General features: G+C 61.0%; 45 protein-coding genes (2 of these 45 running past the window's edge). 23 read left to right on the forward strand and 22 right to left on the reverse strand.

All coding sequences use genetic code 11. The features are described 5' to 3' along the window. Positions 1 to 644, forward strand: partial view of an ATP-binding protein gene (locus FXO12_RS12155; protein ID WP_057976086.1) — the 3' end only. Its footprint begins 736 nt before the window's first position; the window shows 644 of its 1,380 coding nt (coding positions 737-1,380); its start codon lies beyond the left edge, outside the window; the stop codon is at positions 642 to 644. 19 nt (positions 645 to 663) lie between these two features. On the opposite strand, the gene FXO12_RS12160 is transcribed toward FXO12_RS12155, so the two are convergent. Together FXO12_RS12160 and FXO12_RS12165 are read right to left on the reverse strand one after the other, a co-directional pair. After that, positions 664 to 936, reverse strand: a complete 273-nt coding sequence (locus FXO12_RS12160) for a type B 50S ribosomal protein L31 (RefSeq protein WP_034126440.1) — start codon at positions 934 to 936, stop codon at positions 664 to 666. Positions 937 to 1,097: 161 nt separating this feature from the next. Continuing rightward, positions 1,098 to 1,976, reverse strand: coding sequence for a hypothetical protein (locus FXO12_RS12165; RefSeq protein ID WP_057976087.1), 879 nt, complete (start codon positions 1,974 to 1,976; stop codon positions 1,098 to 1,100). Positions 1,977 to 2,232: 256 nt separating this feature from the next. Here FXO12_RS12165 and FXO12_RS12170 point away from each other — a divergent pair, with 256 nt between their 5' ends. The 4 genes from FXO12_RS12170 to FXO12_RS12185 all read left to right on the forward strand — a co-directional run bounded on the left by FXO12_RS12170 (position 2,233) and on the right by FXO12_RS12185 (position 5,763). Then, complete coding sequence (locus FXO12_RS12170) at positions 2,233 to 3,852, forward strand: FMN-binding glutamate synthase family protein (protein ID WP_034126439.1); 1,620 nt, start codon at positions 2,233 to 2,235, stop codon at positions 3,850 to 3,852. A gap of 12 nt (positions 3,853 to 3,864) precedes the next feature. Continuing rightward, positions 3,865 to 4,149 (forward strand): putative quinol monooxygenase, encoded by a 285-nt coding sequence (locus tag FXO12_RS12175; protein WP_054917577.1) that lies wholly within the window; start codon positions 3,865 to 3,867, stop codon positions 4,147 to 4,149. A gap of 61 nt (positions 4,150 to 4,210) precedes the next feature. Further along, positions 4,211 to 4,507, forward strand: coding sequence for a cupin domain-containing protein (locus FXO12_RS12180; RefSeq protein WP_057976091.1), 297 nt, complete (start codon positions 4,211 to 4,213; stop codon positions 4,505 to 4,507). A 125-nt stretch (positions 4,508 to 4,632) separates the two neighbouring features. Next, the gene (locus FXO12_RS12185) at positions 4,633 to 5,763 is read left to right on the forward strand and encodes an OpgC family protein (RefSeq protein WP_034126436.1); all 1,131 of its coding nucleotides are present in this window, start codon (positions 4,633 to 4,635) and stop codon (positions 5,761 to 5,763) included. A gap of 333 nt (positions 5,764 to 6,096) precedes the next feature. Here the strand turns inward: FXO12_RS12185 and FXO12_RS12190 are convergent, their stop codons facing one another. Together FXO12_RS12190 and FXO12_RS12195 are read right to left on the reverse strand one after the other, a co-directional pair. Beyond that, the gene (locus FXO12_RS12190; RefSeq protein ID WP_054897689.1) at positions 6,097 to 7,515 is read right to left on the reverse strand and encodes an amino acid permease; all 1,419 of its coding nucleotides are present in this window, start codon (positions 7,513 to 7,515) and stop codon (positions 6,097 to 6,099) included. 376 nt (positions 7,516 to 7,891) lie between these two features. Further along, positions 7,892 to 12,472: a hypothetical protein gene (locus tag FXO12_RS12195; RefSeq protein ID WP_057976093.1), complete on the reverse strand. Its 4,581-nt coding sequence runs from the start codon at positions 12,470 to 12,472 to the stop codon at positions 7,892 to 7,894. 183 nt (positions 12,473 to 12,655) lie between these two features. Between FXO12_RS12195 and FXO12_RS12200 the strand changes: the two genes are divergently transcribed. Then, positions 12,656 to 15,754, forward strand: a complete 3,099-nt coding sequence (locus tag FXO12_RS12200; protein ID WP_160049680.1) for a transglycosylase domain-containing protein — start codon at positions 12,656 to 12,658, stop codon at positions 15,752 to 15,754. Between the two features lie 806 nt (positions 15,755 to 16,560). On the opposite strand, the gene FXO12_RS12205 is transcribed toward FXO12_RS12200, so the two are convergent. The 5 genes from FXO12_RS12205 to FXO12_RS12225 all read right to left on the reverse strand — a co-directional run bounded on the left by FXO12_RS12205 (position 16,561) and on the right by FXO12_RS12225 (position 22,278). Further along, a complete protein-coding gene (locus FXO12_RS12205; RefSeq protein WP_054922516.1) occupies positions 16,561 to 17,043 on the reverse strand; it encodes a CS1 type fimbrial major subunit in 483 nt (160 codons plus the stop codon). A 5-nt stretch (positions 17,044 to 17,048) separates the two neighbouring features. Next, positions 17,049 to 17,807, reverse strand: coding sequence for a hypothetical protein (locus FXO12_RS12210; protein ID WP_054922506.1), 759 nt, complete (start codon positions 17,805 to 17,807; stop codon positions 17,049 to 17,051). 66 nt (positions 17,808 to 17,873) lie between these two features. After that, positions 17,874 to 19,121 (reverse strand): hypothetical protein, encoded by a 1,248-nt coding sequence (locus tag FXO12_RS12215; protein ID WP_054922508.1) that lies wholly within the window; start codon positions 19,119 to 19,121, stop codon positions 17,874 to 17,876. Between the two features lie 21 nt (positions 19,122 to 19,142). After that, the gene (locus tag FXO12_RS12220) at positions 19,143 to 21,665 is read right to left on the reverse strand and encodes a CS1-pili formation C-terminal domain-containing protein (RefSeq protein WP_057976179.1); all 2,523 of its coding nucleotides are present in this window, start codon (positions 21,663 to 21,665) and stop codon (positions 19,143 to 19,145) included. Positions 21,666 to 21,777: 112 nt separating this feature from the next. Further along, positions 21,778 to 22,278 carry a CS1 type fimbrial major subunit gene (locus FXO12_RS12225; RefSeq protein ID WP_054897684.1) on the reverse strand — a complete coding sequence of 167 codons (501 nt, stop codon included), beginning with the start codon at positions 22,276 to 22,278 and terminating at the stop codon, positions 21,778 to 21,780. A 462-nt stretch (positions 22,279 to 22,740) separates the two neighbouring features. Here FXO12_RS12225 and FXO12_RS12230 point away from each other — a divergent pair, with 462 nt between their 5' ends. Continuing rightward, positions 22,741 to 23,250, forward strand: a complete 510-nt coding sequence (locus FXO12_RS12230) for a PadR family transcriptional regulator (RefSeq protein ID WP_034127994.1) — start codon at positions 22,741 to 22,743, stop codon at positions 23,248 to 23,250. Beyond that, a complete protein-coding gene (locus tag FXO12_RS12235) occupies positions 23,247 to 24,014 on the forward strand; it encodes a siderophore-interacting protein (protein ID WP_057976097.1) in 768 nt (255 codons plus the stop codon). Before FXO12_RS12230 ends, FXO12_RS12235 begins: the two co-directional genes overlap by 4 nt. Before the next feature lie 47 nt (positions 24,015 to 24,061). Here the strand turns inward: FXO12_RS12235 and FXO12_RS12240 are convergent, their stop codons facing one another. Beyond that, positions 24,062 to 24,688 carry a Pr6Pr family membrane protein gene (locus tag FXO12_RS12240; protein WP_034127996.1) on the reverse strand — a complete coding sequence of 209 codons (627 nt, stop codon included), beginning with the start codon at positions 24,686 to 24,688 and terminating at the stop codon, positions 24,062 to 24,064. Between the two features lie 4 nt (positions 24,689 to 24,692). After that, the gene (locus FXO12_RS12245; RefSeq protein ID WP_003188882.1) at positions 24,693 to 24,926 is read right to left on the reverse strand and encodes a VF530 family DNA-binding protein; all 234 of its coding nucleotides are present in this window, start codon (positions 24,924 to 24,926) and stop codon (positions 24,693 to 24,695) included. Positions 24,927 to 25,095: 169 nt separating this feature from the next. Between FXO12_RS12245 and FXO12_RS12250 the strand changes: the two genes are divergently transcribed. From FXO12_RS12250 to FXO12_RS12270, 5 genes are all read left to right on the forward strand, one after another. Beyond that, complete coding sequence (locus tag FXO12_RS12250; protein WP_057976099.1) at positions 25,096 to 27,114, forward strand: TonB-dependent receptor; 2,019 nt, start codon at positions 25,096 to 25,098, stop codon at positions 27,112 to 27,114. Positions 27,115 to 27,145: 31 nt separating this feature from the next. After that, a complete protein-coding gene (locus tag FXO12_RS12255) occupies positions 27,146 to 27,361 on the forward strand; it encodes a hypothetical protein (RefSeq protein ID WP_034127998.1) in 216 nt (71 codons plus the stop codon). Between the two features lie 224 nt (positions 27,362 to 27,585). Next, positions 27,586 to 30,003, forward strand: coding sequence for a glucose/quinate/shikimate family membrane-bound PQQ-dependent dehydrogenase (locus FXO12_RS12260; protein WP_034127999.1), 2,418 nt, complete (start codon positions 27,586 to 27,588; stop codon positions 30,001 to 30,003). 166 nt (positions 30,004 to 30,169) lie between these two features. Then, a complete protein-coding gene (locus FXO12_RS12265) occupies positions 30,170 to 31,015 on the forward strand; it encodes a 2OG-Fe(II) oxygenase (protein WP_057976101.1) in 846 nt (281 codons plus the stop codon). Positions 31,016 to 31,049: 34 nt separating this feature from the next. Beyond that, positions 31,050 to 32,459 carry a pyridoxal-dependent decarboxylase gene (locus FXO12_RS12270; protein WP_057976103.1) on the forward strand — a complete coding sequence of 470 codons (1,410 nt, stop codon included), beginning with the start codon at positions 31,050 to 31,052 and terminating at the stop codon, positions 32,457 to 32,459. A gap of 125 nt (positions 32,460 to 32,584) precedes the next feature. Here FXO12_RS12270 and FXO12_RS12275 read toward each other — a convergent pair whose 3' ends face one another. Next, complete coding sequence (locus FXO12_RS12275) at positions 32,585 to 34,921, reverse strand: bifunctional diguanylate cyclase/phosphodiesterase (RefSeq protein WP_054897756.1); 2,337 nt, start codon at positions 34,919 to 34,921, stop codon at positions 32,585 to 32,587. A gap of 332 nt (positions 34,922 to 35,253) precedes the next feature. Here FXO12_RS12275 and lon point away from each other — a divergent pair, with 332 nt between their 5' ends. The 5 genes from lon to cmoB all read left to right on the forward strand — a co-directional run bounded on the left by lon (position 35,254) and on the right by cmoB (position 40,658). After that, positions 35,254 to 37,674, forward strand: coding sequence for an endopeptidase La (gene lon, locus FXO12_RS12280; RefSeq protein WP_057976105.1), 2,421 nt, complete (start codon positions 35,254 to 35,256; stop codon positions 37,672 to 37,674). Between the two features lie 203 nt (positions 37,675 to 37,877). After that, positions 37,878 to 38,267: a protease inhibitor I42 family protein gene (locus FXO12_RS12285; protein WP_057976107.1), complete on the forward strand. Its 390-nt coding sequence runs from the start codon at positions 37,878 to 37,880 to the stop codon at positions 38,265 to 38,267. A gap of 1 nt (position 38,268) precedes the next feature. After that, the gene (locus FXO12_RS12290; RefSeq protein ID WP_034128651.1) at positions 38,269 to 38,925 is read left to right on the forward strand and encodes a lysoplasmalogenase; all 657 of its coding nucleotides are present in this window, start codon (positions 38,269 to 38,271) and stop codon (positions 38,923 to 38,925) included. A 36-nt stretch (positions 38,926 to 38,961) separates the two neighbouring features. Beyond that, on the forward strand, positions 38,962 to 39,705 hold the full coding sequence (cmoA, locus tag FXO12_RS12295) for a carboxy-S-adenosyl-L-methionine synthase CmoA (RefSeq protein ID WP_057976109.1): 744 nt from the start codon (positions 38,962 to 38,964) through the stop codon (positions 39,703 to 39,705). Next, the gene (gene cmoB, locus FXO12_RS12300; RefSeq protein ID WP_057976111.1) at positions 39,702 to 40,658 is read left to right on the forward strand and encodes a tRNA 5-methoxyuridine(34)/uridine 5-oxyacetic acid(34) synthase CmoB; all 957 of its coding nucleotides are present in this window, start codon (positions 39,702 to 39,704) and stop codon (positions 40,656 to 40,658) included. The genes cmoA and cmoB overlap by 4 nt, the downstream gene beginning before the upstream one ends. Positions 40,659 to 40,775: 117 nt before the next feature. On the opposite strand, the gene tadA is transcribed toward cmoB, so the two are convergent. The 10 genes from tadA to lptF form a co-directional block, all read right to left on the reverse strand. Further along, positions 40,776 to 41,267: a tRNA adenosine(34) deaminase TadA gene (tadA, locus tag FXO12_RS12305; protein ID WP_054897751.1), complete on the reverse strand. Its 492-nt coding sequence runs from the start codon at positions 41,265 to 41,267 to the stop codon at positions 40,776 to 40,778. Next, positions 41,267 to 42,649, reverse strand: coding sequence for a multicopper oxidase family protein (locus tag FXO12_RS12310; RefSeq protein ID WP_034128713.1), 1,383 nt, complete (start codon positions 42,647 to 42,649; stop codon positions 41,267 to 41,269). Before FXO12_RS12310 ends, tadA begins: the two co-directional genes overlap by 1 nt. Before the next feature lie 229 nt (positions 42,650 to 42,878). After that, entirely contained in the window at positions 42,879 to 43,622 is a 744-nt protein-coding gene (pdxJ, locus tag FXO12_RS12315; RefSeq protein ID WP_032893404.1) for a pyridoxine 5'-phosphate synthase, read from the reverse strand. Between the two features lie 51 nt (positions 43,623 to 43,673). Next, positions 43,674 to 44,363 carry a DNA repair protein RecO gene (recO, locus tag FXO12_RS12320; RefSeq protein ID WP_034128656.1) on the reverse strand — a complete coding sequence of 230 codons (690 nt, stop codon included), beginning with the start codon at positions 44,361 to 44,363 and terminating at the stop codon, positions 43,674 to 43,676. A 195-nt stretch (positions 44,364 to 44,558) separates the two neighbouring features. Further along, positions 44,559 to 45,461 (reverse strand): GTPase Era, encoded by a 903-nt coding sequence (gene era, locus FXO12_RS12325; protein WP_005785147.1) that lies wholly within the window; start codon positions 45,459 to 45,461, stop codon positions 44,559 to 44,561. Continuing rightward, a complete protein-coding gene (rnc, locus tag FXO12_RS12330; RefSeq protein ID WP_003188856.1) occupies positions 45,454 to 46,143 on the reverse strand; it encodes a ribonuclease III in 690 nt (229 codons plus the stop codon). The genes era and rnc overlap by 8 nt, the downstream gene beginning before the upstream one ends. A gap of 144 nt (positions 46,144 to 46,287) precedes the next feature. Then, positions 46,288 to 47,142 carry a signal peptidase I gene (lepB, locus tag FXO12_RS12335; protein ID WP_003188855.1) on the reverse strand — a complete coding sequence of 285 codons (855 nt, stop codon included), beginning with the start codon at positions 47,140 to 47,142 and terminating at the stop codon, positions 46,288 to 46,290. 5 nt (positions 47,143 to 47,147) lie between these two features. Beyond that, the gene (lepA, locus tag FXO12_RS12340) at positions 47,148 to 48,947 is read right to left on the reverse strand and encodes a translation elongation factor 4 (protein ID WP_032877619.1); all 1,800 of its coding nucleotides are present in this window, start codon (positions 48,945 to 48,947) and stop codon (positions 47,148 to 47,150) included. Positions 48,948 to 49,169: 222 nt separating this feature from the next. Further along, the gene (gene lptG, locus FXO12_RS12345) at positions 49,170 to 50,249 is read right to left on the reverse strand and encodes an LPS export ABC transporter permease LptG (protein WP_003188851.1); all 1,080 of its coding nucleotides are present in this window, start codon (positions 50,247 to 50,249) and stop codon (positions 49,170 to 49,172) included. After that, entirely contained in the window at positions 50,242 to 51,360 is a 1,119-nt protein-coding gene (lptF, locus tag FXO12_RS12350; protein ID WP_034128657.1) for an LPS export ABC transporter permease LptF, read from the reverse strand. Before lptF ends, lptG begins: the two co-directional genes overlap by 8 nt. Before the next feature lie 284 nt (positions 51,361 to 51,644). On the opposite strand from lptF, the gene FXO12_RS12355 reads away from it, so the two are divergent. The 5 genes from FXO12_RS12355 to rlmF all read left to right on the forward strand — a co-directional run. After that, positions 51,645 to 53,135 (forward strand): leucyl aminopeptidase, encoded by a 1,491-nt coding sequence (locus FXO12_RS12355; RefSeq protein WP_034128658.1) that lies wholly within the window; start codon positions 51,645 to 51,647, stop codon positions 53,133 to 53,135. Between the two features lie 176 nt (positions 53,136 to 53,311). Further along, positions 53,312 to 53,740, forward strand: coding sequence for a DNA polymerase III subunit chi (locus FXO12_RS12360; RefSeq protein ID WP_034128659.1), 429 nt, complete (start codon positions 53,312 to 53,314; stop codon positions 53,738 to 53,740). 7 nt (positions 53,741 to 53,747) lie between these two features. Next, positions 53,748 to 54,122, forward strand: a complete 375-nt coding sequence (locus FXO12_RS12365) for a hypothetical protein (RefSeq protein ID WP_057976113.1) — start codon at positions 53,748 to 53,750, stop codon at positions 54,120 to 54,122. Between the two features lie 210 nt (positions 54,123 to 54,332). After that, positions 54,333 to 57,179 carry a valine--tRNA ligase gene (locus FXO12_RS12370; RefSeq protein WP_054897749.1) on the forward strand — a complete coding sequence of 949 codons (2,847 nt, stop codon included), beginning with the start codon at positions 54,333 to 54,335 and terminating at the stop codon, positions 57,177 to 57,179. A gap of 239 nt (positions 57,180 to 57,418) precedes the next feature. Continuing rightward, positions 57,419 to 57,671, forward strand: partial view of a 23S rRNA (adenine(1618)-N(6))-methyltransferase RlmF gene (rlmF, locus tag FXO12_RS12375; protein WP_057976115.1) — the 5' end (the start) only. Its footprint extends 764 nt past the window's final position; only the first 253 of its 1,017 coding nucleotides appear in the window; it begins with the start codon at positions 57,419 to 57,421; its stop codon lies off the right edge, out of view.

Consider the following 57,671-nt stretch of genomic DNA (forward strand, 5'->3'; position numbering starts at 1 on the left):
GCAGCGAAGCGCACATCGGGGCGCCAGAACATCGCGAACCGCTCACGGCATTGCGCAACGAGCTGGACCTGGATTTTCTCAAGGACGACATTCCGATCCTGATCCGCGAATCCAAGGACGGCATCGGCCGTGTGGTGCAGATCGTCAAGGACCTGAAGAACTTTTCACGGGTGGATAACGACCAGACCTGGCAATTCGCGAACCTGCAGCAAGGCATCGATTCGACGCTGAACATCGTCGCCAGCGAACTCAAGTACAAGGCCGATGTGGTCAAGCACTACACGCCGCTGCCAGAAATCGAGTGCCTGGCTTCGCAACTCAACCAGGTGGTGATGAATCTGGTGATCAACGCCGCACAAGCCATGGGCCCTGAGCGCGGCACCATCACCATCAGCAACGGGGTGGACGGCGAGAACGTGTGGCTGGAAGTCGCAGACAACGGCTGTGGGATTGCCCCCGACACCGTGCAGAAGATTTTCGACCCGTTCTTCACCACCAAGCCTGTGGGCGAAGGTACCGGGCTGGGTTTGTCGTTGTCTTACGGGATCGTCAAGAAACACCGTGGCGATATCAGCGTCAGCAGTGAGGTGGGCAAGGGTACGAAGTTTCGGGTAGTACTGCCGATTCGGCAGACGGCGGCGTAGGCACGCCGCCGAATCATGCTCATGCGTCAGCTTTTTTCGGGCTCGACCCAAACGATGCAAAACGCTTGTTGAACCCGGCAATCCGGCCTTCGGCCTGGGTCTTGCGCTGCTGGCCGGTGTAGACCGGGTGCGAGGCGCTGGAGACGTCCAGGGGGATGTAGGGATAGGTGTTGCCGTCGCTGTGTTTCTGGGTGCGATCACTGTCGGCGGTGGAACCGATGAGGAAGAACACATCGGCGGCGGTGTCGTGGAACAGCACGGTGCGGTAGTCGGGGTGGATACCAGCTTTCATGAGGCCTCCGGGGCGTCTGGGTGCGGTTGATTTGTTATACAGTAACACAACACCGAGCGTCCAAACGAGAACCTCTTGCAATAAAGGTAGAGCGCGAGGAGCTATGGGGCCTTCTGGAAATCCGTTTCCTGGGACGTCCAACCATTAAAAACCAAACTGGCTTAACTGCTGATCTTATCCAGTGCTGACTGGGCCTCATTCGGCTTGGCTTCGTTGTTCTTCACGGCATTGATATACCCTTTAACGACGCCGACAAGATTTCCTCTCGTAGCGCTGGCGAGCGCTTCATCGAAACCATCAGCCCGAGTTTTGTCAAAACCCGCCTTCGCCCCTTTGATAGCTCCGATCACTCCCGGTTCCGAATCGCCAATACCTAGAAGAATGTTGCTGAGTCCAGGGATAAACCGGGTTCTCTTTCCAGCCTCGCCGGCAGCCCATTGCACGTTATCTTTGTTGGTGCCGTCCTTCCTGACATGGGTGTCGCTGGTACTATCCAGACGGTGATGCTCACGCAAGGCTAAATAACCCTGCTCCGTAAAGTCTTTCCACATGCCTGCAGGTGTACCGTGCCGAGCGTCGCCGCTACGGGTAATGCCTTCAAGGTCGCCATTTCCGTGCGCCTTGCCTCGGTGTTCGCCGTCAGCCGATAAGGACGTATCGATATAGTTGAGCACCCGCGCGGCGTTGAAGGCTGCATCAGCCCGTGCGTCCGGGTCTTTGTTGTTGCTCGTCCAATCTCCAAGAAGTTTGTAAGCCAATGAGCGATTGATATCTTTTTGATGACCCAGTTTTTTGAGGATCGGATTATCGTTGATGATTTGTTCGGCGGTGCGGTTATCACCCGGTGGGCGGCCTGTGGCGATCTCCGGCTTTCGGCTCACATCCTGCTCGGGTTTTTCGATGCCTTCAATGCGTTTGTGTTCTTGGGCGACTTGCTCCCGTAGCGGGCCGGTTAACTGGCTTTTATTCCAATCGTGGCTGGAGGGGGCAGAATTCCAGACATTGGAAAAAACATTCGCTACCGCTATCGATGTCGTCATAGGTAAGTCACTCGTTTTGGTCGTTATAAACTCCCTCTTGATAAAGTGTCCTTACTTCACCGCGCCCGGTCACAACCAGACACTCAATGAATGGTGACGGGGCAGCAATACGTTCCTGATCAAGCTGATAGTTTTTTTGTCGGTACAAATACGCAGAGGCTCAAATAGCTGACTGGACGATCAATCCTTGTCCGTGCTTTGTCGACAGGTGCAGAATGGTTAATCGACCTGAAGAGTCCGAACCCAAGGAAACCGTATGAGCCTGTCCTTGTTAAGCCGCTACGCCTTCTTTGCTGTGTGCGTCATTTTCACCCTCGCCAGCCTCCCCTTTATCGAACATGAATGGCTGTGGCCGATCACGCTGGTCACCGGCGTACTCAGCCTGATCGGCATTGTCGACCTGCTGCAAAGCCCCCATGCGGTGCGTCGCAACTATCCGATCCTGGGCAATATCCGTTACCTGGTAGAAACCATCCGCCCGGAAATCCGCCAGTACCTACTGGAGTCTGACAGCGACGCCCTGCCCTTCTCCCGCGCCCAGCGCTCGCTGGTGTATTCGCGCGCCAAGAACGAAACGGCAGACAAACCCTTCGGCACCCTGATCGACGTGTACCAGTCAGGCTTCGAATTTATCGGCCACTCCATGCGCCCTGCGCCACTGAGCGACCCCAGCAGTTTTCGCGTGATGGTCGGCGGCCCGCAGTGCACACAGCCGTACTCGGCGTCGGTGTTCAATATCTCGGCCATGAGCTTCGGCTCATTGAGCGCCAACGCGATCCGGGCACTCAACCACGGCGCCAAGCTCGGCAACTTTGCCCACGATACCGGCGAAGGCAGCATCAGCCCCTATCACCGAGAAAACGGCGGCGACCTTACCTGGGAACTGGGCAGCGGTTACTTCGGCTGCCGCACCAGCGACGGCCGTTTCGACCCCGAACGCTTCGCCGTGCAGGCCCAGAACCCGCAAGTGCGCATGATCGAAATCAAGATGAGCCAAGGGGCCAAGCCCGGCCATGGCGGGATTTTGCCCAAGCACAAGGTCACCCAGGAAATCGCCGACACCCGCGGCATCATGATGGGTGAAGACTGCATTTCGCCGTCGCGTCACAGCGCGTTTTCCACGCCGATCGAGCTGATGCAGTTCATCGCTCAGTTGCGCGAACTGTCCGGCGGCAAACCCGTGGGCTTCAAGTTCTGCCTGGGCCATCCGTGGGAATTCATGGGCATCGCCAAGGCCATGCTCGAAACCGGCATCCTTCCGGACTTTATCGTGGTGGACGGCAAGGAAGGCGGTACCGGTGCCGCGCCGGTGGAATTCACCGACCATATCGGCGTGCCGCTGCGCGAAGGCCTGCTGTTCGTGCATAACACCCTGGTGGGCCTGAACCTGCGCGACAAGATCAAGCTCGGCGCCAGCGGCAAGATTGTCAGCGCGTTCGACATCGCCAGCGTCCTGGCCATCGGCGCCGACTGGGCCAACTCGGCGCGTGGTTTCATGTTCGCCATTGGCTGCATTCAGTCGCAGTCATGCCACACCAACAAATGCCCGACTGGCGTCGCCACCCAAGACCCGCTGCGCCAACGCGCGCTGGTGGTGCCGGACAAGGCCCAGCGCGTGTTCAACTTCCACCGCAACACGCTGCACGCCCTGGCAGAAATGCTCGCCGCCGCCGGGCTGGAGCATCCGTCGCAGTTGTCGGCCAAGCATTTGGTACGTCGGATGTCGGCGACGGAGATCAAGCTGTTCTCCCAGTTGCATGTGTTCCTCAAGCCTGGGGAGTTGCTCACCGGTGAAGTGAATGGCGAGTTCTATTCGCGCATGTGGCAGATGGCGCGGGCGGACAGTTTCGAGCCTCATGAAACCGCAGCAGCCTGAAGGACGCCTGCCATGCTGAAAGTCATCGCTGAGGACTTCATCAAGCCCGAACACCTGGAAACCGTGCGCCCCTGGTACGCTGAACTGGTGGAAAAAACCCGCCAGGAACCGCTGTGCATCGCCTACGATTTGTTCATCGATCAAAAAGACCCTGGGCACTTCATTTTTATCGAGCAATGGCCAGATCAAGCGGCGCTGGATGCGCACTGCCAGACCGAGCACTTCACCCGGTTGGTGCCCCAGATCAATGAGCATCAAGCCAAGCCGTGCCGGGTCTTGTTGATGGACACTTTCTGACAAGACCCACCGCCTGCTGAACCGGACCACCGACGGCATCGTTGAAAACAAGGAGATTCACATGCCGTTACTGGACTTCGCCGCAATCGCCGCGCAACTGCCCGACAGTTGGACATCCACACGCCTGGGCCAGGTTGGCCCGGCGCGGATCAAAGTACTGCGCATGGATGAACAGACGTACGAGGAAGAAACCCACGACTACAACGAAGGGTTGTTGGTGATCAGTGGGTACTTGCACCTGCGCATCGGTGATCAAGCCATCAGGGTGGACGCCGGCCAGATGTACCTAGTGGAAGCCGGCACTGCCCACGGTGTGCTCGCCGGCAGCCAGGGCACCCTGGTGATCATTGATCTCTAGAGACATTCAGTAATACCCAGCCTTTGCAATTGCTTACAAATACCGCCAACCTCCGCCCGCCCGACGTGCGGCGACGCCCGCGCTCACCTATCGTCATTAAACAACTTGTTCAAGAGCCCGCTGCCATGCTGAACGGACGCGACCCGCGCATCGACTTTTTTCGGGGCCTGGCGTTGATCTTCATTTTCTGGGATCACGTGCCTCACAACCCCCTCGCCAACATCACCGTGCAGAACTTCGGGTTCAGTGACGCCGCGGAAATCTTCGTGTTCCTGGCCGGCTACGCAGCCGTGCTGGCCTACGGCAAGATTCTGCAGCGCGAGGGCTATCTCTTCGCCTGCCTGAAAATCCTGCGTCGGGTGTGGACACTCTACGTGGCGCATATTTTCCTGTTGGCGCTGTTGATGGGCATCGTGATTTTCGCCAACAGCCATATCGAGACTCGCGACCTGGTGCAGGAAATGGGCCTGGGGTATTTTCTCAGCGATACCCAACAGGCCTTGATGGATGAGTTGCTGCTGCGCTTCAAGCCCAACCTCACCGACCCGTTGCCGTTGTACATCGTGCTGATTCTGAGCCTGCCGCTCACCCTGCCACTGCTGGTGTATGTGCCCAACGTGATGGTGGCGATCTCGGTGGCGGTGTACCTGCTGGCGCCCTGGCAGGGCTGGAATTTGCCCGCGAGCAACGGCGGAGTGTGGTACTTCAACCCCATCACCTGGCAATGCTTGTTCATCCTCGGCGGCGCAGCCGCGTTGCGCTCACCCAGCCGCGCCGAAGCGCGGCCGTTGCTGCGCCAACCCTTGTTCGTGGCCGCTGCGCTCTACGTGTTGGTGACCTGTGTGATCACCTTGTCTTGGCGCTGGCCCGAGGTGCATGACGCCTGGATGCCACGCGTGATTGGCGAATGGCTGTACCCCATCAGCAAGACCGACCTGTCGCCGGTGCGCCTGCTGCACTTCCTGGCCCTGGCCTACGTCACCGCCAAATTGCTCCCCGACGTCGGCTGGACGCAGCAGTGGCTGGCCCTGCAATTGGCGAGGATGGGGCGTTACTCCCTGGAAGTGTTTTGCCTGGGCGTGGTGCTGGCGCCACTGGCCGACATGCTCAATGCCATGGCCGGCGACAGCCTGGCGATCAAGTTATCCACGGCCTTGGCGGGCGCTGTGTTGATGGGCTTATTGGCGGCATGGCTGGACCTGAACAAGCGCCTGGACCAACGCTACGCCAGCCGCGCCGTCGTCACGACTACATAGTTAGCGACGCCGCCGGACACCAGGATGGCAACTGAACCACCGCTTTCGCAGGCAAGCCAGCTCCCACATTGGTCGTGTATTGCCCACAGGATCAACGCCCGGCACAGATCCCCTGTGGGAGCGGGCTTGCCCGCGAAAGCGGAGTGTCAGTCACTGACTTTTTAACTGCACCACCGCTATCGCAGGCAAGCCAGCTCCCACATTCGTCGTGTATTGCCCACAGGATCAACGCCCGGCACAGATCCCCTGTGGGAGCGGGCTTGCTCGCGAAGGCTGCGGGCCAGTCAATTAATCTGCAACTGAACCACCGCTATCGCAGGCAAGCCCGCACATTTAAACGGAGCGGGTCGCGCTGCTATTGGCGACGGCGGGCTGCAACTTGAATACGTAGTACAACACGGTCAACAGCACCAGGAACGCAGGCCCGACATACAGCGCCACACGGGTCTCCGGGAAGTACGCCATCAGGCCCACCACCAGCACCAGGAACGCCAGCGCCAGGTAGGAGCTGACCGGGTACAGCCACATGCGGTACTTGAGGCCCGCCTGCTCCGCCGGGCTCAGGCCTTTGCGGAATTTGAGCTGGGCCAGCAGGATCATCAGCCAGGTCCAGATCGCGCCGAAGGTGGCGATGGAGGTCACCCACACGAACACCTGGTCCGGCACCAGGTAGTTGAGCAACACACCCAGCAGCAAGGCAAAGATCGACAACAGCAAAGCCTTGCGTGGCACGCCGTTACTGGAGGTGGTGCCGAACGTCGCCGGCGCCTGGCCGTTCTGCGCCAGGCTGTAGAGCATACGCCCGGTGCTGAAGATGCCGCCGTTGCAGGACGACAGCGCGGCGGTGATCACCACGAAGTTGATGATACCCGCGGCAGTCTTGATGCCCAGACGCTCGAAGGTCATCACGAACGGGCTGCCCTGGGTGCCGATTTCATTCCACGGGTAGATCGACAGGATCACGAACAGCGCGCCCACGTAGAACAGCAGGATGCGCCAGAACACCGAGCCGATGGCGCTGGGAATGGTCTTCTGCGGGTTACGCGCTTCACCGGCGGTAAGGCCGATCATCTCGACGCCCAGGTAGGCGAACATCACCATTTGCAGGGACATCAACACGCCCTGCACACCATTGGGCATGAAGCCACCATGGGTCCACAGGTTGGAAATGCCCAACGCCACGCCGTCATTGCCGAAACCGAAGGCGATGATACCGACGCCACCGATCACCATTGCAATGATGGTGACGATCTTGATCAGCGCGAACCAGAACTCGAACTCACCGAACGCCTTGACCGCGATCAGGTTGATGGTGCCCATGCTGATCAGCGCCGCCAGTGCCCAGATCCAGCGTGGCGTATCGGGGAACCAGACCCCCATGTACACCGCCACCGCGGTAATTTCTGCGACGCAGGTCACCAGCCACAGGAACCAGTAGTTCCACCCGGTGAGAAAGCCTGCCAATGGACCGAGGTAATCCTGCGCATAGCGGCTGAACGAACCGGCCACCGGGTTGTGCACGGCCATCTCTCCGAGGGCGCGCATGATTACCAGGATCGCCAGGCCGCCAATGATGTAGGAGAGCATGATCGCCGGGCCGGCCATTTCGATGGCCTTGGCCGATCCCAGGAACAGCCCCACACCGATACACGCGCCGAGCGCCATCAGGCGGATATGCCGTTCGCCGAGTTCGCGTTTGAGCGGGCCGCCTTGAGCGGTCTCGCCAGGGGGCAGTGGTTTGCCGACAGGCATAGGAATACAACCTCATTTTGTTATTGGATTTAGCCACCGAGCCTGGGCGTATCCGCGGATGGGCTGATACACCGGCTGGACCGGACTCGCCTCATGGGCAAATCCGCCTGGTGCGACTCACGCGCACAGGTCAGCGGGCGTGCAGTATAAAAAGCTAACGTCAGGTCTTTTCACTCAATAAACAGGGAAATTTGGCGATAAGCCCCGAGAAAAACCGCTTGGACGGTGCAAGCACCAAGCGTCTAGATCGGCCTTCCCGGCGCAAAACGGCGCAGAGTATTGCATAACCGGTCAGGATCGGGACACCTGGGGGCAAGCACATGATGGCGCGGTTCTGCACCCCGAGGCCGTTCAAATGTGGGAGCCGGCGTGCCGTTCAGTCCACACTGAAAAACAAACGTCTGGCCAGCAGCCGGGAAATGCTCGCACGGTCGATGTCCAGGGTTTGCTGCACGCGCCCGGTCTGGCCGCTGCGCATTCGGGCGAACGCCTGGGCTTCAGCTTCGGCCTGGGCCTGGCGCCCCAGTCGCTGCTGCTCGGGGCTTTTGATGTGGGCGGCGGTGTAGTGATCGTCCGGGCCCAGGCGGGTTCCATAGTGAAAGTGCGCGTAACACAGCGGCTGCGCCGTTTGCGCATCCTGCACAACATAGACTTGCAGAAAATCCACGGTTTTACCCTTGAGGCGTACGCGGGCACCTTGTCGCTGGATGCGCACCTCATTGAGCGCGTGCAGGAAATCGACATCTTCGGCCCGCGTCAGCTTGAGTTTGCTGGCCCGAACACGCGCCTCGACACCCGCCGCCTCCAGGCGCGTCGCCGCGGCCCGCAAGTCGCTGGCCCGCACCCTGGCGTTGGCCTGCTGGGTGGCGGCCAGCCGTGAGACGTCCAGGCTGCGTAATTTTCTGTCGATATCCGCCGCCACCATACGCCGACTGTTGGCTTGCGCCACCAACAGGGCTTGCAGGGATTCGGGCTCACACCTGTCCGACATGCCTTGCACCTTCGCAATCGCGTTGTCGACGCCTGCCAACAGCCGCAGGCCCTTGTTCACCAGCGCACCCAGTTGCGGGTTGGCCGTACGGGGTTTGGCCGGCGGTTCCACCGCTTCCCATACGCCGTCGTCGGCCTCGGTGAAGGTGGCGATCACACTGCCCTTGTCGTCCACCAGCTCTGCGGTGCCGGTCGGGCCTTTGACCCGGGCCACATACACATCGCGGTTGCGCGTGCGGATGATCTTTTTTTGCCGCGAGCCTGCTGCCTCTGCCTTGACCGACACCACGCCGGGGGCGGTGTCCAGCAGGTCAGCCAGTTGCTCCTCAACCTGACGGTGCAGGCCAGACAGCAACGTCTGGAGTTTTTGCAGATTGGCCAAGTCAAAGGTGTCCGGCGCCATGGCGCGCCAGAACTGAATGTGGCCGTCGGTGAGCGCATAGATGCGCCCCAGGCTTTTGAGCACTTCTACACGTTCTTCCCGCGCGATGGAAAGATGCTCCAGGTCGGCCAGGGAGCGGCTGGCCCAGCGGGCACGATTGATCACCTGGTTCAAGCTGTCAAAAAACTCCGCCTCCAGCGGTGGGCCTTCGATATCAATGGTGATGCCCCACAGTGTGGTCACTTGCAACGCTTGCAAATCCAGGACCGAAGGCCTTGCAGCCAAGTCATTTTGCAGCTCGCGGGCCTTGTTGCGCCCAAGCCGCGGCACTGCCCTGAGTTGGTCAATATAGGTTTTTTCCAGCGTGCGCCAGCGAATCGCCGCCTCCTCGGCTGCCACTTGCTCACGCATGTTGCGGTCCAGGTCAGCATGGGCCTGGCGATTAAGATCGGAGCCGGCTTCGTCCTCACTCTCATCTTGCAGGACATCGAGCAGAGGGCGGATGCGCGCATTGATCTGCAGCATCTGCTCACGCGTGTCGGCATCCAGTAATTGCAGGCCCAGAATCAGTGATTCCAGCACTTCACAAAGTTCTTCTTCATACCGAGGCCGTGGCTTGATCGCACGCAAACGCATCAGCAATTGCAGTTCTTGTTGCGAGGACGTCACCTTATTCTGCATTTCCTTGCGGTAGCGTTCCTCAAGTTGCGCCAACTGTGCCTCGGTAACCTTGCCCTTTGATTCGCGCGCCAGCTTACGCGCCACGATCATGGCTGCACCGGCCCTGTCACGTGCGCGCCCAGCATCACGATATTGCTGTTCAAGGCTCGGCTCGGACACTTCAAGTGCCTGCAGTTCGGCTTCGAGCGCGGAATCGGCATTGCCCCCTGGCAAGTGCAATCGCGCATCAAAATCCCAATACCCGTCACCCAAGGATTTCAACCAGGGACCTTTCTCGCGGCCATCGGCGCTGACGACCCGCACCGCATTGGCCTCGTCCACCACCCGATACACGTGCCCGCGTACCAAGGCATGCCATTGCGGTGGTGAAAAGGAAGTGTCATAGACCAAACCCTGGCGCGGGCCGCTTTGCTCGGCGTTGCTCCATTCTCCGGAGAAAACCCTGAGGCTCAGGCGGCGTGCCCGAGCATTCTGCGCGGTGGTCAGGTCTTTACGCGCATTACTCCAACGGATCGGGGTGTGGAACATTGCAGGCACGGGGACACGAACAGGCGCCGACGCGGCGGGCTCGGCGTGCGCCAACGGCGCAAAGACGGGGTGCTCCAGTTGCAGCGCCTGATGGGGGGCGTGGGGCGTGGCCTGGTGCGCAAGAATTGCCATCAGGTTGCTCAGTACATCCGTAACGGCTTTGTTCCTGGCCTGTTCATCGTCGCTGGCCAGGGCCTGAATATCCTGCTGCAGGCTGTCGACCAATTGCACCAGCCATCCGCCCAATTGCAACGGCCCGCTGGTCAACGGCAGGACACTGGCAAACAACAGCCAACCTACCTCTTTCATATGGGCCCAGCGTTGTTCGGCGTTCGATACCGATTGCCGGTCAGCCAGGGCAACCAGAGCCTTTGCCGTGCCGTTGAACACCAGGGTGCAGGGGCCTTGCGTGCCCAACTGCTTGTGCAGTTGCGCCGCCGGTGGTTTGTCATACACGCCGAACTCATCGCCAGGCAAAAAGCGACGGATATGCGGTTCATTGAAGCCGCCGTTGGCGTAGACCGCCTGGCGTGCCGGAGCGATCCAGGTCAACACGCTGTCCTGTAATGGGCCTGGCGCCTTGATGGCCTCGAACAACGCGTGGATCGACGCGTACTCCTGCAACATCGGTTCGAGCAATGGCCGGTACAGCAGATGCACGCCCGCCTGCCCGGCCCTTGGGCCAATGATGAAGTGCGCGGTCACCTCATCGGCGTCAGCAGCCGCCGAAGCCTTGAACGCCAGCGGCCACAGCGCCATTGCCTGGTCCTGTACCGTACGATCGGCCAGGCGCGATTGCAGCGCAGCCTGCACGCGCCTGAAGCCATCCAGCGTCAGGCCGTGCTCGTCCTTGATCTTCAGTTCCAACGCCAGCATCGGCAACTGCACGCGTAATTGGCGCTTGAACAACTGCAAGCGCCGAGCGTTTTCGGTTGGATCATCCAACAGCTTTCTTTTCAACAAAGCCGGGTAAGCCTGGCCGACGTCAGCCGTTTGCACACACCCGCTGAGCAGGTCGTAAGTCAACCAACCGGGCGCCGGGGCGTCGTTCAACGTGATGCTGGTGACGGTGTGAGGGAACCCGGCCAGGTTTTCCAGCGCCAGTTCGGTCAGGCTTACGGTGATCAGGTCGACTTCGCCCGCTATGAAACCTCCCGGCACCGGCACTGCGGCGGCAATCACCCGTTTAAAGGTCAGCTGAACATCGGCAGGCAGCACTTTGCGCGCCGCAGGTTGAGCGTGCAGGCAAGTTTTGAGCGCGTCATCGGCAAACTGACGGATCGAGTCGATACCGTCGAGATACTGTTTTCCGCCATTTTGCTCGCGGGCCACCACCAGCGCCTGGAGCAGGCGCGCATAGGCGATGCTGTCTTGCTCGTCGGCGTGAGCCAGCCACAGCGGCATGGCGCTGCGCAGCGCTTGCTGACGTGCGCCCAGGCTGGCGACGAACCAGCGTCGCGGATCGGTGATGTAGTCGAGCAACGCCTGATGCTGCCCCGGTGCAAGTGCCAGGTTGCGGTCGATCCGGTCGATGTCGCGCAGTTGACGTGCCAGGTAGCTCGCGGCCAGGGCGTCGAACGGATCGCTGTCAACGTCCTCGGCAAACCATTGCTCTACGCGCGCGCCCTCAGCAAAAGCCGGCAACCATGCAGCGATTTCGTCCTCGTCGCGCAGCGGGTGCAGGCCACTGGCCGGGCTGAACAGCAAGCGCTGTTGTCCGTGAATAAGGACCAGCACCGGCAGCATCTCGACGGGCGGCCCCGCCAGGTAAACCGCCTGCACCCGCAATGCATCGCCGTGGGCGCTCCACTCGTTATCCGGGCGAATCGGATGCAGCAGGGTTTTGGGGAACAGTGTGGCGAATTGCTCCTCGCTGTATCCCGGCGGCTTGGGTGAGTCATATAGCAGTGTCAGCAGGTCATCCGACAGGTAGCCCCAGCGCGTCATGTTCACCGGCAGCTCTTCAGACCACCAGGCTTGCAGGCGTTTCACATAGGTCCTCCACAGCAGCGCGCCGCAACGGTTGATCAGCCGTTCCAGTTCAACCAGGCTCGGGCCACCTTCCACAAACACCTCGCGCACCCGTTGGGCGACCACGTGATAGTCCGCCACCAGCAACACCGGGCCGGCGAGGGCCAGGCGTTGCAGCAGCCACTCGGACAAGGCCTGGTAAACGAGGCTACCGTCAGTGTCGGCGGGCGCAGCGATATAAATCAGACCGGCCTGCCATTTGTGTTCAGCAAAATGCTGGTCAAGGTAGGCCTGGGCGCTTTCTTGCGCTACCGCCAGCAATGACGGCGGCTCGCGAAACAACGTTTCGATTTGCTCGCTCGTGATGAGGTGCTGTGAGTCGGCTGGAGGGGTGGAAGCGGTCATGTTGATACTCTGAGGGCAGTTAAAATCAAACGCTAACCGCCGCCGAGCGACCCGCTGGCCTAGACAATTAACGCCTGCCATGACGCGCTGTGTGCTGCCCCGTCGACAAACTTCATGGGCAAGGCAATTCGCGTCTACGCTTCAGACAAGTCCGATCAATCTGTAGGAATGGATCAGTCGACTATGGGCGCACTGTGGCAAACCGACTCGCACAAGGCTGAAGCCGACAGCCCGTCACCCGCCCCATTGCCGAAAAAATTCAGACCGCCCCGGCCATGGCGCCGGCTGTTCTGGCTGATCCTGCTGCTGGTGCTGCTCGCCCTGGGTTTTGCCGTGTTGCGCGAGATGCACAGCGCTCGCTGGCAGGCTCGCACCCTCAGCCAATGGGCCGCGCAGTTGACCTACCGCGTCGAACCCGGAGCCAGCGATGCGATCCTGTACCCCGGCGCCGGGCCCTTCGATCAGCGCCTGGGCTACAGCGCCCTGGGCGACTTCCTGCCGCGCCTGCTCAAGCGTAATTACGTGATCGAGTCCCAGGCACGCTTCTCCGCGGCGCTGATGAACTACAGCCGTCACGGCCTGTTTATTCCTTACGCAGAAAAAATCCAGGCCGGGCTGAGCATCACCGATTGCCGCGCCGCGCCGCTGTATCAATTCAATTACCCGACGCAGTTGTATGCGCAGTTCAGCGACGTGCCACCGTTGATGGTGCGCAGCCTGCTGTTTATCGAAAACCGCGAGTTGCTTGACCCGCAGCCAGCCCAGGCCAACCCGGCGGTGGACTGGCCGCGCTTTGCCAAGGCCGCGTGGTCACAGGTTGCGCGCCAGCTGCACCTGCCGGGGCAAACGGCGGGCGGCAGCACCCTGGCCACGCAGTTGGAAAAGTACCGCCATTCGCCGGACGGCCTGACCCTGTCGGGCAGCGAAAAACTGCGCCAGATGCTCTCGGCCAGTTTGCGCGCCTATCAGCACGGCCCCGACACCCTCCTCGCTCGGCAGAACGTGGTGCGCGACTACCTCAACAGCGTGCCGCTTTCGGCAGTGCCCGGCCACGGCGAAGTGCACGGCATGGCCGAAGGCCTGCGGGTGTGGTATGGCGCCGACTTCAACCAGGTCAACCGGGCCCTGGCCGACACCACGAACACCGCGCCCAGCCTGGCGGCCCGCGGCCTGGCGTTGCGCCAAGTGCTGTCGCTGATGATCGCCCAGCGCCGCCCGTCCCATTACCTGACCAAGGGCCGCGATGAGCTGGCGCAGTTGACCGACAGTCACCTGCGACTGCTGGCGCAACTGGGCGTGATCGAGCCGGGATTACTGAAGGCAGCGCTGGCCAGCCAGGTCACCTACCGCGACTGGCAGCAACAACCGACCACCCAGAAGATCGAGGCCAACAAAGGCATTAGCGTGGCCCGCAGCCGCCTGGCCGCGCTGCTTGATCGCCCGCTGTACGACCTCGACCGCCTAGACCTGTCCGCCACCAGCACCTTGCAAGGCCGACTGCAGGAGCAGATCACCGCGTACCTCAAGCAACTGGCCGACCCGGTCTATGCCAAAGAGATCGGGCTGCTGGGCGAGCGCTTGCTCACCCCCGCCAGCACGCCGCAGGTGCGCTACAGCTTTACCTTGTTCGAGCGCACCGCCGACAGCGCGCGCGTGCGGGTGCAGACCGACAACACCGACCAGCCGTTCGACATCAACGAGGGCAGCAAGCTTGAATTGGGTTCTACCGCCAAGTTGCGCGTGCTGACCACCTACCTGCAAATCATCGCCGAGCTACATGAGCGCTACGGCGCATTGGCGCCAGCAGCGTTGAAAAAAGTCGAGGTCGCCGAGCAGGACCGCCTCAGCCGTTGGGCCGTGGACTACCTGCTGCAAAATCCCGGCAAATCCTTGGCAGACATGCTCGAAGCGGCCTTGGACCGCACCTATTCGGCCAGCCCCGGCGAAAGCTTTTTCACCGGTGGCGGCCTGCACCGCTTCCATAACTTTCGCAACCAGGACAACGGCCGCAACCCGAGCCTGCGCGATGCCCTGCGCGAGTCGATCAACCTGCCGTTCATCCGCCTGATGCGCGACCTGGTGCGCTACGTCACCTACACCAGCGCCAACAACAGCGCGCAGTTGCTCAAGGACGACAGCGAGCCACGCCGCCAGGAATACCTGGCGCAATTCGCCGACCGCGAAGGCACCGCTTTTTTGCTCAAGTTCTGGAAGAAGTACCAGAAAAAAGACACCCAGGCGCGCCTGGAAACCTTCCTCGACAGTCTGCATCCCACGCCGATCCGCCTGGCGGCCGTGCACCGATACCTGCTGCCCGACGCCAGCCGCGAGAGTTTCAACAGCTTCCTGCGTGCGCGCCTGGCGGGAACCAAAGGCCAGCAGACGCTGAACGACAAACGCCTCGACACGCTGTACGACAGCTACGGCCCAGGCGCCTATGACTTGCCTGACCAGGGCTATATCGCCAAGGTGCACCCGCTGGACCTGTGGCTGATGGGCTACCTGCTCAACCATCCGGACGCGACGTTCAGCGAGATCGTCAAAGCCAGTCAGTTCGAACGCCAGGAGGTTTACAGCTGGTTATTCAAAAGCCGCCATCAGAGCGCCCGCGACGGGCGTATCCGCACCATGCTGGAGATCGAAGCGTTTCTGGATATTCATCAGCGCTGGAAAGCGGTGGGTTATCCGTTTGACCATCTGGTGCCATCGTTGGCGACCGCCATCGGCAGCTCCGGCGACCGCCCGGCAGCGCTGGCCGAGTTGATGGGCATCATCCTCAATGACGGCGTACGCATTCCGGTGCTGCGCATTGACAGCCTGCACTTTGCTGCCGGCACGCACTATGACACCCGCCTGATCAATGCCCCCGACCGCGCCCGCCGAGTGATGCCTTCCGAGGTGGCGACGGCCCTGCGCGGCGCGCTCTCCCAGGTGGTCGATGCCGGCACCGCCAAACGCGTCGCCGGCAGTTTCAAACACGCCGACGGCACACCGTTGGCCATGGGCGGCAAGACCGGCACTGGCGATAATCGTATCGAAGCCATCGGTGCCGGCGGGCGCATTCTCAGCTCCAAAGCGATCAACCGCACCGCCACCTTTGTGTTTTATATCGGCGAGCGCCACTTCGGCACGCTCACCGCCTTCGTGCCCGGCAGTTCGGCGCAGGGTTTCACCTTCACCTCGGCGCTGCCGGTGCAGGTGCTCAAAGGCATGGCGCCCCTATTGATGCCATACCTGCAAGGCGACGAGCAGAACGCCTGCGTGAGCAGCACCGGTAAATAAGCGTGCAGCGCAAACTGCGATGCAATGGTTATGTATTGGCCTTTCATGGGCATGGGTATCTACACAACTTTTGTAGCCACTGCCGACGCTAACCACGATGCGAAGCGAGCCGCTCTTGCTCTTGCTCTTGCTCTTGCTCTTGCTCTTGCTCTTGCTCTTGCTCTGCTTTTGATCTTGATCTTAGGCGCCCCGTCAAACCACGCTGGCCGGAATTCGACAGGGATTTGGGGGGTAAACCGGCAGGGATGCCGGTTTAGCCGCCCCGCGCCATGGATGGCGCGTGGCGGCGGCCCCCCAAATCCATGGCGGATTACGGGCACACCGAGCCTAAGCGAGGTGCCGAGTGGTGGGGCAAGAGCGTTTTGCTTACTTTTGCGCTTTTCAAAAGTGAGCCGCTGTAAAAGCGGAACCCTAAGTGGCCGTTACCGCAGAAATGGATATGTACACGGATAACAGCTTCAGCTGTCAGGCCGCCTTCGCGAGCAAGCCCCCTCCCACAGGCCCGGCGTCGCACCAAAAAGTTGTGTAGATACCCATGCTTTCATGGACGTGATTAGGATAGGTCATCAGACTTACAGACTACCCAACCCTGTTATTCGAGCCCCCCTACCCGCACGCAGCTGGACCAGCACCGGCTCACATCGGACGACGAGGCCGGTATTCATCTGGCCTATCGCAGTACGCTGGTAGCCCGGTTGAGAAGGTTGGAAGCGTTACCTTGAGCAGCAGAACCCCACCGCCAAATGAAACAACGGCAACACCTTCGACCTGAAGTACCAGCAGCTCGATGAAATGGGCCCGAGCGGTCAAGGCGCCAGAAAATCAAACATCAGGTGCACCGTGCCGTAGTAGGACCCGCCCTGGTATCCACCCTGCGGCTCGATCGGAGCAATCTCCAGCTCGACGCGCCGGCCCATGCCCGCCTCGTCAGCGCTGAGTATCTGGGTCGAGTCCAGGGTCAGGGGCACCCGGTTGAACAGCACGCGCAAATCAATACGGTCGCGGCCGCTCAACAGATAGGGCACGTCCCCCAGCCGCGCAGCTACGCCGCCATTGAGGTTTTTCACGTCGAAGTTCTTGCGCAGGCGCCCGAGCCTGGAGGTCGCCAGGTCCCAGGCCAGCAGTTGGTCCTGCGCCATCCAGTCAGGTTCGGAGGGCAGCACATAGGCTTCGTGGATCGGAATGGTGACCGACACATCAAAACTCTGGCGCTCCTGAAACGCCTGTACCGGCCCGCCGATGAACAACGTTGCGACCAGCCCCGCCCATACCGTCAGTTGCTTGAACATTGTCATCACCCGTTGCTGTTGACCGTCATCGGTGTTTTGTCGCGGCCTTCGATCATCTGGAAGCGGTATTCACGTCCGGGCTTCTTCTCGAGCTGCCATTGGCGTCCCGGCAGGATGTGGTGTTTGGTGGTGGCTTCGCAGTCGGTTTTTTTCGCCGCTGAACAGTCCCGGAACTCATCGAGTACCACCACGCTGTTGCCGGCGTTGCGCAGTGTGTACTGGTCGGCGGTCTCGACGACCTTCGTATCGAAGCGGGTGTCCTTGGGCCGCACGAAAAACACCGTGCCGTAACCGGCCATGACGTTGACGCCGGCGGCGAGATCTTTTTTGTACTCGTCGCGCTCGGCGTCGGTCACGGCGAAGTCGTCTTCCTTCTCCGGCACCACCGGGATGAAGCGCACCCGGAAGTAACGCTCCTTGTCGCGCTCGCCCATGTACAGCAAGCGCGTCCCCTGGCGCCCGCCCGCCGGAACGATCAACCGCGCCGGGCTGGCCATCAGGCCGTCGCGGCTGGTGGCGGCGCCCTTGTCATCCGTCAGGGAGGCCACCGGGATTTCCCTGGACGTGCCGTCGGCGTTATAGACAATTTCCAGCACATTGACCTTGATAAAGGCGGTGCTGGTGCCGCCGTTGAACACCCGCTTGAGATAAGAACTGCGGTCGCCCTCCAGGTAGTCATACACCACGCCGACATTGATCGCCGGCCCGGCCTGCGCCGCCAATGACATCAGCAACAGCCCAGCCCCTAACACTGCATGTTTCATGTTTGATTACGCCTTATTGATTGAACGCGGCCCACCACAGGGAGCCGATATGCGAGCCGGGCTCGCCTAGACTTCCGAATCCCAGATCACCGTGGCCACGCCGGAATAGGTGCTGCCGGGTTTCTTGAGCATGTCGGCCACGTCATCCTTGCCCACCTCGAAATGCAACTTGCCCTCGCGGTTGTTCACGTACTGCAACGGCTGGAACAGTTCGGTGCCGACGCCGTCGAGGCGCAGGGGCAGTTTGTTCACGCCCTGGTCGTGCTGATCACGCAAGCCATAGGGCAGGCTCACGGCGACTTGAAGCGGCACTTCGTCACCGTCGTTGTTGCGCAGGCCACAGGTGTTGCCGATCACCAGCCCGCACTCCAGGGTCATCTTGAAACGTGAGCTGGCGGAGATTGCGAAGGTCTGGTCACGCCATAGCCGCGAGGGGCGCCGCCCCTGGTTGAGCCAGGCTTGCCAGCCGCCTTCGGGTAACAGCTCGATGCGATTGCCGCCCGCCGGCAGGTCAATCTTGAGCACGTGCTCCACCGACAAGATGAAGTTGAACGTCAGGGTGTTTTCGTCGGGGATCATGGTGGTGCCGAAATCCATATCGCCGCCCGGGCCCATGGTGTAAGTGATGGACCCCTCATAAGTACCAGCGTCCATACCCAGAGGGTTTGGTGTCTTGAGTTCGTAGCCGTACTCAAGCGTGCTGTAGCTCATCCGCCCGATTTCCATACCATTTGTAACGCTGCAGGCTCCGGCGTTCTCTGGAACGATCCAGAAAAAAAGCGCATACGCTTGTCCCGCCGCCATGTAATTGATCGGCAAGCACGGTGCCGGCGCCCCTCGCCAATAAGCGTTCCAGCCCACGCCTGGCGTGGCCCAGCCGGACACACCCGGTGGATAAGAGACATTCCACCGTCCCCCAATACCGGCAATGCGCATCTGTACCGTCTCCGCACGACCGGTGACGGTGTGAGTCACTTGCAGATCGCGAAATGCCGAGGGCACCTTGAAATAGGCGCTCTGGCGCGGATCCTCCGGAAACGCCGGTATCGGCCCATTGGAATAGGCCCGGAACGAACTGTTACGAATACTGAAGGTATTGACCGCCTCGCACCTGGCTGGAACGTGCCAGGGACACAAGCCACTTTGCGGCGTGGTATTGACGAATTTATTGCTCGTTGGGTTGGCCGGATCGGGGCGAAACACCGCCGTGATCTGCTCGACGATAGCCAGTGCCGGCAAGCTGTAGGTAGCGCCCAAAACCAGCGCGAATGCACAGAGCCCCAAGCGTTTTTTCATTGCGGTAATCAAGGTCATGAACTCCCGTTTCAACCGCCGTCAACCGGCGGTTTCGCCCTTGTGGTTAGCTTCGGCCAGCGTGTCCGGCGTGCAGCGCAGATCACCAATCATCAGCACGTCGTTTTCATCCGGCGCAGTGCTCGGGTCCAGGCGGAACTGGCAGAGCAACTGGTTCTGGTAGCGCACCTGCAGGGTCGGCGCGCTGGCGCTCATCTCCATGGAGAAGAACCCGTCCACTTCGCTGACCCCACGGCTGGCGTGATTGATTACGTGATGGCCTTTAAGCGGCGCGCCGCGTTCATCCAGCAGGCGGCCGAGTACGGTGACGGTTTTCATCACGGTGATCTTGCGGTAGTCCACGCCGCCCTTGTTCAGGTGGTAACTGGAGCGCGCGGGCTGGATGTTCGCCGCCGGCGGGTGGTTGCCTTCGAAGTCGAAGCTCACGCTGCTGCTCTTGTAGGCCGAGACCGGCACGTAGTTGCGCCCCGGACGCAGTACCGCGCTGCCGCCGCCCAGGTCGTCGGCGCGCAGGGCGATCTCGTCGAGGTCGGTTTCCACATCGATGATCATCCCCGCGCCGTTGCCCTGGTACTGGCTGCTGAGCAGCATTTTCCCGGCGCCCGCGACGAAGGTGCTGTTGAGGTTCAAGCCACCACTGAAATCGCCATTGAAGGAGCTGCGCTGCACAAAGCCGTCGCCGCTGACCACGTCGGTACTGAAGTTGGCCATGCCTGACAGGCCGACGCCGTAGGTATCAGTGATCGCCGTGGCCGAGACACTTTGCAGCACATGGTCGGTGAGGTTCTGCCGATACGTGATCGACGCATTGTTATCGCGGCCGCCATCACGGGCGGTGCGGGTGCCGATGCTGCCGGAAATCTGCCGGCCATCGCTGCCCAGGTTCACGCTCAGGCTCACATCCACGCCACGGTTGCGCTGGTCATTGGTGCCGGCGCTGCCGGGGCGGTCGAACACCGAGAAACGCCAGTTGGCATCACTGCCGAAAAAGCTGTCGTGACGGCTCCAGCCCAGGTCCAGCCCCGCACCTTCGACGTTGCCTTGGCTATGGGACACTCGCATGTTCAAGGTGTTTTTCGCATCAAGGCGATGGTTGACCGACAACGCCGAATTGCTGGCCTGGCCGACAAAGGTGTTGCGCCGCAGGCGCGTGCCGTCGGGCAGGGTTTCGTAGGTGTCGCGGGTGTCGAGCCAGCTGCGGTTGTGACTGAACACCAGGTTGGTCGCGCCGAAGCTGTAGAGCCCTTGCAGGTCAAGGCCCGTGCCATGTTCACGGGTTTGATAAACATTGGCATAGAGGCTGGTGTTGTCGGCAACGGTCCAGTCCACCGAGCTGCCATATTGCAGTTGCTCGCGCACCTGGCGGGCCGACAGGCCAAGAATCACCCGTGGGTGCAGCAGGTAATTGAGCGACGCGCCGGCCGTCACCACACCCGAGGCTTGCTCGTCCCAGTTGCTGAACAGCTTGGTTTCGCGCCCGGCGAACAGGTTGTAGCGCCAGCGGTCTTCGGCGTTGCGCCAGTTACCGGGTTTGTACACCAGCTCCTGGGTAGTGCTGGTGGTGAGGCCGTCTTCCACCAGGCGTACTTCCACTTCATAGATACCGCCGGGTAGTGGCCGGGTGTCCAGGGTTTGCAGGCCGGCGGCCACGGCCTGGGTGTTGATCAACAAGCCGTTGCGATAAATCTCTACCGCTGCCTGACGGTTGGCGGTGACGTAGATCGGGTACACGCTGGGCTTGGGGTTGTTGATCGCCAGGCTGTCGGAACTGCCGTACATGATGCCCAAGGCGGTGTCGGGGCTGGCGCCGAAGCTGCGCAGTTGACGGGTCAGGCCATCGGAATTGGGGGTGAAGTGGCCGAGGCGAAAAAATTGCCCTTCCAGTTCACGCTGGGTATACAGCTCATGAATCGCGTGGCGCATGGGTTGGTCATTACCGCTCTGGCGCGCCAGTTGCAGGTTGAACACCTGGCTCCAGTTGCCCACGCTGGAACTGGCTTGCAAACCATAACGGCCGCCGAGGCTGTCTTGCTGACCGCCATTGAGGTTGAGCTGGTTGTTGATGATCAACCCCAGGCTGCCGCCGTCGGGCTGGTCGTAAAAGCGCGGGGCTTCGCTACTCAGTTCAACGTCCTGCGTGAGGATCGACAACTGCGAGCTTTCCAGATTGTAGTAAGCAGAGATCATCTTTTGCGGGCAAGACTGGGTGCAGGCGCCCAACGCCACGCCTTTTTCCAGCAGGCCTTGCCAGGTGTCGCGGGTGGCAGCCGGCACCTTGCTGTCGCCGGTGTCGGTGAATTCGAGCAGGGTGACGCGGTCGTCCCGGGACAGCACGATCAGCGCTTCGCCAAGCAGTTGGTGGTCCAGGTCTACGCGCACCGCGAGGGGTACATCGAAAAAGTGATCGGCAAAGCCTGCGGGCAAGCCTTGGGCCTGAGTGATCAGGCTGCCGGGCGTGGCTGCACCGGAAGCAGCAGGTGCCGCCAGCGCACTCGTACATATCAGCAGCGCAAGCGCAGCCGCGATAGGCGTCATCGGGAACATGAACGGATACTCTGAATGCCAGGAGACCAGAATCAAAAACCAGGCCGGCGAACGGAGGAGGCATTCGCCGACCTGAAAAGTCATGCCCGCGCCAAGCGGGCATTAAGTGGCATCAAGGCGCTACTGGCAGTACCGCGTCGAAGACCACTGGCATCACGGAGGTGTACGAACCGCGCTGAGTCGCCGAAGGCTTGGCTGCGACGATGCGCATCTCCGCACCTACGCCTGGGGTGGAGTCGGCTTCGTTGACCACTTCCTGTGGGGTGCCGGTCAGGGTCACACCATTGAGGGTGGTGGTGAGCGGGATGTTCTGGCTTGGGTCACCGTTGAACAGCACGGCCGGGCCGCCTTCGATGTAGGCGTGAACCGAACCATTGGTGTTCTTGATGTCGTAGATGGCGCTCAACGGCGCCAGCTCACCGCTGACCAGGTTGTAGGTCATGGTTTCATCGCGACCCCAGTTCGGGTCACGCGGCTGAGCGTGGAACACGGTAGTCGGGATGGTGGCCTTCATGTTGACGGTGTGGCTGGCTTCACCGGCAGCAAAAGCTGTTACCGAGGAGGACAGCGCCATAACAGCCAGGGGAACAGCAATCGCGAACTTCTTGAACATGGTCAATACCTGTAGTTATCAACATTGAGTGATTCGTCGCCAAGTAACCGCCTTAACAACGAACGCGCCGCCGTTAGTTGCAACGCCAAACAATGATCAACTCAAAACAACAGTAGGTATGCAGGCAACCTCTCACGCCTGCGTAGCCCTATTAATCAGGGATTGAGAGAAAAACATGGCACTTTGCCAAAACTTTTAAATTAGCTGTAAGAACAAGACTACAACACAAAAAACAGGGCCAACCAAAAGAACTTTCGCTCAGAAAAATACCACAAACAAGCTGCCGGACATAAACTTAACTGAGTTTAAACTCTAATTAAAGTTATGACTCTAAAATTAATCGTATTCCACGTATTCCAAGGTCCTCTGCCGGAAAAGGCGCCGACGACCGTTGGTCGCCAAGCCCTACCGCCACGCTAAGATATATCTTAAGTTATATCTAAACCTGTCTGGAGAGCCTGCATGAGAAACGAACCTCGCGGTGAATTCGAAAAACGTGGCGGTCGCGGTCCTCGCGTCTTCGCACCGGGTGATCTGAAATTACTGCTGCTGGCGCTGATCGCCGAACAGCCATGCCACGGCTACGACCTGATCCGCCGCATCGAAAGCCTGTTCGACGGCGCCTACAGCCCCAGCCCCGGCGTGATCTACCCGACCTTGACCTTCCTCGAAGAGAGCGAGCTGATCAGCGGCAATGCCGAAGGCGGGAAAAAACACTACACAATCACCGACGCCGGTCGTCTCTTTCTAAGTGAGCAGGCCGTTGCCCTGGACGGCGTGCGCATGCGCATCGATGTGAGCAAACGCTCGCTGCGCGGCCACGATCGCCCACCCGAGATTCATGAGGCGGTGCACAACCTGCGCCACGCCTTGCATTCGCACAACGGGCACTGGAGCCCGCAGGAAATCGTTCGTGTTGCGGCGCTGCTCAATCGCACCGCCCAAGCCATTGCCGACGGGACAGACCAATGAACACACAAGCCATTCATCGCGTGACTCACGAAATCAAACGCCGCCGCCTGGAAGTGCTGCGGGTGGTGGATATCACCCCGCGCATGCGCCGCATCACACTGGGCGGGCCTGAGCTGGCGGGCTTTATCAGCCTGGGCAGCGACGATCACATCAAGCTGCTGTTCCCGCAGAACGCCGCCGAGCAAGCGGCGCTGGAAAGCCCGACGTTCGCCATCAAGGGCGACGGCCCGCAACCGGCCATGCGCGACTACACGCCACGACGCTACGACCTGAAAATCGGCGAGCTGGATATCGACTTCGTGCTGCATGGCGATGGCCCTGCGTCTACCTGGGCCGAGCAGGCGCAGGTCGGTCAGCACCTGTATATCGGCGGGCCACGAGGCTCGATGATCGTGCCGGACATTTTCGACAGCTACCTGCTGATCGGCGACGAAACCGCCCTGCCCGCCATCGGTCGACGCCTGGAAGAACTGCCGGCCGGGCGCAAGGTGCTGGCGGTGATTGAAATCGCCGATGCGGCGGAGCAACAAGCGCTGCAAAGCGCGGCGGACGTCGAGATTATTTGGGTGATGCGCGGCCAGGATGACCTGCTCGACGTGGTGCGCAACCTGACGCTGCCCAGCGGCACGCTGTACAGCTTTGTCGCCACCGAAACCAAGTTGTCACGCCAGGTACGGCGGGTGCTGCTGGATGCGCACAAGGTCAACGAGGAATACCTCAAGGCCGTGGGTTACTGGCGTGCTGAGGGCAGCGGAGAAGAATGAATAAGGTGGGAGCTGGCTTGCCTGCTCCCACCTTAATGGTGCTCACTTTAAATCGAGGGTGATTTGAGGCGCTTGTCCAGGCCAACGATCACCAGCCCAATGACGATAAACCCTGCCAAAATCCCTCCGGCATTCACAAACACTTGTGGATAACCGAGGCTGTCCACATCCATGAACGGGTACTGATACTGCCCGAGCATATGCCCCCGCAGCAGCACATAACCGAAGTACACCAATGGGTAGATCACCCAGCCGGCAATGTGTTTGAGCCGCAACGTACCCTTGGGCACGCACCGCCACCAATACACCACAAACAACAACGGCATGACGTCGTGCAGCAATTCATCGGCGATAAATTGAAAGCCTTGCGGGCTCCACAGATGCCGCAGCAGCAGGTTGTAGGCCAGGCTCACCACCACGATGCTCGCGGCAATCGCGCTACTGATGCGAGGCGCGAGGAAAAACCGCTTGGCGGCTGAGTCGCGCTTGACCAGTGAGTAGCTGAGCACCACGACCACCAAGGTATTGGTCAGAACGGTGAAGAAGCTGAAGAAACTGATCAGGCCGCCCAGCAAGCTCGCGCCACTGGCCCAGCGCGAATAGAGAATCAGGTATTGCTGGATCGCCAACCCCACCCAACCGGCCAACGCCGCCGCCGCAACAAAGCGCTTCATGCACTCAATCCAGTGGGCGTTTGGTACGCATCAGCTTGACGTACAAACCTTCGACCTTTTCCCGCGCCCACGGGGTTTTGCGCAGGAAAGTCAGGCTCGACTTGATGCTCGGGTCACTCTTGAAGCAGCGGATATCAATGCGCTCGGCCAAGCCGCTCCACTCGTAATGCTCCACCAGGGTGGTGAGCACGTGTTGCAGGGTCACACCGTGGAGCGGGTCGTTGCTTGTCGCGGTCATGCCGGGCCTTTTGCAAAAAGAGGAACACAGCCGCGCACCTTAGCCGACGGGGCGAGCAGGTGGAAGCATCGCATTGAATATAGCCCGCCAGGAAAAGTTCCCCTTTTTCACAGAAAAGAGATGTTATATTGTAACTTAAGTTATCAGTCATTTTGCCCAGGAATTTCCGATGTCGCTGCCTTCTCTCTGGCGCTTGTCGCCCCTCGCTGCCGCCCTGTTGATTGGCTCCCAGGCCCATGCCCTGGAACTGCCACCCCAAGTAGTCACCGGCAACCCGCTGGGCAGCACACAACTCGCCTCGCCCACCACCGTGCTGGAAGGCGATGACCTGACCCTGCAACAAAAAGGCAGCCTCGGTGAAACCCTGAACAAGCAGCCGGGCGTGTCGTCTTCGTACTTTGGCCCGGGGGCCAGCCGCCCAATCATTCGCGGCCAGGATGGCGACCGCATTCGCATCCTGCGCAACGGCGTGGGGGCGCTGGATGCCTCGTCGCTGTCCTACGACCACGCGGTGCCCTTGGACCCGATCAACGTTGACCGCATCGAAATCGTAAGGGGCCCGGCCGCCCTGCTGTACGGCGGCAGCGCCATCGGCGGCGTGGTCAACACCTTCGACAATCGCATCCCCACCGAGGCCATTGAAGGCATCCATGGCGCCGGCGAGTTGCGCTACGGCGGTGCCGACACCACCCGCAGCAGCGCGGGCAAGCTGGAAGCCGGCAACGGCAGCTTCGCCTTGCACCTGGATGCCAATGGCCGCGAGTTCAACGACCTGAAAATTCCAGGCTATGCCCGCAGCCGGCATGCACCGGAGAGCGAGAACGGCCCCGGCAAAAACGGGCGCCTGGGTAACAGCAATGGGCGCCAGGACGGCGGCGCGGTGGGCGGTTCCTACACCTGGGACGATGGTTATGCCGGGCTGTCCTACAGTAATTACGACAGTAACTACGGCTCACCCGCCGAGCAGGATGTGCGCATCCGCATGAAACAGGACCACTACGCCTTTGCCTCCGAGATCCGCAACCTGCAAGGGCCGTTTACCTCGGTGAAAATCGACGCCGGGTACACCGACTACGAACACCGCGAAATCGAAGGCGGTGAAACCGGCACCACCTTCAAGAACAAAGGCTATGAAGCGCGGGTGGAAGCTCGTCACCAGCCGATTGGCCCATTCGATGGCGTGGTCGGCGCCCAAGTAACCCGCAACGAGTTCTCGGCCCTGGGCGAAGAAGCCTTCGTGCCGCAGACCGACACCAACGCCGGCGCGCTGTTTATCCTCGAAGAAATGCAAGCCACCGAACGCCTGAAACTCAGCCTCGGCGCACGCCTGGAACACACCAGCGTCGACCCGAACGCCAAAGGCAACGAGCGTTTTGCCAATGCTGACAAGAGCAGTGACTTCACCGCCGGTAGCCTGTCGTCAGGTGCGGTGTACACCCTCACGCCGATCTGGTCCCTGGCTGCCACCCTCGGCTACACCGAACGCGCGCCGACCTTTTACGAGCTGTACGCCAACGGCGCCCACGTTGCCACCGGTACCTACGAGTTGGGCGATGCCAACCTGAAGAAAGAAAAGGCCGTGTCCAGCGACCTGGCCCTGCGCTTTGACAACGGCACCCACAAGGGCAGCTTCGGCGTGTTCTATAGCCACTTCTCCAATTACATCGGCTTGTTGGGCACGGGTCGTACCCTGAACGATGAAGGCGAAGAGGACGCGGGAGGTATTCCCGAGTACGAATATTCTGGTGTGCGCGCACGTTTCGCCGGCTTCGAAGCCCAGGATCACTGGAAGCTCGGCGAAGGCGCCTACGGTAAGTTTGCGCTGGAACTGTCGGGCGACTACACCCGCGCCACCAACCTGGACACCGGCGAAGCCTTGCCGCGCATTGCGCCATTGCGTTTGAACAGCGGCTTGCTGTGGGAACTGGATCGCTGGCAAGCGCGTATCGACGTGGAACATGCCGCAGGCCAAGGGCGTGTGCCGGATAACGAAAGCGGCACCGATGGCTACACCACCCTCGGCGCCAGCGCGGGGTATCGCTTCAATGTGGGCGGCAGCCAGTGGCTGGCGTTCGTCAATGGCGAGAACCTGACCAACCAGACCGTGCGCTATGCCAGCTCGATCCTGCGCGACATCGCACCGGCGCCGGGGCGCAGTGTGCAGTTCGGCATCCGCACCACTTTCTAACCGTCACCTCACCCCCCCTGTAGGAGCGAGCTTGCTCGCGAAAAACGCCAACGATAACGCGCGCTTCCTGAATAAACGCGGCGCCTGTGAGTTTTTCGCGAGCAAGCTCGCTCCTACAGAGATAGAGCCTGCCATCAGGCTATTTTTGCAGCGACTATCTGTCACTGTTACCAAAACTGAAATGATGCATCTTGCGATTCACCCTTTCTCAAAACGCCCCGCCGCATTATCCTTCGCAACAATCTGAAACGCTTCACCTCCCGGTCGACTCCCTTTGCCGAATTTCTTCCTGCACAAAGACAGCGCTGTCTTGAATCGACCTGCGCCAGGGGATTGATTGCCCGCCTGTGGATAACCCGGTTATCCACAGAAAAAACCAAAAATAACGATGAACCAAGCCCGAGCCGAATCGTCATCTACAGTGAGTGAAGCACGGGGTTACATAATTCCAACGTAACGGAGAAACACACTATGAGCACTGATGGTGCCTCAAGCCCAAGCCGCCTGTTGCCCAGGCTGCTGGGGGTCTTGCTGCTGATCATGGGGCTGGCCTTGCTGGCCGGTGGCGTCAAGCTGAGTATGCTCGGCGGGTCGCTGTACTACCTGCTGGCCGGTATCGGCATTGCCGTGACCGGCGTATTGCTGCTGGCCACTCGCCGCGCCGCGCTGGGCCTGTATGCACTGGTGTTGTTTGCCAGCACCGTGTGGGCCCTGTGGGAAGTGGGCCTGGACTGGTGGCAACTGGTGCCGCGTCTGGCCCTGCTGTTCGCCCTCGGCATCGTCATGCTGCTGCCGTGGTTTCGTCGGCCATTGCTGCGTGGCCAAGCCGCACCGCTGGGCACTGGCGCGCTGAGCGTTGCCGTGGTGCTGGCGGGCGCGACCGCCCTGGCCAGCCAATTCACCAACCCAGGTGAAATGGTCAAGACCGGCCAACTGGACCGCGACGCGGTGCCGGGTATGGCCAGCGCTGCGCCAACCCAGGCCGATGGCGACTGGAACTCCTATGGCCGCTCGGCCTTCGGTGACCGTTACTCGCCACTGGCACAGATCACCCCGGAGAATGCCCATAAGCTGGTGCCGGCGTGGACTTATCGCACTGGCGACATCCCTGGCCCAGGCGATCCCGGTGAAACCACCGCCGAAAATACCCCGCTGAAAGTCAATGGCATGCTCTACGTGTGCACACCGCACAGCCAAGTGATTGCCCTGGACCCGGATACCGGCAAGGAAATCTGGCGTTTCGACCCGAAAATCACCACCCAGGGTGCTGAGAGCTTCAAAGGTTGGGCGCACATGACCTGCCGTGGCGTGTCGTACCACGATGACGCCGCCTACGCTTCCGAGCAGAGCCCGACTGGCACTGCCAGCCCGGCCGCCGCTCCGAATGCCTGCCCGAAACGCATCTTCGTGCCGACCGCCGACACCCGTCTGATCGCCCTGAACGCCGACACCGGCAAGATGTGCGAAGACTTCGGTGACAAAGGCCAGGTCGACCTGCGTGCCAACATCGGTAGCTTCGCCCCAGGCGGTTACTACTCCACGTCGCCACCGGCCGTGACCAAGAACCTGGTCGTGATCGGCGGTCACGTGACCGACAACGTTTCCATCGACGAGCCAAGCGGCGTGATCCGCGCGTTCGACGTGCACACCGGCAAGCTGGTGTGGAACTGGGACAGCGGCAACCCGGACGACACCACCCCGTTGGCCGAGGGCAAGACCTACACCCGCAACTCGCCGAACATGTGGTCCATGTTCGCCGTGGATGAAAAACTCGGCATGCTCTACCTGCCGATGGGCAACCAGATGCCCGACCAGTACGGCGGCGACCGTACCGATGAGTCCGAGAAGTACGCCGCGGGCCTGACCGCCCTGGACATCGACACCGGCCACGTGAAGTGGACCTTCCAGTTCACCCACCACGACCTGTGGGACATGGACGTGGGCGGCCAGCCTTCGCTGATCGACATCAAGACCGCTGCGGGCGTGAAGCAAGCGGTGATGGCGTCGACCAAGCAAGGCAGCATCTACGTGCTGGACCGCGCCACTGGCCAGCCAGTGGTGCCCGTCAATGAAATCCCGGTGCCACAGGGCGCAGTGGCGGGCGACCGCACCTCCCCTACCCAACCCAAGTCCGACCTGAACTTCATGCCGCCGCCGTTGAAAGAACGCGACATGTGGGGCGTGACACCGTTCGATCAGATGCTGTGCCGGATCGATTTCAAATCCATGCGCTACGACGGCCCGTTCACCCCGCCGTCCCTGCAAGGTTCGATCGTGTACCCAGGCAACTTCGGCGTGTTCGACTGGGGCGGTATCTCGGTTGACCCGGTGCGCCAGATCGCCTTCGTGAACCCAAGCTACATGGCGTTCAAATCGAAGCTGATCCCGGCTGCCGACATTGCCAAGCAAGGCCCACGCGTCAGCGAAACCGAAGGCGTGCAGCCGAACAAAGGCGCCCCGTATGGTGTGATCCTTGAAGCACTGCTGTCGCCGATGGGCCTGCCGTGCCAGGCACCGGCCTGGGGCTACGTGGCGGCGGTCGACCTGACCACCCACCAGACCATCTGGATGCACAAGAACGGCACCGTGCGTGACAGCTCGCCGGTTCCAATCCCACTGACCATGGGCGTGCCTAGCCTGGGTGGTACGTTCACCACCGCCGGTGGCGTCGCGTTCCTCAGCGGCACACTGGACCAGTACTTGCGTGCCTATGACGTGAAAAACGGCAAGCAACTGTGGGAAGGCCGCCTGCCTGCAGGCGCGCAAACCACCCCGATGACCTACACCGGCAAGGACGGCAAGCAATACGTGCTGGTCATGGCGGGCGGTCACGGTTCCCTGGGGACCAAGCAGGGTGATTATGTAATGGCGTTCAAACTGCCGGATTAAGTAGCGCTGGCGGTAAAAAAGCGGCGGCCCGAACGGGCAGCCGCTTTTTTTTTGCCTGCTGATAATGCCCCAGCGTTTCCCCTCAACCCTTTAAAACTAATTTAGTGCGCACGCCCTGCGTAATACAAAAGGCGTACGGATAAAACTTTAAAGGGAGCTTCACTGCATGACGGACCATGTCGCTACAAAACCAATTCTTTCCACCCCCACAAAAATCCTGGAGCTTGAACACCTCAATACTGCCAGTTTGAAAAAACTCATCAGTGGCGAAGTGCTTGCCATTCGGGTACCTGAATTTGCCAACGCAACCACCAGCGCACGGTTGATTCAGGCCATCGACGATACCGCCACCCTGGAACACTATGGTCATGAAACCTATGAAGAGGGGCGCATCGTTCAGCACTTCTATGGTGTGCATCGCTGGGGCAACCCGTTCAACTCCACGTACGGCAAGGCCGCCGGCGGTGACGCACAAGAAAAATATTATGCAGACGCGGCCCGTATGCGCGGCCTTATCGACAGCCTCTGTGCGCCGCAAAAACCGCCCATTCAACAGCTGATGGAACAGTTCCAGGCGCTCTGGCCGCAAGGTGCAACAGCCGCTGCGTTCCAGGGCCGACCGATGTTTTGCGGGATCATCCGCGTCATGTTCCCGGAGACGGCGCACCTCTCGGAAACGGTGCCCCATGTGGATTGCCTGCCCCGCACAATCGCTGAACTGCAGCATCAATTCAGCGCCAATATCTACCTGCAAACACCGCCTTCGGGGGGCGAGTTGATCATCTGGGATACCCAAGCCTTTAGCTATGATGAGGTCAAGCGCTTCGAAGGTGCCCAACTGCCCGAACAGTGTTTACAAAAACCGCTGCGCATCCGCCCACGCAAGAACGAACTGGTGCTCATCAATACCCGCCGCCCCCACGCCATCTGCGGGTTCGATTCGGGAAAACGCGTCAGCATGCAGTCGTTTATCGGCTATACCCCCGGCGAACCGTTTTACTTCTGGTGCTAATACTTTTATTGCTCGTGCACATGGACGTTTATCTATGACCCCCGAAGAATTCCGCCAACATGGCTATGCCATGATCGACCTGATTGCAGACTACCGACAGAACATCGAACAACGCGGCGTGCAGCCCACCACCCGACCTGGCGAGATCAAAGCTGCCCTGCCGGCCAGCCCGCCTGACACCGCCGAACCGTTCGAACAGATCATGGGCGACGTCGAAAAACTGATCATGCCCGGCTTGCTGCATTGGCAGCATCCCAGTTTCTTCGGGTTCTTCCCTTCCAATGTGGAACTGTCCTCAGTGCTGGGCGATTGCCTGAGCACCGGCCTGGGTGTGATTGGGTTGTCCTGGCAATCCAGTCCGGCTCTCACCGAAATAGAGGAAGTCACCACCGACTGGCTGCGCGACATGCTCGGCCTGGGCAACACGTGGAGCGGTGTGATCCAGGACTCTGCGTCCACCTCCACGCTGGTGGCGCTTATCAGCGCCCGGGAACGCAGCTCCGATTACGCGCTGATGCACAACGGCCTGCAAAACAGCAGCGCGCCCCTGATCGTCTACACCTCAGCCCATGCCCACAGCTCGGTCAACAAGGCGGCGATCCTGGCCGGGTTCGGCCAGAACCATATCCGCACCATCGCCACCGACGCACACCATGCAATGTCGCCCCAGGCACTGGCGCACGCCATCGAACAGGACCTGGCCGCCGGTAACACGCCCTGCGTGGTGATTGCCACCACCGGCACCACGGCCGCCATGGCGATCGACCCCCTGGATGCAATTGGCGAACTGACCCAACGTCACGGCCTGTGGCTGCATGTGGACTCGGCCATGGCCGGCGCCGCAATGATCCTGCCAGAATGCCGGGCCTTATGGGATGGCATCGAAAAGGCTGACTCCCTAGTGCTCAACCCGCACAAATGGCTGGGCGCGGCCTTCGATTGCTCGGTTTACTTCGTGCGCGACCCCGAGCATTTGATTCGCATCATGACCACCAACCCGAGTTACCTGCAGTCCAGCGCAGACGGCCAAGTGCGAAACTACCGTGACTGGCGGATCTCCCTGGGCAGCCGTTTCCGCGCCTTGAAGTTGTGGTTCCTGATACGCGAGCAAGGCGTCAGCGGCCTGCAAGCGCGGTTGCGGCGAGACCTGGCCAATGCGCGCTGGCTGGCAGAGCAGATCGAAGCCACTGAGCACTGGACACTGGTGGCCACGCCCGCCTTGCAAACCCTGTGCATTCGCCATGAACCGCCGGGTTTGGAAGGCCAGGCACTGGACCATCACACGCGAGCCTGGGCAGAAAAACTCAACCAGTCAGGCGATGCTTACGTCACCCCCGCCATCCTCGATGAGCGCTGGATGGTGAGGGTGTCCATCGGCGCGCTGGGCACCGAGCATCAGCATGTCCAAAGGTTGTGGGTGCGATTGCAAGCCCTGGTCGCTTGAACGCTGCCAAAGTAGCCCCCCTGTGGCGAGGGAGCTTGCTCCCGCTGGGCTGCGCAGCGGCCCCAAAATCCTGGAAGCGCTTCGCACTCCAGCGGGAGCAAGCTCCCTCGCCACAGTCAAACTGTCTAGGTTGGCACCTGCTCACGCCGCATCCACCGCTCGAACGCCATGGCATTGAGCGGCCGGCTGATCAGGTAGCCCTGGGCCGTGTCGCAGTTCCAGCGTTTGAGCAAGGTGAGGCTGTGTTCGAACTCCACGCCCTCGGCGACCACCTTGAGCCCCAGGCTATGACTCATCTCGATGGTGGAGCGCACGATCACCCCGTCGCCGCTGGTGCTGTCGAGGTTGCGCACAAAGGACTGGTCGATCTTCAGCTCTTGCACCGGCAGGCGCTGCAACTGTGCGAGGGAGGAGTAACCGGTGCCGAAATCATCCACCGACAGGCTGATCCCGCAATTGCGCAGCTGCTCCAGCACGCTGAGGGCCTGCTGCGGGTTGTGCATAATGGCGCTCTCGGTAATCTCGAAAATCAAATGCTCGGCGCCCACATGGTATTGGGCCAATAGCGCGGTGACGCGAATGGCCAAGTCATCATCCGCCAAGTCGTTCACGGAGATATTCACCGACAGCTGGATAACCAGCCCACGCTGCGCCCATTCGGCAATCTGGCGGATGGCTTCCTCGATCACCCACAGGGTCAGGGCACCCATGCTGCCAGTGCGTTCGGCCAACGGAATGAACTCCCCCGGAGACACTTGCCCCAGCGTCGCGTGTTGCCAGCGCAGCAAGGCTTCGGCCTGGCCCACGTGCCCGTGCCGCAGGTCGAGCTTGGGTTGGTAGCACAGGAACAACTCGCCTTCGATCACGGCGCGGCGCAAGTCGCGAATCAGGGTGATCTGGCGTTGGTGGGCGAGGTCGCGGTCCGGTTGGTAGATCTGCAAATGCCCCGGCAGGTTGGCCGCGTCGTGCCGGGCGATGGCCGCGCGGTTGATCAACTCTTCCACCTGCTGCCCATCAGCAGGGTACGCGGCGATGCCGATACTCACCTCATGGCGCACTTCGTCATTGCCGATGCGCAGGGGTTCGGTCAACGCCCCATGCAACTGGTCGGCGCGGGCCACGGCAGAGTCGATCTCGGTGTTTTCCAGCAACAACAGAAACTCACTGCCGGCGATGCGCGCGGCGGTGTCGCTGGCCAACAGGCTGCTGGACAAGCAGCGGCTGGCCTCGCACAACATGTGCTCGACACCTTCGGGGCCGAACCCTTCGTTGATGACTCGGTAGTTTTCAATCCCCACGTACAGCAACACCACCGACCGCCGTGCGCTGATCGCACTGCCCAGGCGCTCCATGGCCAAGGCACGGTTGGGCAATCCGGTGAGCGGGTCATGCAAGGCATTGTGGGCCAGTTGCCGTTCGCGCAGGGCGATGCCGCTTTGCATGGCATTGAACGCCCGCGCCAGCAGGCCGAACTCGTCGTGGCTGCGCACCCGCACCGGGGTGCGGTAGTCACCGGCCCCGATCCGTTCAGCGGCTTGCACCAGCGCATTGAGCGGGCGTGACACTCGCCGCGCCAGGAATAAGGCCACCGCCAGCGAGACCAGCAGCACCGCCAGGGCAATCCCCATGAACTGCCGGTCCAGCGGCGCGAAGGATTCCAGCGCATGGTCCAGCGGGCTTTGCAGCAACACGCGCACTTCATCGCCTTCGCCGCTGTTGGCCAAGGGCAACACTTGGCTGAGCACACGCTGGCCATGGAACAGCTGGATCTTCGCCTCAGGATCGACCTGCGTGCCATGCAAGAGGCTGATAATGCTTGGGCGCCAATTGCCAGGGTGGGTGGTGAACAGCTGACCGAGATGGCCGTCCTGCACACTGAGGAACGACACCTCCAGGTTGCTCATGGAGCGCAGTTCATGGGCGAATTGCGTGTCCATGGGAAAGCCCATGACCACGCGTGCGATCGGCACAGGCCCGAGCACATCTTTTTGCACCAGCAAATAGGGGCGCCCGGCCATGGCGACGATCAACATTTGCTGGCCGCTGCGCCGCGCCTTGCGCAAGGCATCGGCATACGGGAACAACTGGCCCCGCGTCTGCACCAGCAGGGTACTGACCATGACCCTGTCATCCAGGCCCAGCACCACCACTTCGCTGGAACTGACCCCGGTGCCATGGGTGCCCAGGGCCTCCAGGATCGGCACCGTCCGGCCGCCGGCCACCGCCTGCTTGAACGGCCCATCGGCGGTGAGCCAGTCCAACCCGTACTGCAAGCGCCGCCCGCGCAGGTCCAGCAGGCGCTCGAACACCTGCCGCCCGGTGTTCAACTGTACGTCGGCCTGGTTCTCCACCGCACGGGTGGTGGCAGCGTGCACGGCAAAATAGGTGGCGGCCACGACCACCAGCAACAACAGCGCCAGCACTCCGGCTATGCGGGTCTGAAACGTGTGGCGCCAGTGCATGGCCGCGCCCTCGGGCCGCGCTCGTCGCTCTTGGCCGTGCTTTCCTTGTGTCATACGCGTCCCTGCCGACTGCTAACCGGCGTCAAAAAAACATCCTTTTTTATGGGGAATTTTATTAAAGCAGGTTAGCTGGGACTGGGGATAAGTAAACCCAATAAAAGCTGGGTCTAGCCGTCACATTATTGACGATCAGTTCGAAAAGCGGAGGGGTAAAGTACGTTGACCGCAACCCTCCCGTTATTTCATGCAAATTGTTGCTAACGACGCCTCCCCATTGAAACCACCGCAACCCCGCCCCATCTAACCTGCATACTTACTGATGCAGGTGCCCCATGAGCGACCAGCAAGAATTTCCAGATTACGACCTCAACGATTACGCCGACCCCGAAAACTCTGAAACCCCCTCGTCCAATACTGGCTTGGCCCTGCCTGGGCAAAACCTGCCGGACAAGGTCTACATCATCCCGATCCACAACCGGCCGTTTTTTCCGGCACAAGTGTTGCCGGTGATCGTCAATGAAGAACCCTGGGCCGAAACCCTGGAGCTGGTGAGCAAATCCGACCACCATTCCCTTGCGCTGTTTTTCATGGACACGCCGCCCGAAGACCCACGGCACTTCGACACCTCCGCCCTGCCGTTGTACGGCACCCTGGTGAAGGTGCACCACGCCAGCCGCGAGAACGGCAAGCTGCAGTTCGTCGCCCAGGGCCTGACCCGCGTACGCATCAAGACCTGGCTCAAGCACCACCGCCCACCTTACCTGGTGGAAGTCGAATACCCGCACCAGCCCAGCGAGCCGACCGATGAGGTGAAGGCCTACGGCATGGCGCTGATCAATGCGATCAAGGAACTGCTGCCCCTCAACCCGCTGTACAGCGAAGAGTTGAAGAACTACCTCAACCGCTTCAGCCCCAACGACCCGTCGCCGCTCACCGACTTCGCCGCCGCCCTCACCTCGGCGACAGGTAATGAGCTGCAAGAAGTGCTGGACTGTGTGCCCATGCTCAAGCGCATGGAAAAAGTGCTGCCAATGCTGCGCAAAGAGGTAGAAGTCGCGCGTCTGCAAAAAGAACTCTCCGCCGAAGTGAACCGCAAGATCGGCGAGCACCAGCGTGAGTTCTTCCTCAAGGAACAACTCAAGGTCATCCAACAGGAGCTGGGTCTGACCAAGGACGATCGCAGCGCCGACGTCGAACAGTTCGAACAGCGCCTGCAAGGCAAGGTGTTGCCGGCGCAAGCGAAAAAACGCATTGATGAAGAACTGAACAAACTGTCGATCCTGGAAACCGGTTCGCCGGAATACGCCGTCACACGCAACTACCTGGACTGGGCCACCTCGGTGCCGTGGGGCGTGTACGGAGAAGACAAACTCGACCTCAAGCACGCGCGCAAAGTGCTCGACAAGCACCATGCGGGCCTGGATGACATCAAGAGCCGCATCCTCGAATTCCTAGCGGTGGGCGCCTACAAGGGCGAAGTCGCCGGTTCCATCGTGTTGCTGGTAGGTCCGCCGGGCGTGGGCAAGACGAGTGTGGGCAAGTCCATCGCCGAATCCCTGGGGCGGCCGTTCTATCGCTTCAGTGTTGGCGGCATGCGCGACGAGGCCGAGATCAAGGGCCACCGCCGCACCTACATCGGCGCCCTGCCTGGCAAGCTGGTGCAGGCGTTGAAAGACGTGGAAGTGATGAACCCGGTGATCATGCTCGACGAGATCGACAAGATGGGCCAGAGCTTCCAGGGCGACCCGGCGTCGGCGCTGCTCGAAACCCTGGACCCGGAGCAGAACGTCGAATTCCTCGACCATTACCTGGACCTGCGCCTGGACCTGTCCAAAGTGCTGTTCGTGTGCACCGCCAACACCCTGGACTCAATCCCCGGTCCATTGCTGGACCGCATGGAAGTGATTCGCCTGTCGGGCTATATCACCGAAGAAAAAGTCGCCATCGCCAAGCGCCACTTGTGGCCCAAGCAGTTGGAAAAAGCCGGCGTGGCCAAAAACAGCCTGACCATCACCGACGGTGCCTTGCGCGCCTTGATCGACGGTTATGCGCGAGAGGCCGGCGTGCGTCAGTTGGAGAAACAGCTGGGCAAGCTGGTGCGCAAGGCGGTGGTAAAACTGCTGGATGAGCCGGACTCGGTGATCAAGATCGGCAACAAGGACCTGGAAAGCTCCCTGGGCATGCCGGTATTCCGTAATGAGCAAGTGCTGTCCGGCACCGGCGTGATTACCGGCCTGGCGTGGACCAGCATGGGCGGCGCCACCTTGCCGATCGAAGCGACGCGCATCCACACGCTCAACCGCGGCTTCAAGCTCACCGGGCAGTTGGGTGAAGTGATGAAAGAGTCCGCCGAAATCGCCTACAGCTACATCAGTTCCAACCTGAAGTCGTTTGGCGGCGATGCGAAGTTCTTCGACGAAGCCTTCGTGCACTTGCACGTGCCGGAAGGCGCCACGCCGAAAGACGGCCCGAGTGCCGGCGTGACCATGGCCAGTGCGTTGCTGTCCCTGGCCCGCAACCAACCGCCGAAAAAAGGCGTGGCAATGACCGGCGAACTGACCTTGACCGGGCATGTACTGCCGATTGGCGGGGTGCGCGAGAAGGTGATTGCGGCGCGGCGCCAGAAGATTCACGAGTTGATCTTGCCGGAGCCCAACCGTGGCAGCTTTGAAGAGTTGCCGGACTATTTGAAGGAAGGGATGACGGTGCACTTTGCCAAGCGGTTTGCGGATGTGGCGAAGGTGCTCTTCTGAGAAATATCCAGACCTGATCATTCCCACGCTCTGCGTGGGAATACATCCCGTGACGCTCCGCGTCACAAAGCGGACGCGGAGCGTCCAAGGCAACGTTCCCACGCAGAGCGTGGGAACGATCGGCCAACGCAAAACCCCACCTTGTCACACCTTGTCTCATCTTCGGTTATGCTCCCCCTTCGTCGTGTATTAACGGAGCCTTCATGACCGCTGCCCGCCTGCTTCTTCCCTTGAGCCTTGTCTTGCTGGCCGCATGCGCCAGTGCCCCCAAGCAAAACGTCAGCGTGGACAACCAGAGCGCCTGCCCGCTCCAGCTTAAAAACGGGCAAAACCTGATCCTCACCCTGCCCAGCAACCCCACCACCGGTTACCGCTGGGCCATCCAGGACTCCGCCGGCGGCGTGTTGCGCGCCTTGAGCCCCGAGGTCTACAGCAGCACCGAGTCCGGCGTGATCGGCGGTGGCGGCCAGTCCACCTGGCGCTTCCAGGCGTTTGCCGCAGGGCAAGGGCGTTTGCGCCTGACATCCCAGCAACCTTGGGAGCCGGAGGCCGAACCTGCCGAAACCTTTGACTGCGCCATTACGGTGAACTGATATGCCATGGCTGATCCTTGCCTTGATGGGCGCCGGCACCTTTGTCTATGGCTTGGCGACCCATGCGACGCTGCTGTGCCTGCTGGTCAAGCCACTGCCGGTGCTGGCGCTGCTGGGTTGGCTGCATGACGCGCCGCCCACCGAGTATCGACGCTGGATCAGCCTGGGGTTGATTTTTTCCCTGGTGGGCGACGTGTTGCTCGCCTGGCCAGGCGACCTGTTTATCTTTGGCCTGGGCGCGTTTCTGTTCGCGCACCTGGCCTATCTCAAAGCCTATTTCAGTGACTGTCGGCGCTTGGCGCTGCTGCCGCTGGTGCTGGCCCTCGGCGTAGGCGCAATCTTGCTGAGCATCCTGATCTCCCACGGCCTCGGTGAGCTTTTGATACCGGTGGTGGTTTACGCGCTGGTGATCAGCGCCATGCTCTGGCGTGCGTTGGCGCGACTGGGCAGCGAGGTGCCCAAGCGTTCAGCGTGGCTGGCGGCGGCGGGTGCGGTGTCGTTTGTGGTTTCCGACGCACTGATCGGCATCAACCGGTTTGTGCTGGCGTTCGAGGCAGCGCCGTATTTGCTGATCGCCACCTACTGGCTCGGGCAATGGGGCATCACCGCCTCGGCTTTCCATCAGACAACCCGCGCATCCGAGGGCCAACTTGGCTAAAATGCCGGCCTTTCCCCCACCGTCGCCGGAACAGCCGTGAGCAAAGAACCCGATCGCCTATTCGCCCAGCCCCTGCCCCAGGTGCCGGACTTCGCCTTTAACGAGGATGTGGTGCGGGTGTTCCCGGACATGATCAAGCGCTCGGTGCCGGGCTACCCCACCATCGTCGAGAACCTCGGCGTGCTGGCCGCGCAATTTGCCCAACCGGGTAGCGTGCTGTATGACCTGGGCTCTTCCCTGGGCGCCGTGACCCAAGCCCTGCGTCGCCATGTACGCACCGAGGGTTGCCGGGTGATCGCCGTGGATAACTCCGCCGCGATGGTCGAGCGCTGCCGCGAATACCTCAATGGCCAGGACTCGATGTTCCAGGAGTTGCTGCCCGTGGAGGTGATCGAGGGCGATATCCTCGCCCTGCAATTCAAGCCCGCCTCGGTGGTGGCCCTGAACTTCACCCTGCAATTTATCGCCCCCCAGGAGCGCCGGGCGTTGCTGGGGCGCATTCGCCAGGCGCTGCTGCCGGGCGGGGCGTTGATCCTCTCGGAAAAGCTGCGCTTCAACGATGTTGAAGAGCACGCGCTGCTGACCGACTTGCATATCGCCTTCAAACGCGCCAACGGCTACAGCGAACTGGAAATCGCCCAGAAGCGCAGCGCCATCGAAAACGTCATGAAGCCCGACAGCCTCGAAGAACACCGCGAACGCCTGCTGGCGGCCGGGTTCTCGAAAGTCGTGCCGTGGTTCCAGTGTCTTAACTTTGCCTCGTTGATTGCCTTGCCATGATTGATTTGTCCCCCCTCGCCCGCCATCTGGTCGGCACTCCCCTGGCCGTGTGGGCCCAGGGCCTGCAAGCGCAGCTCGATAGCAAGATGGAAAAAGGCCATGGCGACCTGGAGCGCTGGCAGAGCGCCTTGGATGCACTGCCGAAGATCCAGCCCAACAGCGTAGATTTGCTCAACGGCTTGGTGCTGGACACCGATTGCGACGACGCCACCCGCGAACAGATGCACACGGCGCTGATGGGCCTGAGCCCCTGGCGCAAAGGCCCGTTCCATCTGTTCGGCGTGCATGTGGACACCGAGTGGCGTTCGGACTGGAAGTGGTCGCGGGTCGCGCCGCACCTGGACCTCAAAGGCAAGCGCATCCTCGATGTGGGCTGCGGCAACGGCTACTACATGTGGCGCATGCTCGGCGCCGGGGCCGACAGCGTGATTGGCGTGGACCCCAACTGGCTGTTCTTCTGCCAGTTCCAGGCGGTGCAGCGCTACTTGTCCGAGCCCAAGGCCTGGCACTTGCCGTTCCCGTTCGAAGACTTGCCGGCGAACCTGGAAGGCTTTGACACGGTATTTTCCATGGGCGTGTTCTACCACCGCCGCTCGCCCATCGAGCATTTGCTGGCGTTGAAGGACACCCTGGTCAAGGGCGGCGAGTTGGTGTTGGAAACATTGGTGGTGGAAGGCGACCAACAACAAGTGCTGGTGCCAGAAGACCGTTACGCCCAGATGCGCAACGTGTGGTTCCTGCCGTCGGTACCGGCGTTGATGCTGTGGCTGCGCCGGGCCGGGTTCAGTGATGTGCGGTGCGTGGATGTGAGCGTGACCACGGTTGAGGAGCAGCGTGGGACGCACTGGATGAAGTATCAGTCGCTGAGTGATTTCCTGGACCCTGAGGATCACAGCAAGACCATTGAAGGGCTGCCGGCGCCGATGCGGGCGGTGATCATCGCTCGTAAATGACACCACTATGATCGTTCCCACGCTCTGCGTGGGAATGCCTCTTGAGACGCTCTACGTCACGCTTTGGGACGCAGAGCGTCCTGTGCTGCGTTCCCACGCAGAGCGTGGGAACGATCATCACGGTTTGGCTCGTCGGGCTTTGAAGAACTCGCTCAGGACAGCCCCACACTCCTCGGCCAATACCCCGCCTTCAAACAACACCCGATGGTTAAGAAAACCCTGGGTAAAAAATTGCCCCTGGCTTTGCACGATGCCCGCCTTCGGCTCCAACGCGCCATACACCACCCGCGCCACCCGCGAATGCACGATCAGCCCGGCACACATGCTGCACGGTTCCAGCGTCACGTACAGCGTGCTGCCCACCAGCCGATAGTTGCTGATCGCCTGAGCAGCGGCGCGGATCGCGACCATTTCGGCATGGGCGCTGGGGTCGTTGCCACTGATGGGGCAGTTGAAGCCGCGGCCGATGATTTCACCGCCCTGCACCAGCACCGCACCCACCGGCACTTCGCCCAATGCAGCGCCTTGGGCGGCGAGCGCCAGGGCTTCGCGCATAAAGTCCTGGTCGCGGCTGCGGTCGATAATCGCGGCGGGACGAATCTGGCGCATCACGCCACCTCGATGGCGGCCATCAGGCCGGTTTCCATGTGGTCGATCACATGGCAATGGAACATCCACACCCCTGGGTTATCCGCCACCAAGGCCACGCGGGCGCGTTCGTTCTTGCCCAGCAGATAGGTGTCGGTGAAATACGGGATCACCTTGTGGCGGTTGGACGCAAGCACCTTGAAGCTCATGCCGTGCAGGTGGATCGGGTGCTGGTACTGGGTCATGTTCTTCAATTCGAAAATGTAGCTCTTGCCCTTCTCCAGCTTGGCAATCGGGCGGTCGGCGCAGGTCTTGTCGGTGATGTCCCAGGCCTGGCCGTTGATCTGCCACAGGCTCGGCGGCTTGCCGTTTTCGACATTGACCGACACTGAACCGACCCATTCGAAATTGAAGTTGAGTTTCTCGGCATTGGCCAGGTCTGGCTCGGCAACCGGGTTGGCCGGCAATGCCGGTGGCCATGCGGTAGGCGCGTCGGTATTGGCGACAGAGCGGAAGGTGCCAAGGCGCACCGGGCCGTTGCGCAGCGACAGTTCTTCGCCCGCCGGTGGCGCCTTGATCGCCAGGCAAATGCGCATGCCCGGGCCCAGCCAATATTCCTTGCCCAACGGGCGCGGCTCGATGGGGTTACCGTCCAGGGCATAGATCTGCGCTTCGACGCCAGGAATATTGAGGCGATAAGTCAGGGTGTTGTCGAGGTTGAGTAGGCGCACGCGGGTGATTTGCCCAGCCGGCAGGTCGATCACCGCCTGGGGCACGCCGTTGATAGTCGAGAGGCGCCCGGCCGTGCCGCCACGCGCCGCTTCACGGGGGATGCTGAACTCGACAAATGCGCCCTCTTCGTCGATGTGCCAGTTCTTCAGGCTCAAGGTGCGCTCGTACTGGAAACCGGTGGGTTCGCGCTCTTCCACGATCAACGGGCCGACGAGGCCACGGCCGAGTTCTTCGCTGCTGCTCACGTGAGGGTGATACCAGTAGCTGCCGGCATCGGGCACGCGGAATTTGTAGTCGAAGTATTCGCCAGGCAGCACCGGCAATTGCGAGACGTAGGGCACGCCGTCCATTTCCAGCGGCAGGCGGATGCCGTGCCAGTGGATGGTAGTGGCGACTGGCAGATGATTGATAAAGCGCACCCGCAGCCATTCGCCTTGGCGCACCCGCAACTCGGTGCCCGGCGCCGATGGGCCGAACGCCCAGGCCTGGGTCTTGTGCCCCGGCACCAACTCTACGTCCAGGGGCGCGGCGATCAGCTCGTAATCGTGCCCCGCCTCGGACTCAGCGACTTTCCCCAGCCAGTAGCGGTAGCCACCGCCGGCACCGACGCCTACTACGGCCAGGCCAGCAAGACCACCCAGGATTTGTCGACGGGAAAAGGATCGGGACACAACAACCTCGCGTATCTGCCGCAGGCCAAGGGCCCGCAAAGGGCTGATACGATACACCTGCGTCGGCTAAACAGTAAGGCTTCGCATTGCCGCACAGATGAAACATGGCTCAAACCTGTAGGAGCGAGCTTGCTCGCGAAAGACCTGAGAACAACGCGGGGAGCCAGACTCCCCGCGTCATCGTTAACGACCTTCGCGAGCAAGCTCGCTCCTACAGGTTAATGTGCGATCAGGGCTTGGCAGCGGCCAGAATCAGGGCTTTCATCTCGGCCACGGCGCCTTTGAAACCGACGAAAAGCGCGTGCGCGACCAGGGCGTGACCGATATTCAGTTCGTTGATGCCCTTGATCGCAGCCACGGCTTCGACGTTGTGGTAATGCAAGCCATGGCCGGCATTGACGATCAAGCCTTCGTTGAGCCCGCAGTTCACGCCGTCGATGATGCGTTGCAACTCATCGGCCACTTCAGTCGGCGTGGTGGCATCGGCATAACGGCCAGTGTGCAGCTCGATGGCCGGGGCGCCGACACGGCGGGAGGCTTCGATCTGGCGTTCGTCGGCGTCGATAAACAGCGAGACTTCACTGCCGATCCGCGACAGGCGTTCCACCGCCGCCTTGATCCGCGCTTCCTGGCCAGCGACGTCGAGGCCGCCTTCGGTGGTCAACTCCTGGCGGGTTTCCGGTACCAGGCAGATATGCGCCGGGCGGATGCGCTCGGCGAACGCCATCATTTCTTCGGTCACGCCCATTTCGAAGTTCATGCGGGTTTGCAGCACGTCCTTGAGCAGCAGTACATCGCGCTCCTGGATGTGGCGGCGGTCTTCGCGCAGGTGCACGGTGATGCCGTCGGCGCCCGCTTCTTCGGCGTCCAGCGCGGCCTTGACCGGGTCAGGGTAACGGGTGCCCCGGGCCTGGCGCAGGGTGGCGACGTGGTCGATGTTGACGCCAAGAAGAATGCGATTGCTGGTGGTCACGGAAGCGCTCCTGAAAAGGGAAAGAATCGGTGCACAGCATACACGGGGACGTCAGGGCTTTCGAAACAACTCGCGACTGACCAGCGGCCGTCCGCCCAGGTGCACGGCCAGGGCCTGGCGCATCAGGCGCTTGGCGGCGGACAGCGCACCGGGAGCGTGCCAGTCGGCTTCGCTCATGGCCAGCAGTTCGGTGCCCTGAAACAGGCCGGGCTGCAGCAGGTACACACGCTCAAGCCCCGCATCGACTTGCAGGCGATACATGCCATCGGCGGCGATGGGCTCCCCGTGCAGGTCGTTGGCCAGTTCGAAGCCGTAGCCAAGGTCGTCGAGCAAGCGCCATTCGAAAGCGCGCAGCAGCGGTTCCAGCGGACGGCCTTCAGCGAGGGCCAGCAAGGTGGCAGCGTAGTGATCGAAGACCGCCGGGTGCGGGTCTTCGGCGGGCAACAGGCGAATCAGCAGTTCATTGAGGTAAAGGCCGCTGAACAGCGCATCGCCATTCAGCCAGGCCGAGGTGCCAACGCTTTCCAGGCGGCCGACGTTTTTCAGCTCGCCCTTGCCGCGAAACTCCACGTCCAGCGCCACGAACGGCCGCGCCAAGGTACCCGCCTTGCCCCGTGCGCTGCGCAAGACTGCGCGCAGTCGGCCTTGGGGCGTGAGGAAGTCCACCAACGCACTGGTTTCGCGGTAGGCGCGGCTGTGCAGGACGTAGGCGGGTTGGCTGGGGGGTGGGGATTGCGACATGAGACGGGGAATCTCTAAAGAAGGAGAGCGCTTGTGTGGCGAGGGGAGCTTGCTCCCGCTGGGCTGCGAAGCAGCCCCTCTAGCAGCCACCGAGTTATACCTGAAAAACCTCGTCGACCTTGTTGGGGCCGCTCCGCGGCCCAGCGGGAGCAAGCTCCCTCGCCACAGCAAGCCCGCCAGTCACTGTGCAACCCGTTACAGGTCGCCATAGCCCAGAGAGCGCAACGCACGCTCATCATCGGACCAGCCACCCTTAACCTTCACCCACAGGTTGAGCATGATCTTGGAGTCGAACAGCAGCTCCATGTCCTTGCGCGCTTCGGTGCCGATGCGCTTGATACGCTCGCCCTTGTCGCCAATGATGATTTTCTTCTGGCCGTCGCGTTCGACGAGGATCAGCGCATGAATGTGCAAGGTCTTGCCCTGCTGCTTGAACTCTTCGATTTCGACGGTGATCTGGTACGGCAGCTCGGCGCCCATCTGGCGCATGATTTTCTCGCGGACCAGTTCGGCGGCAAGGAAGCGGCTGCTGCGGTCGGTGATCTGGTCTTCCGGGAAGAAGTGCTCGTTTTCCGGCAGGTAACCGGCGATCACGCGCTCCAGGGCTTCGAGGTTGTGGCCGTGCTGGGCCGAGATCGGCATGATCTGGGCGTTCGGCAGTTGTTCCTGCAACCAGGTCAGGTGCGGCATCAGCTCGGCTTTGTCTTCGATACGGTCGGTCTTGTTCAGCGCGACGATCAACGGGCCGGTCACGTATTGCACACGCTCGAGGACCATCTGGTCTTCGTCAGTCCACTTGGTGCGGTCGACCACGAAGATCACCACGTCGACGTCTTTCAACGCGGCCGAGGCGGTCTTGTTCATGTAGCGGTTCAGGGCTTTCTCGCCGCCTTTGTGCATGCCAGGAGTATCGACATACACCGCTTGCACGTTGCCTTCGGTCTTGATGCCCAGCATGTTGTGGCGGGTGGTCTGGGGCTTGCGCGAGGTGATCGCGAGCTTCTGGCCGAGGATGTGGTTGAGCAGCGTGGACTTGCCCACGTTCGGGCGGCCGACGATGGCAACATAGCCACAGCGTGTTGCGGTTGAATCAGTCATGGCCATTCTCCACGCCCAGGGCAATCAGTGCTGCAGCGGCCGCTACCTGTTCGGCAATACGACGGCTCACACCCTGACCTCGGCTTTTTTCGTTCAATAAGGTGATTTCACATTCCACGAAGAACACCCTGCAATGGGGTTCGCCCTGGATATCCACCACTTCGTAGCGTGGCAGTTCGCAACCGCGGGACTGCAGGTACTCTTGCAGGCGGGTCTTGGGATCCTTGTTGGTGTCTACCAGCGTCAGGCTTTCGATTTCCGAGGCCAGCCAGGCGACAACGCGCTCCTTGGCCGTCTCCATGCCTGCATCGAGGTAGATTGCACCGATCAAGGCTTCCAGCGCATCAGCCAAGATTGACTCGCGACGGAAACCGCCGCTTTTCAACTCACCGGAACCCAGCCGCAGGTACTCGCCCAGGCCAAAGCCTCGAGCCAGCACGGCCAGGGTCTCGCCTTTCACAAGGCGTGCGCGCAAACGCGAAAGCTGGCCTTCTCGCGCTTGGGGGAAGCGCTCGAACAGCGCCTCGCCGGCGGCGAAATTGAGGATAGCGTCACCGAGAAATTCCAGGCGCTCGTTATTACGCCCTGCAAAGCTGCGGTGTGTGAGGGCAAGGACCATCAATTCCTGGTCCTTGAAGGTGTAGCCGAGCTGACGCTCGAGACGACTTAGAGAAACGGTCACGGTTTATCCATATCTAGTTGATGGCACCGGCGGCCATCGACGATTGACGCAGTGTTCAAATTCAAATCCTGATGGGTACCGGGCATCGGAAAATGTCCAAGCCCCAGAAAAGCATTCGGCGCTGTGTTCACAGCGCCGCTTGTATTACTTGATCAGCCCGACCCGCGAGAAGTTCGGCAGGTGGCTGAGCTTGGGTTCCGGCCAACTCATCCAGACCGCGAAGGCTTTGCCGACAATGTTCTCGTCCGGCACCATGCCCAGCAGATCCTTGGGAATGTTGGGGTCATCCCAGTAGCGGCTGTCGTTGGAGTTGTCCCGGTTGTCGCCCATCATGAAGTAGTGCCCGGCAGGCACTTTCCACTGGCCATCCGGCATCGCACGGTAGCGGCTCATTTCCTTGCGGATTTGGTGCTCCACCGCACCGAGTTTCTCCTGGTACAGCTCGGCGCTGCCCAAGGTATTCGGCTCGGCGCCCAACAGCTTCTCGGCCACCGACTCACCATTGATGAACAGGCGTTTGTCGCTGGTGTAGCGCACCACGTCGCCCGGCAGGCCGACGACTCGCTTGATGTAGTTGACGTTCGGGTCGCTTGGGTAGCGGAACACCATCACATCGCCGCGCTGCGGGTCACCCACGGGGATGACTTTCTTGTCGATCACCGGCAGGCGAATGCCGTAGGAAAACTTGTTCACCAGGATGAAGTCGCCCACATCCAGGGTCGGTTTCATCGACCCCGAAGGGATCTGGAACGGCTCTACCAGAAACGAGCGCAGCACCAGCACGATGAACAACACCGGGAAGAACGACTTGCCGTACTCAACCAGCAAGGGCTCTTTGTTCAGCTTCTCGACCACCACCGCATCGGGCTGGCTGACGCTGCCCTGATAGGAAGCGATGGCCGCCCGACGACGCGGGGCGAAGAACACCAGATCGAGCAACGCCAGGAGACCACAGACGGCAACGGCAATGACCAGCAACAGCGGGAAATTTAGTGACATAGGACCTAACTATCCAACCTGAGCACCGCAAGGAAGGCTTCTTGTGGAACTTCCACGTTGCCTACTTGCTTCATGCGTTTTTTACCGGCCTTTTGCTTCTCAAGCAGCTTGCGCTTACGGCTTACGTCACCGCCGTAGCATTTGGCCAGTACGTTCTTTCTGAGAGCCTTGACGGAAGTCCGTGCAATGATCTGCCCGCCGATGGCGGCCTGGATCGCGACGTCGAACATCTGGCGCGGAATCAGTTCTTTCATCTTCTCGGTCAGTTGGCGACCTTTGTAGTGCGCGTTGTCCTTGTGCACGATCAGTGCCAAGGCATCTACCTTGTCGCCGTTGATCAGCACATCCAGTTTCACCAGATTAGCCGATTGGTAACGATCGAAATGGTAGTCCAGCGAAGCATAGCCGCGACTGGTGGACTTGAGACGGTCGAAGAAGTCCAGGACCACTTCGTTCATCGGCATATCGTAGGTCACTTGTACCTGGGTACCGAGGAACAGCATGTCGCGCTGCACGCCACGTTTTTCGATGCACAGGGTAATGACGTTGCCCAAGTGTTCCTGCGGCACCAGGATATTGGCCCGCACGATCGGCTCGCGCATGTCTTCGATGGCCGACAGGTCCGGGAGCTTGGAGGGGTTGTCGACGTAAATCGTTTCACCGGTTTTGAGCAGCAACTCGAAAATAACGGTTGGCGCGGTGGTGATCAGGTCCAGGTCGTATTCGCGCTCGAGGCGCTCCTGGATGATCTCCATGTGCAGCATGCCCAGGAACCCGCAACGGAAGCCGAAGCCCAGGGCGTCGGAGCTTTCCGGGGTGTACTGCAACGACGAGTCGTTGAGGGTCAGTTTTTGCAGGGCTTCGCGGAAATCTTCGAAGTCATCGGAGCTGACCGGGAACAGGCCGGCGTAGACCTGTGGCTGGATGCGCTTGAAGCCGGGCAGCACGTCGACGTCTGGCGTGGAGCTCAGGGTCAGGGTGTCACCCACTGGTGCACCGTGAATATCCTTGATGCCAGCGATGATGAAGCCGACTTCACCGGCTTTCAGATCAGTGGTCGCGGTGTGTTTCGGGTTGAATACACCGACGCTGTCCACCAGGTGGATCTTGCCGGTGGACTTGACCAGGATCTTGTCGCCCTTCTTCACACGGCCATGGCGCACGCGTACCAGGGAAACAACGCCCAGGTAGTTGTCGAACCAGGAGTCGATGATCAACGCTTGCAGCGGATCTTCGTAGTTGCCGGTCGGCGCGGGAATGGTGTGCACCAGGCGTTCGAGCACTTCGTCGACACCCAGGCCGGTCTTGGCGCTGCAGGTGACGGCGTCGGTGGCATCGATGCCGATGATCTTCTCGATCTCTTCCTTGACGCGCTCAGGCTCGGCCTGGGGCAGGTCGATCTTGTTGAGCACGGGCATGACTTCCAGGCCCTGCTCGATCGCGGTGTAGCAGTTGGCAACCGACTGCGCCTCCACGCCCTGCCCGGCATCGACCACCAGCAACGCGCCTTCGCAGGCCGCCAGCGAACGGCTGACTTCGTAGGTGAAGTCAACGTGGCCTGGGGTGTCAATGAAGTTCAGTTGGTAAGTAATGCCGTCTTTGGCCTTGTAGTACAGCGTGACGCTGTGGGCCTTGATGGTGATCCCGCGCTCGCGTTCGAGGTCCATGGAATCCAGTACCTGGGCTTCCATTTCACGCTCGGCAAGGCCGCCGCACATCTGGATAAATCGATCGGCCAGCGTCGACTTGCCATGGTCAATGTGGGCGATGATGGAGAAATTGCGGATATGACTCAAATCACTCACGGATCAACACTCAAAAAGGCTGCAGGCAGATTGCCCGCTGAAAAATAGCCGGGAATTGTACCTGATGCTCAGGCCAGACGTCATCTTTGCTGACCAATACAAAAAAGCCCCACTTTAATGGGGCTTAAAACTGTAGGAGCGAGCTTGCTCGCGAAAATCACCAACGATAACGCGCTTATTCTAGATAAACGCGGCGTTTCGCAGACTTTCGCGAGCGCGGCTTCAACCCGCTCGGCGCAGCAGCCAGAACCCAGCCACGGCGCAGATGGCCGTGGGCACCAGCACCGCAAACAGCGGCGAGAAGCCGAATACCAGGCTCGACGGCCCAAGCAAGTCCTGGGCGATGCGGAAGGTGAAGCCCACCAGCACGCCGGTAAATACCCGTTGGCCCAGGGTCACGGAGCGCAATGGCCCGAAAATGAAGGAGATCGCCATCAACACCAAGGCGGCGGTAACCACCGGCTGCAAGACTTTCACCCAGAACGCCAGCCAGTAGCGGCCATTGTTCAAACCCTGCTCCTTGAGGTAGTGGATATAGCTCCACAAACCGGAGATCGGCAGGGCTTCCGGCACCATGACCACTGTGTTGAGCAACTCCGGCTTGAGGGCGATATCCCACTGTTCGGTCGGCACGTTGACCACTTCGGTGCTGGACTGGGTGCCCTGGCCCACGTTACGGAAGTGCGTGGTGGTGACGTCGCTCAGTTGCCATTGCTCGCCACTGTACTGCGCGCGCTTGGCGAAGCTGGACGACAACATGTGCCGTTCTTTGTCGAAGGTGTAGCGGGTCACCCCGATCAACAGGCCACCCGGTTGCACGGCGTTGATGTGGATGAACTCGTCACCCTGGCGGTGCCACAGGCCGTGCTTGGCGCTTTGCGCATCGCCCGAACCCTGGGCCAGGGCGCGATTGGCCTGGGCGGTGGCTTCGGCCGGTGGCGCGACGTATTCACCGATCAGCACACTGCAGGCCATCAGCAGCAGCATCGGCTTCATCACCGCCCAGACGATACGGCCGATGGAAACCCCGGCGGCGCGCATGATGGTCAGCTCGCTGTTGCTGGCCAGGGTGCCCAGGCCGATCAGGCAGCCAATCAGCGCGGCCATTGGCATCATGTCGTAGAGGCGGCGCGGCGCGGTCAGTGCGACGTAGCTCAGCACGTCCGTGACTGTGTAAGTGTCAGTAACGTTGCCCACTTCATCAATGAAGGCGAACAGCAAGGCCAGGCCGAGAATGATGCCCAGTACCGCCAGGATGGCGATCAGTACGCTAATGCCGATGTAGCGATCAAGCTTAGCCACGGGCCAACTCCTTCAGGCCACGACGGCTCTTCATTTTCAAACGGATAGGTTCCCAGTAAAGCAGCCCCAGGCCGATCATCAGGAAAACCCCGTGCACCCACCACAGGCCCAAGGCCGGTGGCAACTTGCCCTTCTCCAGGGAACCACGGGCAGAAATCAGGATGGTCAGGTAGGCCATGTACAGCAGGATCGCTGGCAGCAACTTGAGGAAACGCCCTTGGCGCGGGTTGACGCGCGACAGCGGCACGGCCATCAGGGTCACGATAAACACCAGCAGCGGCAGGGACAGGCGCCATTGCAACTCGGCGATGGAGCGCAACTCCGGGCTGCCGAACAGCGATGAGGTGGGCAGTGCGTCGCGGTCGGTGACCTCGTCACTGATCTCGGCCTTGGGCAGCATGACGCCATAGGTGTCGTACTTGATCGCCCGATAATCCGCCAGGCCAGGGCTGCCGTCGTAGCGGTAGCCGTTTTCCAGGATCAGGTAGCGATTGCCATCGGGACGGATTTCCTGGCGACCGCTGTCGGCCACCAGAATCGAAATACCCCGATCCTTCTGGTTCTGACCGAGGTTCTTCTGGGAGATGAACACGCCGCCAAGGTTGGAGCGGTCGTCGGTCATGGTTTCGGTGTAGGTCACCCGCGAACCGTCGCTGAGCGACTGGAAGCGACCGGGCTCGAGGGTGTCGAACTCAGTCATCGCATCCTGCTTGTTCAGCAGCAGCTGGAATTGCATGGCCCCCTGGGGCGCCAGGCTCATGCTCAACCAGGCCACCACCAGGGCAACACCGGCGGCAGGCACCATGGTCATGGCCAGCAGGCGCTGCTGGCTCATGCCGGTGGCCGACAGCACGGTCATCTCGCTTTCCAAGTACAGCCGGCCATAGGCCAGCAATATGCCGAGAAACAGGCCAAGCGGCAGGATCAACTGGAGCATGCCGGGCATCCGGTAGCCCATGATCAGGAACAGTGAGCCCGGATCCAGGGCGCCAGCGGCGGCTTGGGCCAGGAACTTGACGAAACGACCACTCATGATGATGACCAGCAACACCGCACTCACGGCACTCAGGGTCAACAGGACTTCGCGGGACAGATAACGGAAGACAATCAAACCAGACACTCCAGGGTTGTCAGGCTAAGGCGGCCAAACAAGCAAGCATACCGAGTCGACCCGCTTACCACGGGCCGGCTAAAAAGATGGCGCATTATCCTGTGATTGACCTCGCCTGTCACGGAGCTTACTCATGCGCACGCACAAAGCGTGCGCCAAGGGTTGTCAGGCTCCGTTGGCGAGGTTCAAACTGCGGCCTTTGTCGCTGGCGGTTTACAACGCTGCCGAGCTTTAAAGCCGGAGTACAAGCTCCCGGCTCACAGACCTTGATAAGGGACCCGAAAATGGAATTGGTTGTAAAAAGCGTTAGCCCCGAAACGTTGAAAACCGCCACCCTCGTGGTCGCTGTCGGCGAAGGCCGCACACTCGGCGTCGCCGCCAAGCAACTGGACGAACTGAGCGGCGGCGCTATCAGCGCAGTGCTCAAGCGCGGCGACCTGGCCGGCAAGGTCGGCCAGAGCCTGCTGCTGCAGAGCCTGCCCAACCTTAAAGCCGAGCGCGTTTTGCTGGTGGGCGTGGGCAAGGATGCCGAACTGGGCGACCGTCCGTTTCGTAAGATCGTCAGCGGCATCCTCACCACCCTCAAGGGCCTGGGCGGCAGCGATGCGGTGCTGGCGCTCGATGAAATCGTGGTCAAGGGCCGCGACAGCTACGGCAAGACCCGCCTGCTGGCCGAGTCGCTGGTGGACGGCGGCTATATTTTCGACCAGTTCAAGAGCCAGAAAGCCGAACCCCGCGCCCTGAAGAAAATCACCCTGCTGACCATCAAGGCCGCCCAGGCTGAAGTCCAGCGCGCCGTCACCCACGCCCAGGCCATCGCCAACGGTATGTCGTTCACTCGCGACCTGGGCAACCTGCCGCCGAACATCTGCCACCCGACATTCCTGGGCGAACAGGCCAAGGCATTGGGCAAAGAGTTCAAGGGCCTGAAGGTTGAAGTGCTGGACGAGAAGAAGATCAAGGACCTGGGCATGGGCTCGTTCTATGCCGTGGGCCAGGGCAGCGACCAGCCGCCACGCCTGATCGTGATGCAATACAACGGCGGCAAGAAGTCCGAGAAGCCTTACGCCCTGGTAGGTAAAGGCATCACTTTCGATACCGGCGGCATCAGCCTCAAGCCCGGTGCGGGCATGGACGAGATGAAGTACGACATGGGCGGCGCCGCCAGCGTGTTCGGCACCCTGCGTGCCGTGCTGGAACTCAAGCTGCCGATCAACCTGGTGTGCATTTTGGCCTGCGCCGAGAACATGCCGAGCGGCGGCGCGGCTCGCCCAGGCGATATCGTCACCACCATGAGCGGCCAGACTGTGGAGATCCTCAACACCGACGCCGAAGGCCGCCTGGTGCTGTGCGATGCCCTGACCTACGCCGAGCGCTTCAAGCCCCAGGCCGTGATCGACATCGCGACCCTGACCGGCGCGTGCATCGTTGCCTTGGGTTCCCACACTTCGGGCCTGCTGGGCAACAACGACGAACTGATCGAGCAACTGCTCAGCGCCGGCAAGGCCGCCGACGACCGCGCCTGGCAACTGCCGCTGTTCGATGAGTACCAGGAACAGCTCGATAGCCCGTTCGCCGACATCGCCAACATCGGTGGCCCGAAAGCCGGCACCATCACCGCGGCCTGCTTCCTGTCGCGCTTTGCCAAGAACTTCAACTGGGCTCACCTGGACATCGCCGGCACGGCCTGGACCAGCGGCGGCAAGGACAAGGGCGCCACTGGCCGTCCGGTACCCCTGCTGACCCAATACCTGCTGGATCGCGCCAAAGCTTAAGCGGCCCCGGCCCTTCTGTAGGAGCGAGCTTGCTGTGGCGAGGGAGCTTGCTCCCGTTGACTGCGTAGCAGTCCCCGGCTTTTTAGGGGCACTGCGCACCACAGCGCAAGCAAGCTTGCTCGCCACAGCAAGCTCGCTCCTACAGAGGGGCAACCAGGCCAGCCCCAGGATTTCCAATGCCCCAAGTCGACTTCTATATATTGCCCAGCGCCGATCCTCTCGCGCGCCTGGACTTTGCCTGCAAACTCACTGAAAAAGCCTGGCGCATGGGCCATCGCATCTACCTGCACTGCAGCGATGCCGCCCAACGTGAAGAACTTGATGCACGTCTGTGGCGATTCAAGGGCGAAAGCTTCGTGCCCCACGGCCCCGCCGAATCCGAACCTGAAAGCCTGGTAGTCCTGGGCTTGGGGGACAATTGCGGCGATCACCATGACTTGCTGGTCAACCTCGACCTGAAAGTACCGGCCTTTGCCCAAGCGTTCGCCCGTGTGGCGGAAGTGGTAGTGGAAGACCCGGCTATTCGTCAGGCTGCGCGGGAGAGTTTCCGTTTCTACCGTGAACAGGGCTATCCTCTGCAAGATCACCGGCTACAACGACTTTGAGTACATGATGGACACTCCCAACCCGCTGAAAAAAGACGAACACCTGCTGGACGACCTGGAGTCGATCCGTCAGTTGCTGGGTGATGACAACCTGCAACCGCCGCTGCTGACCGAGACGGTCGAGGGTGAGGTACAGATTCCGCTGTTGTTCGACATGGTCGGCGGCAAGCCTGCCGCGCCGGCACCTGCGATTGCAGAACCCGCTCCAGCCGCCGAAAAAGCCCCCGACGCCCTGCTGCTGCACCTGGACAACGAACTGCGCGCCGCTGCGCAATTGATCATGCAGGATGTGATCGATGACTTTGCGCCGCATATCGAGGCCGAGATCAAGCGTCGGATGGATGCGCGGATGGAGCGGTTGCTCAGCCAATACCAGTCTTAAACCTTGCATAGACCCCTATGGGAGCTGGCTTGCCTGCGATGGCGGCGCATCAGTCGCCGAAGATGCTGACTGAAACACCGCCATCGCAGGCAAGCCAGCTCCCACATTAATTCTGCATCGGTCTTAACCGTCTTCGCCTCGCCCTCGCCCCTATCCCCCGTTATACTTGCCGGCTTTCCTGAATAAATGCCAACTAGGGTCCCGCCGCGCATGGATAAGACCTACCAGCCCCACGCTATCGAAACTTCCTGGTACAACACCTGGGAGTCCGAGAACTATTTCGCCCCACAAGGTGCGGGCGACTCGTACACCATCATGATTCCGCCACCGAACGTCACTGGCAGCCTGCACATGGGCCATGGCTTCAACAATGCGATCATGGATGCGTTGATCCGCTTCCGCCGCATGCAGGGTCGCGACACCCTGTGGCAACCGGGCACCGACCACGCCGGTATCGCCACCCAGATGCTGGTGGAACGCCAACTGGAAGCCACCGGCCAGAACCGTCACGACCTGGGTCGCGAGAAATTCCTGGAGAAAGTCTGGGAATGGAAAGACCAGTCCGGCGGCAATATCAGCCGTCAGATCCGTCGCCTGGGTTCGTCCGTAGACTGGAGCCGCGAGCGCTTCACCATGGACGACGGCCTGTCCGAAGCCGTTAAGGAAGCCTTCGTGCGCTTGCATGAAGACGGCCTGATCTACCGCGGCAAGCGCCTGGTCAACTGGGACACCAAGTTGCACACGGCCATTTCCGACCTTGAAGTGGAAAACCACGACGAGAAAGGCTTCCTGTGGAACCTCAAGTACCCGCTGGCCGACGGCGCCAAGACCGCTGAAGGCAATGATTACCTGATCGTCGCCACCACCCGACCGGAAACCATGCTCGGCGATGCCGCCGTCGCCGTTAACCCGAACGACGAGCGCTACCAGGCGCTGATCGGCAAATTCGTCGAACTGCCACTGGTTGGCCGCCGTATCCCGATCATCGCGGATGACTACTGCGACCCTGAGTTCGGCACCGGCTGCGTGAAAATCACCCCGGCCCACGATTTCAACGACTACGAAGTCGGCAAGCGCCACAACCTGCCGTTGCTGAACATCTTCGACAAGAATGCCGCCGTATTGCCGGCCTGCCAGGTGTTCAACCTGGACGGCACGCTCAACGACAGCATTGACGGCAAGATCCCGGCCGAATACGCAGGCCTGGACCGTTTTGAAGCGCGCAAACAGATCGTTGCCGCCTTCGACGCTGCCGGTTTGCTGGTCAGCGTTGACGACCACGGCCTGAAAGTGCCGAAGGGCGACCGCTCCGGCACCGTGATCGAGCCGTGGCTGACCGACCAGTGGTACGTGTCCACCAAGCCGCTGGCAGAACCTGCGATTGCCGCCGTGGAAGATGGCCGCATCCAGTTCGTGCCTAAACAGTACGAAAACATGTACTTCTCGTGGATGCGCGACATCCAGGACTGGTGCATCAGCCGTCAGCTGTGGTGGGGCCACCGTATTCCGGCCTGGTACGACGAGTCGGGCAAGGTCTATGTAGGCCGCGACGAAGCCGAAGTGCGTGCCAAGCACAACCTCGGCGCGGACATCGCGCTGCAACAGGACAACGACGTACTGGACACCTGGTTCAGTTCGGGCCTGTGGACCTTCTCTACCCTGGGCTGGCCGCAGCAGACCGAGTTCCTGAAGAAATTCCACTCAACCGACGTGCTGGTCACCGGCTTCGACATCATTTTCTTCTGGGTTGCCCGGATGATCATGCTCACCATGCACCTGGTGAAGAACGAAGACGGCACCCCGCAGGTACCGTTCAAGACCGTGTACGTACACGGCCTGGTACGCGACGGCCAGGGCCAGAAGATGTCCAAGTCCAAGGGCAACGTCCTGGACCCGCTGGACATCATCGACGGCATCGACCTGGAAACCCTGGTGCAGAAACGCACCTCGGGCCTGATGCAGCCGAAACTGGCGAAAAAGATCGAGAAGCAGACCCGCGACGAATTCGCCGACGGTATCGCCAGCTACGGCACCGACGCCCTGCGCTTCACCTTCTGCTCGCTGGCCTCCACCGGTCGCGACATCAAGTTCGACATGGGCCGCGTCGAAGGCTATCGCAACTTCTGCAACAAGATCTGGAACGCGGCGCGCTACGTGCTGGACAAAGGCGAAGACTGCGGCCAGAACGGCGAAGCCTATGAGCTGAGCCTGGCGGATCGCTGGATCATCTCGCAGTTGCAGCGCACAGAAGCCGAAGTGACCCGCCAGCTCGACCAGTTCCGTTTCGACCTGGCCGCACAGGCCCTGTACGAGTTCATCTGGAACCAGTATTGCGACTGGTACCTGGAACTGTCCAAGCCGGTACTGTGGGACGAAAACGCGCCGGTCGAACGCCAGCGCGGCACCCGTCGCACCCTGGTGCGCGTGCTGGAAGTGGCGTTGCGCCTGGCGCACCCGTTCATGCCGTTCATCACCGAAGAAATCTGGCAGCGCCTGGCGCCGCTGGCCGGTATCGAAGGCAAGACCATCATGCTGCAACCTTGGCCGGTGGCCAACGAAGCGCGCATCGATGAGGCCGCCGAAAGCGATATCGAATGGCTCAAGACTCTGATGCTCGGCACACGTAACATCCGCGCCGAGATGAACATCGGTCCGGGCAAGCCGCTGGCCGTGTTCGTCAAGAACGCCAGTGCCGAAGACCAGCGTCGCCTCAGCGAGAACGATGCGCTGCTCAAGAAGCTGGCCAAGCTGGAGTCGATCACCGTATTGGCTGCCGATGCCGAAGCACCGTTGTCTGCCACCGCGTTGGTGGGTGATATGGAAGTGCTGGTGCCGATGGCCGGCCTGATCGACAAGGGCGCGGAACTGGCCCGCCTCGACAAGGAAATTGCGCGTCTGCAAGGCGAAGTGCAGCGAGTGGGCGGCAAGCTGTCCAACGCGGCGTTCGTTGACAAGGCGCCGGCTGAAGTGATCGAGAAAGAACGCGCCAAGTTGGCCGAGGCTGAACAGGCCTTGGGCAAGCTGGCGGAGCAACATGCGCGGATTTCCAGCCTGTAAGGGGAAACCGTGTAGAGAAAGAGGCCTTCGGGCCTCTTTTTTTTGTCCAGGAAAACGACACCATTTCCCAATCAAAACCCTATCCCTGTGGGAGCTGGCTTGCCTGCGATACTGACGACTCGGTGTATCAGGCAGACCGAGGTGATGCTATCGCAGGCAAGCCAGCTCCCACATTTGACCGAGTTGTGTTCAGGAATGTGTGACAATGCCCACCACATTGAGCCAACACCAGAATCATCATGACCGCCCCCACTACGCCCAAACCACCGCGCAAGAAGCCTAAAACCTCCGCCACGGCCAAACCCGTCGCGCCGCGCAAAGAGGCCACCCTGCACCCGCGCAACCGCCACACGGGCCGTTACGACTTCCCGGCGCTGATCAAAACCACGCCGGAACTGGCGCAGTTCGTGATCATCAACCCCTACGGCAAAGAGAGCATCGACTTCGCCAGCCCGGATGCGGTGCGGGTGTTCAACCGGGCACTGCTCAAGT

Origin of the sequence: Pseudomonas sp. J380 (assembly GCF_009827115.1) — a bacterium.
Taxonomy (GTDB): domain Bacteria; phylum Pseudomonadota; class Gammaproteobacteria; order Pseudomonadales; family Pseudomonadaceae; genus Aquipseudomonas; species Aquipseudomonas paracarnis.

Coding starts and splice junctions, on each gene's coding strand:
- FXO12_RS12240 (WP_034127996.1), bottom strand. CDS start 24,688: ATGAAGCGCTTTGTTGCGGCGGCGGCGTTGGCCGGTTGGGTGGGGTTG.
- FXO12_RS12365 (WP_057976113.1), top strand. CDS start 53,748: ATGGACACTCCCAACCCGCTGAAAAAAGACGAACACCTGCTGGACGAC.
- FXO12_RS12180 (WP_057976091.1), top strand. CDS start 4,211: ATGCCGTTACTGGACTTCGCCGCAATCGCCGCGCAACTGCCCGACAGT.
- FXO12_RS12275 (WP_054897756.1), bottom strand. CDS start 34,921: ATGCACTGGCGCCACACGTTTCAGACCCGCATAGCCGGAGTGCTGGCG.
- lon (WP_057976105.1), top strand. CDS start 35,254: ATGAGCGACCAGCAAGAATTTCCAGATTACGACCTCAACGATTACGCC.
- FXO12_RS12225 (WP_054897684.1), bottom strand. CDS start 22,278: ATGTTCAAGAAGTTCGCGATTGCTGTTCCCCTGGCTGTTATGGCGCTG.
- FXO12_RS12235 (WP_057976097.1), top strand. CDS start 23,247: ATGAACACACAAGCCATTCATCGCGTGACTCACGAAATCAAACGCCGC.
- FXO12_RS12230 (WP_034127994.1), top strand. CDS start 22,741: ATGAGAAACGAACCTCGCGGTGAATTCGAAAAACGTGGCGGTCGCGGT.
- FXO12_RS12245 (WP_003188882.1), bottom strand. CDS start 24,926: ATGACCGCGACAAGCAACGACCCGCTCCACGGTGTGACCCTGCAACAC.
- FXO12_RS12175 (WP_054917577.1), top strand. CDS start 3,865: ATGCTGAAAGTCATCGCTGAGGACTTCATCAAGCCCGAACACCTGGAA.
- FXO12_RS12370 (WP_054897749.1), top strand. CDS start 54,333: ATGGATAAGACCTACCAGCCCCACGCTATCGAAACTTCCTGGTACAAC.
- era (WP_005785147.1), bottom strand. CDS start 45,461: ATGACTGATTCAACCGCAACACGCTGTGGCTATGTTGCCATCGTCGGC.
- FXO12_RS12185 (WP_034126436.1), top strand. CDS start 4,633: ATGCTGAACGGACGCGACCCGCGCATCGACTTTTTTCGGGGCCTGGCG.
- FXO12_RS12160 (WP_034126440.1), bottom strand. CDS start 936: ATGAAAGCTGGTATCCACCCCGACTACCGCACCGTGCTGTTCCACGAC.
- FXO12_RS12200 (WP_160049680.1), top strand. CDS start 12,656: ATGGGCGCACTGTGGCAAACCGACTCGCACAAGGCTGAAGCCGACAGC.
- FXO12_RS12265 (WP_057976101.1), top strand. CDS start 30,170: ATGACGGACCATGTCGCTACAAAACCAATTCTTTCCACCCCCACAAAA.
- lepB (WP_003188855.1), bottom strand. CDS start 47,142: ATGTCACTAAATTTCCCGCTGTTGCTGGTCATTGCCGTTGCCGTCTGT.
- recO (WP_034128656.1), bottom strand. CDS start 44,363: ATGTCGCAATCCCCACCCCCCAGCCAACCCGCCTACGTCCTGCACAGC.
- FXO12_RS12190 (WP_054897689.1), bottom strand. CDS start 7,515: ATGCCTGTCGGCAAACCACTGCCCCCTGGCGAGACCGCTCAAGGCGGC.
- FXO12_RS12355 (WP_034128658.1), top strand. CDS start 51,645: ATGGAATTGGTTGTAAAAAGCGTTAGCCCCGAAACGTTGAAAACCGCC.
- FXO12_RS12285 (WP_057976107.1), top strand. CDS start 37,878: ATGACCGCTGCCCGCCTGCTTCTTCCCTTGAGCCTTGTCTTGCTGGCC.
- FXO12_RS12210 (WP_054922506.1), bottom strand. CDS start 17,807: ATGAAACATGCAGTGTTAGGGGCTGGGCTGTTGCTGATGTCATTGGCG.
- FXO12_RS12290 (WP_034128651.1), top strand. CDS start 38,269: ATGCCATGGCTGATCCTTGCCTTGATGGGCGCCGGCACCTTTGTCTAT.
- FXO12_RS12360 (WP_034128659.1), top strand. CDS start 53,312: ATGCCCCAAGTCGACTTCTATATATTGCCCAGCGCCGATCCTCTCGCG.
- FXO12_RS12165 (WP_057976087.1), bottom strand. CDS start 1,976: ATGACGACATCGATAGCGGTAGCGAATGTTTTTTCCAATGTCTGGAAT.
- FXO12_RS12260 (WP_034127999.1), top strand. CDS start 27,586: ATGAGCACTGATGGTGCCTCAAGCCCAAGCCGCCTGTTGCCCAGGCTG.
- FXO12_RS12270 (WP_057976103.1), top strand. CDS start 31,050: ATGACCCCCGAAGAATTCCGCCAACATGGCTATGCCATGATCGACCTG.
- cmoB (WP_057976111.1), top strand. CDS start 39,702: ATGATTGATTTGTCCCCCCTCGCCCGCCATCTGGTCGGCACTCCCCTG.
- FXO12_RS12250 (WP_057976099.1), top strand. CDS start 25,096: ATGTCGCTGCCTTCTCTCTGGCGCTTGTCGCCCCTCGCTGCCGCCCTG.
- FXO12_RS12205 (WP_054922516.1), bottom strand. CDS start 17,043: ATGTTCAAGCAACTGACGGTATGGGCGGGGCTGGTCGCAACGTTGTTC.
- FXO12_RS12220 (WP_057976179.1), bottom strand. CDS start 21,665: ATGTTCCCGATGACGCCTATCGCGGCTGCGCTTGCGCTGCTGATATGT.
- tadA (WP_054897751.1), bottom strand. CDS start 41,267: ATGCGCCAGATTCGTCCCGCCGCGATTATCGACCGCAGCCGCGACCAG.
- FXO12_RS12195 (WP_057976093.1), bottom strand. CDS start 12,472: ATGACCGCTTCCACCCCTCCAGCCGACTCACAGCACCTCATCACGAGC.
- FXO12_RS12170 (WP_034126439.1), top strand. CDS start 2,233: ATGAGCCTGTCCTTGTTAAGCCGCTACGCCTTCTTTGCTGTGTGCGTC.
- FXO12_RS12215 (WP_054922508.1), bottom strand. CDS start 19,121: ATGACCTTGATTACCGCAATGAAAAAACGCTTGGGGCTCTGTGCATTC.